The sequence below is a fragment of the Microbacterium sp. NPDC055988 genome (assembly GCF_042269505.1).
Taxonomy (GTDB): domain Bacteria; phylum Actinomycetota; class Actinomycetes; order Actinomycetales; family Microbacteriaceae; genus Microbacterium.
Map to the genome: position 1 here is coordinate 1175600 of NZ_JBHJXY010000001.1, position 54310 is coordinate 1229909.

Consider the following 54310-nt stretch of genomic DNA (forward strand, 5'->3'; position numbering starts at 1 on the left):
GGCTGGAAGAAGCAGAGCACCTTGCCGTCGCGACCCCACGCCGGCATCCCGTAATACGTGCGGGGCACGAGTTCCGGAGCGACCTCGGAGACGAGAGCGTGCAGCTTGTTCGACAGAGCCTGGTCTTCGGGCGTCAGCTTCTCGATCGCCTCCTTGATGTCGGCCTCCCCCGCGGCGCGCAGCTCCTCGGGCGACTTCTTCGCTCGAGAGCGGCGGGTGCGGGCCTCCTTCGCGGCGGCCTGCATGGCCTCGCGTTCCTCGGCGCTGAAGTTCTTCTCTTTCTCGGCCATGATCGGTCCTCTCGAAGTGCTGCCGGTGTGGGATTCACACTACGGAGGTCGATCCTCCGTGTGCTTCTCGATTCGTGATCGATCCCCGAAGCCGCCCCGGCTGCCAGACTGGCGCCATGACGACAGTCTTCACCGGCCGCATCCGTCCGCTCTCGCCGAGCGCAGACGCCGAAGCGGAGGCGATGGCCGTCGACGACGGCACGATCGTGGCCGTCGGGGCGGCGGACGAGCTTCGCCACCGTTTCCCGGACGCGGAGACCATAGCCCTCGACGGATGGGTCATGCCCGGGCTGATCGAGCCGCACGGGCATCCGGGCTTCTCCGCGATCCTGCTGTCCGATCTCGTGGTCGACCTGCGTCCCGTCATGATCCCCGACGCGGAAGGCGTCCTCGGGGCGCTCCGAGCGGCGGTCGAGGATGCCGGTGGCGAAGCGATCTTCGCGAACGGGTGGGATGCGCTGCTGCAGCGCGGACTCCCCGACCCCGACATCCGCTTCCTCGACGAGCTCGCCGGCAGCGTGCCCCTCGTCGTCATCCACAACTCCGGTCACTCGGTGTACTTCAACACTGCGGCCGCGCTCGCCGCGGGCCTCGATCGGGACACCCCCGATCCGGTCGGCGCATCGTTCGGTCGCGACGCCGCGGGGGAGCTCACGGGGGTCGCCCTCGAGGCCGCCGCGGTCGAGCCGGTCGTGGCGCCGATGCTCGCGAAGGCGAAGCAGCATCTCCCCCGGATCCTCCCCGCGCATCTGCACGACCTCGCATCCCGTGGCATCACCACCGTGTCGGACCTGTCGTGGAACCCCGAGCTGAACCCGCTCATCGACGCTCTCCGTGCGCAGGGCGCGATGCCGGTACGGCTGCGGTGGTACGAGATGTCCCGCCCCGGCGGTGTCGCCGCCCCGCGCAGCGATGACGATCCCGTGTTCCGTCAGACAGGCGTGAAGACCTGGTCCGACGGTTCTCCGTGGGTGGGCAACATCGCCACATCCTTCCCCTACCTCGACACGGCGGCGACCCGCTCGCTCGGGCTCGAACCGCATCACATCGGGCGGGCGAACTACACCGCCGAGCAGCTGCGGACGATCGCAGAGCCCTATGCCGCCGCCGGCTGGCAGCTCGCCTGTCATGTGCACGGAGACCTCGCGATCGACGCGACGCTCGACGTGTACGAGCAGCTCGTCGGGCAGCACGAGCTCACCGACCACCGTTTCCGGTTGGAGCACTGCGGGGCCATGACGCCGGCGCAGTTCGAGCGAGCAGCCTCTCTCGGCGTGACCGTCAGTCTCTTCGTCGACCACATCACGTACTGGGGAGAGGTGCTGGTCGACGACCTCTTCGGTCCGGAGCGCGGCGGTGCCTGGGCCGATGCCGGAGCAGCCTTCGCCACCGGTCACCGGGCGACGTTCCACAACGACGGATGGGTCACCCCCAACGAGCCCTTCCGGAACATGGCCGTCGCCGAGACCCGCACCACGCGCAACGGATACCGGATGCCGGGCGGAACCCCGGTCTCGCGCGAGCAGGCCCTTCTCGCGCACACCGTGAACGCGGCGTGGCAACTGTTCAGCGACCATGAGGTCGGCGCCCTCGCCCCCGGACTCCTGGCCGACTTCATCGTCGTCGACCGCGATCCCCTCACGGTCTCGGCCGAAGACCTCGCCGAGACGCAGGTGATGGCGACCTATGTGAGCGGCAGCAGGGTCGCCTGACACACGGTCATCGGCGGTCTGCGCCGCCGGATAGTGTGTGAGCCATGGACCTGCGTGTCGCGGCGTACGCGGTCGTCACCGATGACGACGGGCGGCTGCTTCTTGCGCGCTGGACCGAGGGCCGTCGCGTGGCGTGGACGATGCCCGGCGGGGGACTCGAGCCCGGTGAATCGCCGGAGGATGCGGTGCGCCGCGAGCTCCGTGAGGAGACCGGCTACACCGTGAAGGTGGGCGAGCTCCTCGGCATCCACTCCCGGGTCATCCCCGCGGGACGCCGCGTGCAGAAGGCCGCGGATCCGCTGCACACGCTGCGCATCGTCTATCGGGCAGAGGTCACGGGCGGCAAGCTGCGCTTCGAGACCGGGGGTTCGACCGACATGGCCGAGTGGTTCCCTCTGAAGGCTGTGGCCGAGCTGCAGCGCGTCAAGCTCGTCGACATCGCGATGCGGATGGCCGGCCTTCTCTGAGGTCAGCGCTCCTCGGGAACCGAGATGTCGGAAACCGTCGCTCCGTACGCGGCGATGAGATCGTCCGCGTCCACGAAGAGGCTGTAACCGTGGGCACCCGCGCCCATCGCGATGCGCTGACCGACGATCGACTCGTCGGCGTAGATCGGCCAGTCCGTGGTGCTGCCGATGGGGACGATGGTGCCCCGCTCGTAGCCGGTCGCCTGGAGCGCGAGTTCGGGCTCGGGCAGACGTAGCTTGTTCACACCGACCAGGGCGCGCAGCTTCGGCCATGAGATCGAGCGTCCGCCAGGCACGAGGGCGAACAGGAAGGTGTCGTCCGAGCGCTTCACGACGAGCGTCTTCACGATGCCGGACGGCGGGATGCCGAGCAGCTCGGCTGCTTCGAACAGGCTGCCGGCCGCGGGGCGTTCGCGGATCTCGATGTCGAGCCCGCGAGCAGCGGCCGCGTTTCGCACCCGCGCATGCTGATCGCCTCCGTCACCGGAGGCGACGGAGGCGGGATCAGACGGGGTCACGCGTCGGGCGCGGCGAGCGGGTCGTCCGCGACCCAGAGCTCATCGTCGGCACGCAGCGCCTGCCATGCGGCGTAGAGCACGCCCACGGCAGCAGCAGCACCGAGGATGATCGCGATGACCGAACCGAGGCCGGGGCCGGACTTCTGCTTCTTGCCGAAGTCGCCGCGACGCGCGGGTGCTGCCACGCCGTGACGCTTGGCGTTCGCGACATCCCAGGCGGTGAGCGCCGAACCGACGACTCCGCCCACGATCGGGACGACCTTGTCGTCGACGACGTGCTTGCCGATCTTCACGCCACGGTCGACGACCGGGGCAACACGGCGGTTGTACGTGTCCTGGATGACGGGGACGACCTGCTCGCGATTGATGTTTCCGAGCTGACGTCCGGCCTCGCGGGCGACATCGGCGGCGTGACCGACGAGCACCTGCTGGTTCTCCCAGAGCTGGTTCGCGTCGTTCTGAAGACGACGCAGTTCCTTCTTCCGCTTGCGGCTGAGGCTCACGATGCTCTCCTGTCCATTGGAGTACGGGTTCCCCATCTTGCCACGAGAGGCTGGATACCGGGCGGGAATCGCCCGGCCCTTGCGCCGCTGACGGATCCGCGGTACACCGGGCGAACTCACCGAAAGCTCTGCGAGAATGAGGGCATGGCTCACGCTTCCCACGTCGCAACCCTGCACACCAACCACGGTGACATCGTCATCAACCTCTTCGGCGATCACGCACCGAAGACGGTCAAGAACTTCGTCGGTCTCGCCGACGGCACCCAGGAGTGGACCGATCCCGCCACCGGCAAGCCGGGCGAGGGTCCCCTCTACAAGGACGTCATCTTCCACCGCATCATCCCGAACTTCATGATCCAGGGCGGCGACCCGCTCGGACAGGGCGTCGGCGGCCCCGGCTACAACTTCGACGACGAGATCAACATGGAGCTCGACTTCAACAAGCCGTACATCCTCGCGATGGCGAACGCCGGCCTCCGCCGCAACGCCATCACCGGCAAGCCCGAGGGCACCAACGGCTCGCAGTTCTTCATCACCACCGACCCGACTCCGTGGCTGCAGGGCAAGCACACCATCTTCGGCGAGGTCGCCGATGACGCCTCCCGCGCTGTCGTCGACAAGATCGGTGCGGTTCCGACCGGCGGCGGCGACCGTCCGGTCGAGCCCGTCGTGCTGCAGTCGATCGACATCGTCGCGGCCTGACGACAGCTGCGGCCGATCCGGATGACCACGCCTGAGTTCACGAGCAATCGCGACAACTTCTGCTACCGGCATCCGGATCGGCAGAGCTTCGTGCTCTGCCAGCGGTGCATGCGCACCATCTGCCCCGAGTGCCAGACCCAGGCGCCCGTCGGCGTCATCTGCCCGGAGTGCATGAACGCCGAGCGCAAGAACCGCACTCCCGCGCAGAAGAAGGCCCAGCGTCGGTGGGGCGCTCGCGGTGGCAGCACCATGGCGATCGCCCGCAGCGGCAAGCCGATCGTCACGTACGTGCTGCTCGCCGTCACCTCGTTCATCGGTCTGGTGCAGCTGATCCCCGGGATGAACGGGCCGATCACGCAGGCACTCGCCTTCTATGCGCCCTACCTCTACCCGAACCTCTTCGGTGCGGGCTTCGAACCCTGGCGCCTCCTCTCCGTGCTGTTCGTGCACGGCGGCTTCATCCACCTCGCGCTGAACATGCTCGCGCTGTGGATGCTGGGGCAGAGCCTCGAGCCCATGCTCGGTCGCGCCCGCTTCCTGGCCCTCTATCTGATCAGCGGCCTCGGCGGATCGGTGGCGGTCGCTCTCCTCGCACCCCTGGACCCGACGGTCGGCGCATCCGGTGCGATCTTCGGAATGCTGGCCTCACTGCTGATCATCGGCCGCCACATCGGCGCGAACGTGACCGGGATCCTCGTGATCCTCGGCATCAACTTCGCCTTCGGCTTCTTCGCCGGCGGCATCTCCTGGCAGGCGCATCTGGGTGGAGCCATCGTCGGCGCCCTGGTCGCCCTCATCTACACCAAGACGAGGCGTCGAGACCAGCGCACCTGGCAGATCGTCCTGCTCTCTGCACTCGTCGTCCTGTTGATCGTCATCGTCGCCTTCATCCCGCCGCTGATCCTTTTATCCTGATCCCGAGTTGTTAACAGGGTTGTTAACCCCTGTGAATAACACCGGTGTAATTCTCCCCAGGCTGGGGATAGATCTGTGGATAACTTTCTGCGTGGGACGGCCGCAGGCGGATTCCCTTCGCTCGCAGAGCGAACCCGGGGGGATGCAGGGCCCTTATGGCAGCTGGCAGTGGACCAGTTGCCCAATGCTGCGGATGAGGCCGATACACTGGCCGCGCCATCGTCCGAAGGACTGAACCGTGTGCTTGAGCATGAGGTTCCTAGCAACGCGGTGGGGTTTACGCGGTCGCGTCTCACGCATCTCTGGCGAAAGACCGGGCCGCACTGGAAGGTCAAGTCACCGCCGCGCCGACCCCGCGCAAGACGACGGCGATCGGTCGCAGTAAGGGGGATCGGTCGGTGGTGTGCTGAAGAAGGCGGTGCCGGCGCGTCCAGGAGGCTCTCTCGGTCTTCTCGACATCGCCTCCGAAGAAGCGTGGGAAACGCTCATCGCGAGCGGACTCGGCTACGTGATGGTGGGCGGTGCCCAATCCGGGGTGCTGGAACCTCTCCGCAATCAGAAGGCGACCGCGGCCGACGTTCTCAGCTGCGCACCGTGCCGATCGGCGGAGCCGAGACCGACGCTGACATGCGCTAGGCCGTCGCCTGGCTCGCTGATGGCGCTGCATCCGAGCAGAATCACGAGAACGAGCAGCAGAACGCGACAAGCTCGTTCTACGAGGCTGACGAGATGACCGACAGTCGCCGGGGATCACCGCTCTCGTCCTCGCAATCGTGTGAGCACGCGACTATGCTCTTCAGCTCCGTCGCCCGTCGACGAGCACTGCTGGCTTCTGATGCAGGCTCAGGAGGGACGCCGTGTCAGACGCTCCCTAGTTCCGTTTAGACCGCCCGCGCGCGGCCAGCCCCAGCAGGACCACACCGGTGACGGCCAACGCGATGTTCACGATGAGGTAGGTGGCTCCGTCCATACCACCTGCACGCACGACGGAGTACGACGTTACTGAGCCGATCGCGGCCAGGCCGATCGCGACGAAGCCCCAGCCCCGTATTGTGGATGTTTTCATCGCATCACGGTCCTTTCTGTGCCCCCAGGGTAGCCCCTGCAATTTGCTGGGTGAAACGCAGAAGCTGGTCGTGTAGGTCCTTGTTAGCATCGAGAACTTGATGCCCCGCGTCAGGCACAATCGTGACCTCCACGTTGGCACCGGTGTCGCACAGCTGCGCTGCCATTTCCTCTCCGAGTTCAGCAGGGATGAGGGGATCAGCGGGTCCCTCCCGATGCTCGGCTCCGGGAAACCGCCTGCGACCTTCGGTCGGACGGTGCCGCGGGCGCACAACCTGGCGGAGAAACTCGGCTGGCAGGAATGCGAAAGGCCCCTCGCTGTGCGAGGGGCCTTTCGGGAAGAAGGAGTGGCGTCAGCGCCAGCGCGTGGTCATCAGGAAGCCGATCAGGGCGATGCCGAGGCCGATCGCGAGGTTCCAGTTGTCGAGACCCGGGATCGGGAACTGCATGCCCGAGATGTAGAAGACCAGGATCCACGCGAGACCGAGGAGCATGAAGCCGATCATCACCGGCTTGAACCACACGGCGTTGGGAGCAGCGTCGCCTTCGGCGCGCTCGACGGCGGGTTCTTCAGTCTTACGGTCACGTGCCATGCCGTCATTGTACCCATGAGACCTGTCATCCGACGAGGCGGCGATCGCAGCGGACGAGCGGGGACGAGGGCATCCGTTCAGCGTCCCGGGATATGATCGCGCCATGACTGCATCCGTCGTGCCTGGGGGGCGACGCCCGCGGCGGGAGCGACCACGCTCTCGCGCGACTTTCGCGAGCGTGCTCGGCGAACTGCTCCTGACCGCGGGAGTGCTCGTCCTGCTCTTCGTCGCGTGGCAGATGTGGATCGGCGACATCATCATCAGCGCTCAGAAGAACGACGAGGGTGCGGCGATCTCGCAGGAGCTCGCACAGGGTGAGGCCCCCGAGCTCCCGCCGGTCGTCGAGAGCGACGACGGAACCACCACCTACGTCCCCCCGGTTCCCGCGGCCCCGGCCGACGCCGAGTGGTTCGGACAGATGCACATCCCCCGCTTCGGCTCGGACTACAACTTCGGGATCTACGGGGGAACGAGTCGCGCGCGGACCCTCGACCAGAAGGGGATCGGCGTCTACACCGACTCCAAGATGCCCGGCGAGGTCGGCAACTTCTCGATGGCCGGACACCGCACGACCTGGGGGAAGCCCTTCAACCAGCTCGACAAGCTTCAGCTGAACGATGCGATCGTCGTCGAGACGCCCGACGGCTGGTACACGTACCGCTTCCGCACGCTCGAGTACGTGAAGCCGACGCAGACCGACGTCCTCGCCGACGTGCCGCAGATGCCCGCGCAGCAGACCGGCGAGCAGTACATCACGCTCACCGCCTGCTCTCCGCTCTACTCCCTCGCGGAGCGCATCGTCGCCTACGGGGTGTTCGAGAGCTTCCAGCCCCGCGCCGAGGGACTCCCCACCGCGCTGACCGACCCGCCGCCTCCTCCGGCCGCCCCATCGGTGTGACCATGGACACCCACGAGGGAGAACACTGATGTACGCCGCACTCTGGCGCCTGCTGCCCGGTCCGTGGTGGCTGCGCGTATTCATCCTGATCGTCCTCGTCGCCGCCGTGCTGTGCGGACTGTTCTGGTACGTGTTCCCGTGGCTGAGCCCGATCATCGCCCCCGGCGAGGTCGACGTCGAATGACCCGAGTGCTCGTGGTGGACAACCACGACAGCTTCGTGCACACCCTCGTCGGCTACCTCCACGAGCTCGGCGCCGACACGACGATGGTCGAATCCGACGCGCTCAGCGCCGCCGAGTTCGAGCGGATGCTGCCCGGATACGAGGCGCTGCTGCTCTCCCCCGGCCCCGGGCGCCCTGCCGATGCCGGAATCTCCGTCGAAGCGGTGCGGATCGCTGCTCGACTGCAGACGCCGACGCTTGGGGTATGCCTCGGGCATCAGACCATCGGTGAAGCTCTCGGCACCGCGGTCAGCGAGGCACCCGAGCTGATGCACGGCATGGTCTCCGGGGTCACGCACGACGGATCGGCGCTGTTCGCGGGAATTCCTTCGCCGTTCGACGCCGGCCGGTACCACTCCCTGGTGCTCGCGGCGTCCGACCTCCCACCCGAGATCGTCGTCACGGCCTGGACGGAGAGCGGAACGGTCATGGCGCTCTCGCACCGAGATTTGCCGCTGCACGGTGTGCAGTTCCACCCGGAGAGCGTGCTCACGGAAGGCGGGTACCGGCTTCTGGCGAATTGGTTGCAGCTCTGCGGCGACACCGATGCCGTGGCTCGATCAGAAAGACTGCATCCGCTCACTCGCTGGCGCCGCAGCGCACGAGGCAGCCTGCGAGAGGCTCAGGGCGCTGCGCAGTAGCGGAGTTCGACCGGAGACCCGATCGGCACATCACCCGGCGCGACCGACATCGAGTGCACGGTCGGGGGCTCCGTGGGAGCGCAGTCCGCCTCTTCCACGGGCACCGGCGTCAGACCGAGGTCGGTGAGGTTCGTGGTCGCCGCCTCGACGGTCCAGCCGACGAGGTCGGTCAGCGTGACCTTTCCGCTGGCGACGACGAGGTTGACGACCGTATCGGGAGCCACTTCGGTGTCCGCCGCCTCGCTGGCGGAGATCACGGTTCCCGCGGCGAGACCCTTGTCGTTCTTCTGGATCACCGTCCCGAGTTCGAGGCCGGCGGTCTTCAGCGCCTTGGTGGCATCCTCGAGCGCCATGCCTTCGATCTTCGGCACCACCACGGTCTCCACGCCAGAGGAGACGTGCACGGTGACCGTCGAGCCCTCCTCCACCGAGACTCCTGCCTCGGGGTCGGTGCGGATGACGTTGCCCTCGGTGATCTCCGAACTCGACTCGATCACGATCTTCGCCGTCAGATCGAGCTTGGCGAGGTCGTCCTGCGCGCGCTCGGATGACACGTTCACGAGGTTGGGGATGATGCGCGAAGTGCTCGGCACCTCGGGCGGACGCATGCTGATCGTCACGACCCAGAACAGGACGGAAGCGAGCAGCACCGCGAGCAGAGCGACACCGGCCCAGATCCAGGCGACCGGAGGGCCGGACTGGGTGCGGGTCATGGTGGTGTCGGAGCTGAGCTGGCGCAGCGACCGCGCCGTCTCCTGCGCCTGCCGCGGGCTCGGACCGTACAGTTCGCTCGTCAGCGCACCGAGTTGCTTGCGGGTCGGCGCGCTCCCGGTCACGGCGGCATCCAGTGCGGCGCGGAAGTGCGCGGCATCCGGGTAGCGCTGATACGGGTCCTTCGCGAGAGCCCGCAGGACGATCGGGTCGAGTGCGCCCGGTGCATCCTCGTTCACCTCGGTCGGCGGGATCGGGGTCTCACTGACGTGCTGGTAGGCGACGGCCACCGGCGACTCGCCACGGAACGGCTGGCGGCCGGTGAGCAGTTCGTACAGCACGACGCCGGTCGAGTACAGGTCGGCGCGGGCATCGACGGGTTCACCCTTGGCCTGCTCCGGCGAGAAGTAGGCAGCGGTGCCGATGATCTGCGTGGTCTCCGCCACGGTCGACGAGGAGTCGGAGACGGCTCGGGCGATGCCGAAGTCCATCACCTTGACCTGGCCCTTGTCGGTCACCATGACGTTGCCGGGCTTGATGTCGCGGTGCACGACACCGGCGCGGTGCGAGTAGTCGAGCGCCTCGAGGATGCCGTCGACGTAGCGCACCGCGTCTTCGACCGGCACCGGTCCGTCGGCGATGATCTTCTTCAGCAGCGTGCCCTTGACCAGCTCCATCACGATGTACGGGGGCTCATCGGACGACGGGTCGTTCGATGAGGGGTCACCGGCATCGAAGACGCGGACGATCGACGGATGCGACATGCGGGACGCCGCCTGCGCCTCCAACCGGAAGCGGTTGCGGAAGGCGGTGTCACGAGCCAGCTCGGGGTCGAGGATCTTGATCGCGACCTCACGGCCGAGGGTCAGGTCGTAGCCGCGATAGACCTTGGCCATCCCGCCATGCCCGATGAGCTCGTCGACGCGGTATCGACCCGCGATGACTCGTGGCTCTGTGGACACGTACTACCCCCTGGAAAACGACTGCGGCTGAGCTGGATTAAAGGCTACCCTTCGGTGCCGCCGCCTCCGTCACCCTCGCCGGGGTCGGTGGCGGCGACGATCGGAACCGAGAGCGGCGGCGACGCGGACGAGGTGCGCTGGTCGCCACCCGAGCACATGCCCTGGTAGGTGACGATGAGCTGCTGGCCCGCGGCATCCGCCACCTGCACCTGCGTGTTCCGCTGCGTCGGCTGGAAGTTCGGCCCGCCTGACACGAACGTGCCGTTCTGCAGGGACACGACGTATCCGGAGAGGGTCGTGCCGCTCGGGCACGTGAACCCGGTGCCCCAGGAGATGGTCACCGTGCTGCCGGCGACCGGGTCACCCGTGATGGTCGGGGTGTCGGTCGGGGTCGGCAGGGCTGCGCGCGCGGCGTAGACCGTGAGGGTCATCGGCTGGGTCGTCTCGACGTTGCCGGAGGGGACGACGCGGTACACCTTGCCGACTTCACCGTCGCTCGGAGCCGGGTCTCCCTCGGGGCAGGTGATCTCGCCCGTGAAACCGGCCTCCTTGAGCGTGGATGTGGCAGTGCCGCAGTCCATGCCCGCCAGGCCCAACGCGGTCACGTCGACGCGGACCACCTCGGGCGGCGGTGTCGTCGCCGGCGCCGACGGCGTCTGCGACTGCGACTGCGATGGAGACGCCGAATCCGACGGCTTGGCGTCAGGATCGCCCTGGTTCATCAGCATCGCCCACACGGCTCCGCCGAGCACGATCACCAGCAGTGCGATCAGTGCGATCAGCGGCCAGGTCCACGGGCTCTTCTTCTTCTTCTTCGTCTCCTCCGTCGTCTCCTCGGTGGAGAGCTGAGCGGTGGTGGGAAGGATGCGGGTGGTGCCGTCGTCGCCCGATGCCGTGAGCATGCGGGTCGCGTCGTCGTCTCCGGCGATGCCACCGGTCGCGATCGCGGGAACGGCGATGGCCGCGGAGTTCAGGTCTCCGCGACGCAGGGCCTGTGCTGCACGCGCCACGGTCGCAGACGAGGACGGGCGGTCGCTGGGCTTCTTGGCGATCATCGCCATGACGAGGTTCTGCACCGGGATCGGCACGGTCGGCGGCAGCGGCGGCGGCTGCTCGTTGATCTGCGCCATCGCGATCGCCACCTGCGACTCACCGGTGAACGGACGCTTGCCCGCCAGGCACTCGTACGCGACGATGCCGAGCGAGTAGGTGTCGGTCGCGGGAGAGGCCGGGTGACCCGATGCCTGCTCTGGCGACAGGTACTGCACGGTGCCCATGACCTGTCCGGTCGCCGTCAGCGGCACCTGGTCGGCGATGCGGGCGATGCCGAAGTCGGTGATCTTGACGCGACCGTCGGGCGTGATCAGCAGGTTGCCCGGCTTGATGTCGCGGTGCACGAGACCGGCCGCATGTGCGGCCTGCAGGGCCGATGCCGTCTGGGCCACGATGTCGAGCGTCTTGTCGGCGCTGAGCGCACCGTCGCGCTCGAGCACGGTCGAGAGCGCCTCACCAGGGACGAGCTCCATGACGAGGTAGGCGCTGCCGTTCTCCTCGCCGTAGTCGAACACGCTGGCGATGCCCTCATGGTTCACGAGAGCGGCGTGACGTGCCTCAGCACGGAAACGCTCGAGGAACCCGGGGTCCCCCATGTACTCGTCCTTGAGGATCTTGATCGCGACGGTACGTCCGATGACGTGATCCGTCGCTTCCCACACCTCGCCCATGCCACCGATCGCGATACGCGACTGCAGCTCGTAACGACCACCGAACGACACACCCTGCGTCGGCCTCATCTGCCCAGCACCGCCTCTATGACCTTCTTCGCAATCGGAGCGGCGATGGTGTCGCCGCTGCCTGATTGTCCCTGTCCGCCGCCGTCTTCGACGACGACCGCTACTGCGACCGCGGGGTCGTCCGCCGGCGCGAAGCCGGTGAACCACAACGTGTGCGGTCTGTTTCCGTTCTCTGCGGTGCCCGTCTTACCGGCCACGTCGATCCCGTCTATTCTTGCACCCTGGGCTGCGCCCGTAGCGACGCTGGCCACCATCGACGCGGTCACGTCGTCGGCGACATCGGCTTCCATCGCACGGCCGAACTCGCTGTCCTGGAAGGCCTCGATCACCGACAGATCGTTCCCGATCACGGCATCCACCATCCGGGGGTTCATCACGACGCCGTCGTTCGCGAGACCCGCCGACACCATGGCCATCTGCAGGGGGGTCGCGGTGACCTTGCCCTGACCGAATCCGGTGAGTGCGGTCTGCGCGTCGTCGAGGGCGCGAGGGTAGCTCGACGGGGTCGATTCCAGGGGAGTCTCGAAGGATCGGTTGAAACCGAGCTTGTCGGCCATCTCGCGGATCGTGTCGTCGCCGAGCTCGACGGCGAGCTCGGCCATCGGGATGTTGCAGCTGAGGCGGATGGCCTCGGCGATCGTGACCGTGGCTCCGGGACCGCACTTGCCGCCCCAGGCGTTCGACACGCGATTGGAGGATCCGGGGAGGGTGTAGGATGCCGGGTTCGGCAGGGTGGACTGCGGAGTCCAGTTCCCGCTGGCGTAGGCGGCCGCCGCGACGACCACTTTGAATGTCGAGCCCGGAGGATTGAGGTCGCCGGCGATCGCCCGATTGGACAGCGGCTTTCCGGGGTCTGCGGCGAGCTGATCGTAGGTCGCATTCGCCGCGTCCGCGTCATGCGTCGCCATCTGATTCGTGTCGAAACCGGGGGTGGAGACCATCGCGAGGATGCGTCCGGTCTTCGGTTCCATCGCGACCACGGCGCCCTGGAGTCCGCCGAGTGCCTCGTAGGCGGCGCGCTGAGCCGCCGTGTTCAGCGACAGCTCGACGCTGTAACCGCGCTGCGGCTGGCCCGAGATGATGCGCTCGACCTCGGCGAGCAGTGCGTTCGCGCCGGTACCGGAGAGTTCCGCGTTCATGGCGCGTTCGATGCCGGTTCGCGAGTCGAGGGCGGCGTTGAAGTAACCGGTCACCGGTTCCCACATCGCGGCATCCGTGTAGACACGCTGGAACTGGTACCTGTCGTCGCTGGGCACCGAGTTGGCGATGGTGGCGCCGTCGACGATGATCGCGCCGCGCTGGATCTCATAGCTGTCCAGGCGGGTGCGCTGGTTGTTGCTGTTCTGGGCGAGGGTATCGGCCTCCACGACCTGGATCCAGCTGGTCGCTGCGAACAGCGCGATGAACATGAACAGCATGATGATGCTGAGACGGCGGAGCTCTCGGGTCATCCGATCACGACCCTCGGTTGGCGGCGGACGCCGTCGGAGATGCGCAGCAGCAGCGCCACGATGAGCCAGTTGGCCACGAGCGAGGATCCACCGGCGGCGAGGAACGGCGTGGTCAGGCCCGTCAGCGGGATCAGACGGGTGACGCCGCCGACCATGATGAACACCTGCAGCGCGATGGTGAACGAGAGGCCGGTGGCGAGCAGTCGTCCGAAGTCGTCCTGACCGGCGAGGCCGATGCGCATGCCGCGACTGACGAAGACCATGTACAGGCACAGGATCGCGAACAGCCCGATCAGGCCCAGCTCTTCACCGAGGCTGGTGATGATGTAGTCGCTGTGGGCGAGCGGGGTGACCTCCGGTCGGCCCTGGCCCCAGCCGGTACCGATGAGTCCGCCGCGGGCGAGCCCGAACAGGCCCTGCATCGGCTGATAGCCGGCGCCGTCGGGGTCGACCTGGTTCGGGTCGAACAGGAACAGCCAGTTGATGAAGCGGCCCTGCACGTAGCTGAGGATCTGCGTCGCGAGCGCGACGCCGGCGACCACGAGGGCCAGGCCGATGAGGACCCAGCTGGTCTTTCCCGTCGCCACGTAGAGCATCGCGACGAACATGCCGAAGATCAGGGTTCCGGTGCCGAGGTCGCGCTGGAAGACGATGATCCCGAGCGAGATGAGCCAGACCACGAGCACCGGCCCCAGCTCCCGCATGCGGGGCCAGGTGATGCCGAGGACTCGTTTTCCGACCGAGGTGAGGCTCTCGCGGGTGCGCACGAGGTATCCGGCGAAGAAGATCGCCAGGCAGATCTTGGCGAGCTCGCCCGGCTGGAAGGCGAAGGCGCCGCCCAGCGACACCCAGACGGCCGCGTTCGCGTCGGGGATGCGCAGCCCGGGAACGAACGGCAGCAGCAGGAGCAGGATTCCGGCGAGGCCGAAGATGTAGGTGTACCGGAACAGGATGCGGTAGTTGCGCAGCAGGATCACGACCGCGATGGCGCCCGCGAGAGAGATCGCGGTCCAGGCCAACTGCTTGGTCGAGTACGCGTCCCAGCCGGTGTTCTTGAAGGCGATGTCGATGCGGTAGATCATCGCGATGCCGAGGCCGCTGAGCAGCGTCGCGATCGGGACGACGAACGGATCCGCATCGGCGGCGACGAAACGCAGCACGATGTGCAGGGCGAAGGCGAGCGCCGCGAGGCCTCCACCGATCGCGAGGATCATCGGGTCGATCACGCCGAGCGCACCCAGTTGCACGAGGGTGAGCGCGGCGCCGCTGATCACACACGCGAACAGCAGCAGCCAGAACTCGCGGTTGCGCTGCGTCTGCGGCATCCGGAGACGCTTGAGAGCCTTGATGACGGTGGTGTCGGCCTGCACGTCGGTGCTCATCCCTCACCCCCAGCCGGGGTCGGTGCGGGGGTGGGCAGCGGCGTCGGCAGCGGGGTCTGCTCGATCACGTTCGCGTCGGCGCCCGCCCGCAGGCGATCGACGATCGCCATCGCGTCGGACAGTGAGCGCGCGTTGATCGTGCGCTCGACGGACGCCCGCTGATACTCCGGGAGGTTCGCGAGGAGGATGTCGGTGTCCTCGATCGGGGTCGACAGCGTGATCGGGCCGATGTTCTGCTGCACGCCCTGGAAGATCACGACGCTGTCGTCGTCGGCGCCGATGAAGTAGCGCGTCTGGGTCCAGCTGTAGGCGGCGAAGGCGGCGACCACGAGCATCGCGACGACGAGGAGCGCGGCGGCGATCCAGCCCACGCGGCGGCGCTTCGCGCGACGGCGATCCTCTTCGATGAGCTCTTCGAGGTACTCCGGGGCCGGCTCGAAGTGGCTGGGCTCGTTCGCGGCCTGCCGCACCGGGTGCAGCCAGTTCCCGCGAGGCGGGCGCACCGGCGGCACGTAGACGCCGTCGGGGTTCGACGCCGAGCCCACGATCGTCGGGGTGCCGGAGTGGATCGGATGCTGTCCGCCGACGTCGACGAGCACGATCGTGACGTTGTCTGGGGCGCCGCCGTCGAGAGCCTGCTTGAGGAGGTAGTCCGCCGTGCGACCGGGGGCGACACCGAGCTGCATCGCCTTGAGGATGCGAGTCTCGTCGACCACTCCGGACAGGCCGTCCGAGCAGAGCAGCCAGCGGTCGCCGGGCTGCGTGTGCATGACGAACATGTCGAGCTCGGGGTCGGCGTCCATGTCGCTGAGGACGCGCATCAGGACGGATCGGCGCGGGTGGTAGCGCGCCTCCTCCGGGGTGATGCGACCGGAGTCGACCAGGCGCTGCACGAAGGTGTGGTCGGCGGTGATCTGAGTCAGTGCGTCGTCGCGGTACAGGTAGATGCGCGAGTCGCCGATGTGGCCGATGACCGCGTACTCGTCGACCATGATGATCGCGCTGACCGTCGTGCCGAGGCCGGCGAGTTCGGGACGCTCCTTGGCGGCGCGGATGAGGTCGCCCGCGGCGGTCGTCGCGGCGGCCTGCAGCGAGGCCTGCGCGTCTTCGACCGAGGAGTAGCCCTGGTCGAGGGGCTGCAGCCGCTGGATCGCGATGCTCGAGGCGACGTCTCCACCGGCGTGGCCGCCCATGCCGTCGGCGACGGCGAACAGGTTCGCTCCGGAATACCCGGAGTCCTGGTTGTTGGAGCGGATCTTCCCGGTGTGGGAGATCGCGACGCTCGAGCCTTCGAAGACCATGCCGGGGTCAGGCTCGCAGCTCGAAGGTCGTGGCGCCCACCTTGATGGGGGTTCCGAGCGAGAGGGTGACCGGTGAGCCCGAGACCCGCTGGCCCGCGACGAAGGTGCCGTTGGTGGAGTCGAGGTCCTGGATCGCCCAGCTGTCTCCGCGCAGCATCAGACGGGCGTGGTGGCTGGACGTGTAGTCGTCACGGATCACGAGCGCCGATTCGCTGGAGCGGCCGATCGTGAGCGAGTCGGCGCTGAGCGGCAGCTCGAGGCCGGCCTTCGGGCCGGAGGTGATGACCAGGCGCTTGGCCGTGGCGACGGTGGCCGGTCCGGTCGAGGGGCGTGCGGATGCCGGCTTCGCCGCGGGGGCCGCTGCCGGTGCTGCTGCGGGAGCGGATGCGCCGGCGGTCGCCTCGGCGGGAAGCTTGCGCACGCGGACGCCGAAGAGATCGGCGCGGAGCGAGTACACGACGCCGAACACGAAGAACCACATCAGGACGAGGAACCCGATGCGGAGCAGGAGGAGGATCAGTTCACTCAACCGAGGGCTCCGAACGCTCGGGTGGCGTCGTCGCTGCGCGGGGCAGGACGCGACGGGCTGGCCACGGGGACGATCCGGAACACCAGGTCGGTGCGGCCGATGGTGATGGTGGTGTCGGTGGGGAGGGCGGCTTCGCGGAGCTTCTGGCCGTTCACCTTGGTGCCGTTCGTGGAGCCGAGGTCGCGCATCATGGCGCGCTCGCCGTCCCACAGGATCTCGGCGTGCTTGCGGCTGGATCCGGCGTCGGCGATCGTGATGTCGGCATCCGTCCCCCGGCCGATGACCGTGCGGGCGCGGTTGATCGCGTGGCGACGGCCGTCGACGTCGACCACGGCCTGCCAGCTCACGCGGCCCTCGACCGTGCCGGAGTTCACGCGCACGGTTCCCGTGGCGACCTTCTCATCCGCTTCGAGGTTGATCGACAGCGCGCCGGAGAAGCTGTATCCCTGAGCCTTGGCGTGCTTGGTCAGCAGCGCGAGCAGCTCGTCGGTGAGGGCGCCGCCGAGTCCGCGCATCCGCTCCGCGTCGTCCGGGCTGAGACGCACGACGAAGCTGTTCGGCGCGATGATGCGATCGCGGCTCACGACCGCCGCCTTCGTGTCGGCCTCGCGGCGGAGCGCCGAAGCGATCTCCACCGGCTGAATGCCGCTGCGGAAGGTCTTCGCGAACGCGCTGTTAACTGCGCGCTCGAGACCCTTCTCAAAGCTGTCAAGTAGTCCCACTGGGCTCCTCTGGCATGCCGACCGGTAGACACATCGTAGCCAGGTGACCTGGGGGAACGCCGCCGATCGGGGTCTGAGGTGTGCATCAGGGGGTGAAATCGCGTGATATCTTTGGGAAGTTGAGTTCTTCGGAACGAGACACTCGCGCGAGTGGCGGAATGGTAGACGCGCTGGCTTCAGGTGCCAGTGTCCGTAAGGACGTGGGGGTTCAAGTCCCCCCTCGCGCACAGCGAATGACACAAGGCCGGGCCCAGAGGGTTCGGCCTTTGTCGTCCGAAGAAGGCCCGGTTCCATCCAGGAAGCCGGGCCACCTCCGTCTCCGAGCGCCGCTCAGGCCCCCGGAAGGTACCGGCTCAGGTGCTCGAACGGCGGCTGGGACGACAGGTGCGACACGGCCGCGGATCCCACCGCGCAGGCGGCGGCCAGCGCATCGGCGGGTGCATGGCCGGCGCGCAGCGCGAGTACGAGCGCCGCGCAGAAGGCGTCACCGGCTCCGACGGTGTTGACGGCCTCGGCGGGGACGCCGTCGGTCCGGGCGATCTCCTCACCGCGGCGGTACAACGCAGCGCCGGCCGCGCCGTAGGTGACCGCGACCAGTTCCGCCTTGGCCAGCTCGGGCATGAGCTCCCGCTCGGTCTCGTTCACGATGAACAGGTCGACCCGGCGCAGCAGGGCCTCGGGCAACGGCTGGGCCGGGGCGGCGTTGAGCGCGATGAAGCCCTCCGCCGTGGCGACGACATCCTCGACCACCGCGAGCGAGATCTCCAGCTGCATGAGCACGGCTTCGTCTGCGCCGAAGGTCACGCCGTTCAGCGAGACGTGATCGTTGGCACCGGGGCAGACCGCGATCTGGTTCTCGGCATCCGCGTCGACGACGATGAGCGCGGTTCCGGTGGCGTCATCCACGGTGCGCAGGTCGGTGATGTCGACGCCGGCCCGCGTCATCTCCTCGCGGGTCCAGGATCCGTCGGCGTCATCGCCGACAGCGCCGACCATCCGGACTCGCCCGCCCAGCTTCGCCGCGGCGACCGCCTGGTTCGCGCCCTTCCCGCCCAGATCCCGGGAGAGACGCCCGCCGGCCACCGTCTCGCCGGCCGTGGGGAGACGGTCGACGAACGCAGTCACATCGACGTTCGCGCTGCCGACGACGACGACGGACGGAAGAGCAGGAGAGGTCATAGCAGCAGCTTTCGGTTCGAGCGGAGGCATCGGAACGCGGACATCGCGGCCGACTTGACGTTCATGTGAGAAAGTGTAAACGTTTACGCACGCACATCTGCAAAGGAGCACCATGACTATTCCCGTCCTTCTCGACTGCGATCCCGGCCACGACGACGTCTTCGCCATCTGGCTCGCGGCCGGAAACGACGCCATCGACCTCCGCGGTGTGACGACGGTAGGCGGCAACGGCTACCTCGAGCACACCACCCGGAACGCGCGGATCGCACTCACCGTCGCCGGCGTGACGGACGTGCCGGTCGCCGCCGGAGCCGACAAGCCTCTCGTGCGAGAGCTGACCCCGGGCGCGTGGATCCACGGCGAGAATGCGCTGGGTGGACCGGTCCTCCCCGAGCCGACCGTGCCCCTCGACCCGCGCCATGCCGTGCAGTTCCTCGCCGACACCCTCGCCGCCGCGCCGGAGCCGATCACCGTGATCCCCACCGGCCCGCTCACCAACATCGCGCTGCTCCTGCAGCAGCACCCGGAGGTCGTCCCCCAGATCAAGGAGATCATCTGGATGGGCGGCTCCACCGGACGGGGCAACGTCGGCGCGTACCCGGAATTCAACGCCTGGGCCGACCCCGAGGCGGCAGCCGTGGTCTTCGCCTCCGGCGTTCCGCTCACCATGGTCGGGCTCAACATCTCCCACCAGGCGCTGATCACCGAAGACGTGATCCAGCGCATCGGTGCGGTCGGCAACGAGACCTCGGCGTTCGGCGTCGAGCTGCTGCGCTACTTCTGCGGCACGTACGAGAAGGCCGAGGGGATGCCGGAAGGCCCGCTGCACGATCCCATCACCGTCGCCATCGCGATCGATCGGGCCGTCGCCACGATCCAGCGCTGCCACGTCGACATCGAGACGACCGGGGAGTTCACGGCCGGCGCGACCTGCGTCGACCTGCACGACATGCTGGGCAAGGAGCCGAACACCGACGTCGCGATCACGCTCGACGTGCCGAAGTTCTGGGATCTGGTGACGGATGCCGTCGGCGCGCTGGCCTGACGCTCAGCGAGGCGAGGCGGGAGTCGTCGATTCGGCGACCCGCAGACTCGGCGCGAGCCGACGGAGGACGAACGCGGCGTCGGGGTCTTCCATCCGCCGCACGAGTGCCTCCGTCGCCTCGCGCGCGAGCTCGTCGAACGGCTGGACCACCGTCGTCAGCCGTGGCTCGCAGACGTCTGCGAGCATCGTGCCGTCGAACCCGGTGACCTGCACGTCGGCGGGCACGCTCCTGCCCGCACGCTTCAATGCGGCGATCGTGCCGGCCGCGACGAGGTCGTCGCCCGCGATGATCGCGTCGGGAAGCGGGCCCCGTGCCAGCAGCGCTTCCGCGGCGCTCTCGCCGAACGACAGCAGGTACTCGCCGAAGATGTTCTGCTCCTCGGGCAGGCCGCGGGTGCGCACCGTCTCCTCGAAGGCGGCTCGTCGCTCTCGACCCACCGAGGTGACGTCGTTGCCCGAGACGAGCACGACCCGCCGCGCGCCGCGGGACGTGACGTGCTCCACGGCGAGGTCGATGCCGGCATCGTTGTCGACCCCGACGAAGTCGGCCGGAAGATCGAGCACTCGCCGGTCGAGCTGCACGAGCGGGACCCTCCGCGCGGTGTCGGCGACCGCCTCGAACGAGAGCTCGGCATCGGCGGGCACGACGAAGATGCCTTCGACGCGCCGCTCGACCAGCATGCGCAGACGGTCGCGCTCGCGGTCGACATCGCCGTGCGAGTCCGCGATGACGAGGTCGAGACCGCGGCGCTGCAGGTGGTCCTCGAGGCGGTGTATGAGCTCACCGTAGAAGGGATTGCTGATGACGGGGACGACAACGCCGATGGTGGCGCCGGTGCCGGCGCGCAGCCCACGACCGATCAGGTTGACCCGGTAGCCCAGCTGCTCGGCCACCTGTGCGACATGCTCGGCCGTGCGTCCGGACACGCGGTCCTTGCCGTTGAGGGCCCGCGAGACCGTCGCGATGGAGACACCGGCGGCGGCGGCGACCTCGTGCAGCGTGACGGACGCCTTCTTCATCACGACCTCGATCTCCCCCGGCGCCGCTGTGGCACCACGACTCAAAGATAGAGCGTGCGTAAAGGATTACGCACGCGAACAGCCAACGATTCGACACGAAGAAGTGAGTAATGACCAATCACACAGAAGCGGTTCGCACCCGGACCAGCGTGGTGTCGCTGATGATCGCGCTCCTCGCCGCCTGCCTCGCCTTCCAGCTGAACGCCAGCATGCTGAGCCCCGCGCTGGTGACGATGGAGCGCGAACTCGATGCGACGGCATCCGAGATCGCGGCGACGCAGACGGTGTTCTTCACCGCCGCCGCCCTCTTCACCCTGTTCCTTCCCCGACTCGGTGACCTGATCGGTCGCCGTCGCGTCCTCGTCGGCATGCTCGTGGTCATGGCGGTGGGCTGCGTCGTCGCGGCGCTGGCCACGAACGTCCCGATGCTGTTCATCGGCCGCCTGATCCAGGGCGTCTCGGGACCCGTCGTCCCGCTCTGCCTGATCATGCTGCGTGCGGCCGTCAAGGATCCGAAGGTCTACGGCACCCTGCTCGGTGTCGTCACGGCGGTCAACGGGGGCATCGCCGGCGGCGACGCGCTGCTCGGCGGCTATCTGGCGACGAACCACGGCTTCGCCTCGATCTTCTGGACCATGGCCGGTGTGGCCGTCGCCGCGGCTCTCGTCGTGCGTTTCCTCGCCCCCGAGACGATGGCCGAGGACCGTCCGCGGATGGACTGGTGGGGATCGCTGCTGCTGGTCGTCTCGGTCGGTTCGATGCTCGTCGCGCTGAACGAGCTCGGGAAGCTCGCCGATGCGGACCTGATTCTCGTGATCGTCCTCGCCGTGGTCGCCGTCGTGTCGTTCTTCTCCTTCTGGAAGCTCGAGGGCAGGCTCGATCATCCGCTCGTCTCGATCCCCCAGCTGAAGCAGCGCGCCACCTGGGCGTTGAGCGCCACGTCGCTCCTCACTCTCTCCGGGATCTTCGCGATCATGAACGGCGTCGTGCCGGCCCTCGCGCAGGACTCCTCGATGAACCTCGGGATGAGTGCCGAGGAGGTGTCGCTGTGGATCCTCATGCCGTACGCCCTCGCCGGCCTGTTGATGGGGCCGCTCAGCGGGAGGCTCGCTGCCACGGTCGGATACCGGACGATGCTGCGTATCGGCCTCGGGGGCACGATCGTGGTGCTCGGGCTCATGGTCGCCAACGTCGAGACCGCCTCGCGTCTCGTCCTGCTGCTGCTCTCCGTCGCCGTCGGCATCACTTACGCCGGAATCGGCAACATCATGCTCAACGGCCTGGGCGTCGTGCTCTCGCCGAAGGAGCGCCCCGGGTCGCTTCCCGGGTTGAACACCGGTGCCATCAACCTCGGCGCGGGACTGAGCTTCGTCGTCATCTACGCCGCACAGACCTCGTTCGCCTCGGACTCGGCGGGAGCGGGTGCCGGATACGTCGCCGCATTGGTCACCGGTGCCGTCGTACTCGTCGGAGCGCTGGTCTTCTCGATGTTCATCCCGAAGCCGGTGCACGCCGAGCTTGGCACTTGAGGCACAGAAAGTAGTGTGGAGGCAGACAGCCCGATCACCCCCACTCCGCGGTCGAGGCGCGATGCACGTCTGACCGAGGTGCGCTAACCGGGGGGTTTCATGACCGACGGCAGGACGACCGACCACAGCACGCCGGACGCCGCGATCGACATGGCCACGGTCGCCGTCGCCACGGCGACCGCATCGTTCGCGATGCGCGTCGTGGAGGGATCATCTCTCGTGCTGAGCAGGGTCAGGATCCCACCCGGCGGCACGACCGGCGAGCATCGTCACGACTGCCCGATGCTCGTGATCGTCGAGTCCGGTTCCCTCACCCACCATGCCGCCCTGCACCCGGCCGGCACGCGGTTCTACCGCGCAGGAGAGGCGTTCCTCGAGGGCGCCGACCATCTCCACGAGGGCGTGAACGATGGTGCGGAAGCCGTGGTCCTGTGGATGGTCGCCCTCGGGCCGGCATCCTGACTCCGGCGGTGACGTGACACCGCTAACGCCGCCACCGCCTGTGCGACGACTCAGGCGACGCTGACGTATCCGCTCGAGGAGTCGTCTTCGACGAGGAGGTACGTGATCACGCCGTCGGCTGACGGTCGTCCTCGCCGCCACACCCGCTCGTGTCCGCCGGTCGAGTACCCGAGAGCGATCCACTCGGGAGCGTCGGGGTCACGCCGACCGACCACGAACGAGACGCTGCCGAGGCCCGTCGAGCACAGCTGCCCCACGAAGCGGCCTTCATCCAGGGCGGTCGGGGGCGTGCGGCACAGGTCGGCGGGGCGGATGCGCATGGTCACGTCGGCCGGCGCCGTCCGCGCCCTCATGCGGAACCTCCGGCACGAGCGCCGAGGTCGGCGAGGTCGCGGAGCCCGTGCGCGTCGAGGTAGGCGCGGATCGTGTCGTGGACGAGGCGGATCTGCGCCTCGTTGCCCATGGCTGCCTGCATGGTGCCCATCGTGGGTGCCGGCTTGCCGTTCACGCGGTCGAGCGCCTCCCAGACGATGTCCTCGCGCGAGCCGCGGCCCATCGAGTGCGGCATCGAGCTGAACACCGGATTCGGCTTCCAGCCGGTTCGGGTCTCTTCCATCAGCGGTTCCTCTCATCTCGCACCGGGGCAGGCGGATGCACGTGCATGTGCTCTGCGCGGCGGGCGCGCCGAACACCGCCGTGGGGCGATGAGCCCCTGATGAACGGCGCGATGTCTGCCGGCCGGGAGCCTCCTGTTCGAGTGCCATCGGCGATGGCGGGGAGGTTCGGATCCGGCCGTCCGGTTCCCTCCGACCGTACCACGTTATTTTGAGTCATTCAAAATAACGTGAGCTGTCGAACGTGCTCGCGGTACGCGAACCGACGTCAGGAGAGGTCGGCTGCGGTCTGAACCGCGACCGCCGGACGCCGGGGGACCCAGCAGGAGACCGCCGCACGATACGCGCGGAACTCCGCGCCGAACCGCTCCTCGAGGTCGGCCTCCTCGAGCGGCCGAACCAGCGTGTTCCACACCAGGGAACCGGCGAGGGCATAGAGCACCACGAGCCACGAGCCCGCGATCAGGCCGATCGCCACACCCTGTCCGATCCCGCCGACCGCCATCGGGTTCCGGACGAACCGGTACGGCCCGGAGATCACGAGCCGGCGCGGCATCTCCGACGGCAGCGGAGTCCCTGCACCGCGCACGGACATCGCCGCCGACGACCAGAGCGACAGCGCGAGCGCCGCGGCGAACAGGACCACCCCTCCGATGCGCAAGGCCGCCGGGAAGTCCAGGTGCAGACCCCAGCGCCATTCCAGCGCCAGGATGATGCCGGGGAGCGCGACGAGGAAGATCCCCGAGAAGACGAGGGTCTGCACCGCGGCTCTCACCATGAGCGCTCCGGTCGTGGTCGGCGCCGCGGATCGGAAGCGGAACGGGCCGATCAACAGCCATTCCGAGGGCAGGCGACCCACGAGGACGACGATCGCGGCAGCCGTGGAGCCGGCTGCTGCCGCCACCATCAGCAACGCGCCCCACCCAGCGCTCGCCGTCACGGTGGCGTACAGGACCATGCCGGCGGCGACGAGCACCGTCCAGGGTGCGGCGATCCATGCGGCGAACCGGAGCCCGCAGGCGACGAGGGCCGAGGCGATCACGAAGAGCGGGATGTCCAGCGCAGCGAGGAGCCGGGCGTCGAGCGTGCCCAGCGTCGCGGTTCGCACCCAGGGGAGCGTGAACACCCCGATCCACCAGCCCGCGCCCGCCAGGGCTTGGGCGGCGAAGTACACGCGTCCCCACGTCGCGGCAGCCGTCGCGGCCGAGTTCGCCGCTCGCCGGATCGCCTCCATGCGGCCAGTCTAGGTCGGCCGCCCGCTCCATCGAGCAGGCGGCCGGAGCCTCAGCTGAACAGGACGATGACGTAGACGGCGAACGTCACGAGGTGGGCGGCGCCGTGCATCGCGGTCACCCGCTTCGCCGCGAACGTCGTGACCGAGAGCAACAGTGTGACGCCGAGCATGAGCAGGTTCGCGGGCGATTCGGCGAGGACCACCGTCTGGCCCGTGAGCATCCCGATGATGAGCACCGCGGGGATGGTGAGGCCCACTGTCGACACCAGTGCTCCGTGGCACAGGTTGTTGACGCGCTGGGCTTCGCCGCCGAGCGCCGCGCGCACCGCGGTGATCGACTCGGGCAGGAACACGATGCCCGCGATGAGCACCCCCGCGAGGGCGACGGGAGCGCCGAGTCGGCCGAGCCCGTCGTCGAGCAGCGCCGCCATGTCGTGCGACAGGAGCACGATCGGGATGACGGTGACGACCAGCAGTGCGAGGCGGACGAGGATCTCCGTGCGGTGCTCCCTGAGTACCTGCCGGATCCCGCCCGTCTCCTCCGCCTTCTCCTGGCGGTCGACGCGCTGATGCAGCCGCGGGTCGACCTCGGTGAAGTCGCTCGCCTGCGCGCCCATCTGGCGGTAGAGGAAGAACGCGTACAGCGCGAGGGTCAGCACCACGATGGGGATCTCCTGCGCGGTCGTGTACGACCCGTCCGTGCCGATCAGGGCCGGGAGCCCGAACGCCAGGGCGACCAGCACCACCAGCATCGACAGGTAGGCCGAGGTGCCGGTGCGGTTGTGGGCCATGCCGCGGTGGCGGAGCCCCCCGACGAGCAGTGCCAGGCCGATGACGAGGTTCATGATGATCATCGCGACGGCCATCACCGAGTCTCGGGCGATGGTGGCATGCTCACCTGGTCCGAGCATGACGGCGGAGATGAGGATGACCTCGATCAGCACGATCGAGAGGGTCAGGACGAGGGATCCGTAGGGGTCGCCGAGTCGATGGGCGAGCGCCTCGGCCTGCTTCACGACGCCGAACGCGCAGACGAGGATCACGGCGATGATCGCGAGGAGAGCGATCACGAGGACGGGCCCCGGCACCGGTGCGACCAGGACCGGGTGGAGGATCAGGATCGCGACGAAAGCGCCCCATCCGAGAGCGACACGGACGATGTCCGTCGGTCCGATCAGCTGCTTCCATTCCGTGCGTGACATCGCCGGACTCCTTCGAGGTGGGGCCGTCCCCGACTGATGACCACGAGCGGGTCGTCCCGGTCGCAGCGTTGTGTCAACGCACTTTCTGACTCCGCAAGCTTAGCAAAAATTTCCCGATCAGGGGGAAATTTGACTTCCTCCGGCCCGTGGCTATGGTCGGAGGTTACGCCAGCCACCGAAGGGGAAGCGAGTAACCATGTCCGGAAAGTCCATCCAGGGTCGCGACAGCAAGAAGGCGCCGCAGCTCACGCTCAAGGAGAAGCGTGCGGCGAAGCGGGAGAAGAGCGCACCCGACGAGTTCCTGAAGCCCCGCAAGGGCGCGAAGGGCTGACGGGAATCCGGCCGGCGGCGCATCGTCCCGGATGAGGGTGATGCGCCGCCGGCGTCCGGTCTTCAGCGGAACACGCGGGTGATGCCGCTTTCGAGCTGCGTGAGCTGGATGAAGAGCACGAACCGAAACAGTGGCTTCATCAGTGCTCGGACGATGCGACGGCCGCCGCGGCGCGGAGGGGTCAGCCATGTCAGAGTGACGCGGAGCTGCATTCCGCCGGCGGCATGTTCAAGCGCGAACGCCACCGACCGCGGGTTGGAGCGTGCTGCATCGGGGTATGTGAAGAGCCACTGGATGCTCGTCAGCTCCTCGCGCTGGGCGAGGTGCACGCGCTGGCGCCGAAAGTCATCCTCGACACGCATCGGCTTGCCGTCGGGCATGGTCGTCGCGGTCTCGGCCTCCCACGGCCCACTCGTCTCGTGGTCCGCATCGACCGCGGCGATGCCCTGGTCCCACTCCGGGATGCGCGCGGGAGCGGACAACAGCGCCCACACGTCTTCCATCGGCGCGGGCACGAAGATCGAGCGGGAGCCGGAGATGTTCTGGTCGGCCGATAGGGACGGCGTGGCGAGGCGTAGCCGCTGCACCTCGTCCAGCCGGGTTCGCAGGGTCTCGGGATCCGCATCGAGCCGCCTCAGGATCTGATCGATGAGTCCGCTCGGCTCGTCGACCAGAGCGCGGACTACGGCCGTCGAGTCGCCGCGGCGCTCCCCGCTCGAGGCGTCTTTCAGCACGGCGATCGCGCGATCCGTCCATTCATATCCGCTGGTCTCGTGGAAGACGATGCGCCCCGCGCTGTCCTGGGCGGCGGCGATGCCCACGAGTCCGAGCTGAGTCGCGTGCTGCGCCGCGACAGCCGCGCGCGCCGCCTCCAAGCTGACGCCCATTCCGCGGAGAGTCTGACCGCCGGTGTCGGGATCGAGGGTCAGCGCGAGGAGGAGGTGGTCGATGTCCGCGTCACGGACGCCGAACCGGGACGCCTCCTCCATGGCTGCCAGCGAGAGGGTGTGCATCGTGGCGGCGGCCTGCGTGAACCGGCTCACGAGTTCCTCCGGGGGACGGTGATCGTGGGGTCGATCCGCTTCGAGTGCTTTTTGTGCACGGCCTGTCTGGTGACCCCCAGGGCATCGGCGACCGCCTGCCAACTCATGCCAGCGCGCAAGGCGGCCTCGACCTGGCGCAGTTCGAGCGTGTCGGCGAGGGTGCGCAGAGATGCGACGGCCCGCAGCCCCGCTCGGGGGTCTGTCGTATCCGCGGCGATCTGTGCGACGTCGAGGGATTCCATGCCGTCAACCTACGTTGCTTACCGGCCCCGTGTCAACCTGGGTTGCTCACGCTCGAACCCGGGTACCCCGCTCTGGGCGAGGTGTCAACGGTCCTGCGGCGCTTCGGCATCCGAACCAGCCTTGTCTCTCCGACGAAAGGACGTAGCATGTCGATTTCAAAGACTCACGCGAGTGCGCGGAGAAGCGCGCGATGAGCGGCATCGAGGACCAGGGCGAGCGCCCGGAGAACGTCCGATCCGCGGCCGACGCCGATGCGGATGCGCGGATCGCCGAGCATCTCGCCGAGCGCACGGGTGAAGGCACCGATACCGCGGAGCAGGTTCCGGCCGGCGGAGCCGGTGCCGACTCCGGCGCCGCCGGGACCGTGGGAGTGGAGCCCGGATCGAGTGCGTCCATCCCGGACGAATCCACTCACAACGACGAACCGGGCATCGGCACCCGCCGCGCCGACGTCGACGCGGCGAACCGCGACGACGGGGACCCGGGCAGTCGCGCCTGAGCCCCCTTCGTCATCACACGGTCGACGGATGCAGGACGACCTTGATGCAGCCGTCCTCCTTCTGCTGGAACGTGCGGTAGAGGTCGGGCGCGTCGTCGAGGGGCGCGTGATGGGTGGTCAGGTCCATGACGCCGAGCGGATCGGCGGCGTCCTCCACCAGCGGCAGCAGGTCGTCGACCCAGTTCTTCACATTGCACTGCCCCATCCGCAGGGTGATCTGCTTGTCGAAGAGGGTCTTCATCGGCATGATGTCGGCATCCCCCGCATACACACCGCTGAGCGACACCGTTCCGCCGCGGCGCACGACATCGATCGAGGCATAGACGGCGGCGAGGCGGTCGACACCGGCCTTGTCGAGAACCTGGCGCGCGGCGGGATCGGGCAGGAGCCCGACCGCCTTCTGCATGAACTCGACCCCGGAATTGCCGTGCGCCTCGAGTCCGACGGCATCCACCACCGAGTCGGCACCGCGCCCCTCGGTCAGATCCCGCAGCTCTTCGACGACGGAGTCGGTCAGGTCGAACGTCTCGATGCCGTGACGCTCCGCCATGGCCCGCCGCTCCGGAACGGGATCGACCGCGAGCACCCGGTATCCGCGATGCCGTCCGACGCGCGACACGAACTGTCCGACCGGTCCGAGACCCATCACGGCGAGCGTTCCGCCCTCCGGCACCTGGGCGTACTCGACGCCTTGCCAGGCCGTGGGAAGGATGTCGCTGAGGAACAGGTAGCGCTCGTCCGGAAGGTCGGGCCCGACCGGGATGTGGTTGTAGTCGGCGAGCGGCACCCGCAGATACTCGGCCTGCCCGCCAGGAACCTGCCCATAGAGCTTGGTGTAGCCGAACAGCGCCGCGCCGCTGCCGTACTCCCGCACCTGCGTGGTCTCGCACTGCGACTGCAGTCCGCGGCGGCAGAGGAAGCACTCGCCGCAGGCGATGTTGAAGGGGATCACCACGCGGTCGCCGACCGAGAGGGTCGTGACGCCAGCGCCGACCTCGACGACGACGCCCATCGGCTCGTGCCCGAGGATGTCGCCGCGGTCGAGGAACGGACCGAGCAGCTCGTACAGGTGCAGGTCCGATCCGCAGATCGCCGAGGACGTGACACGGATGATGGCGTCCGTGGGTTCTTGGATGACCGGATCGGCGACCTCCTCGACCGTCACGCTCCGCTTGCCCTGCCAGGTGAGTGCCTTCATGATCGTCCTCCGCGTCGTCGGTTGCTGTCGTCCTGTCCAGGGTCGCCGTCGCCGGACGACCCGCCCACCCAGTTGACAGGCGCGCGCGATCGTGCGGCGTCGCCGATCAGTGGAACGGGCAGCCCCGGCCGGAGTCCGACGCCGCGCGAACCCTGCCGCCGGATGCCGGCTTGGTCGGCAGACGCCGGCGGTTCACATCCAGACCGCTGTCGAGGATCTGCAGTCGCGGATCGCTCAGCACCGCGATCGCGGCGGCGAGCCCGGCGATCACCAGCTTCTCTCCGGGACAGCGGTGGCCGGTCGTGACTTCGGCGCCGCCCTGCGGGATGAAAGTCGGCAGCTCCTCGTAGTCGTCGACGTCGGTGAAGCGCTCCGGGGCGAAGCGATGCGGGTGCGCCCAGGAATGCTCATCCGTGTCAGTGCCCAGGATGTCCAGCACGACGCGTCCGCCGGCCGGGACCTTCACGTCGCCGATCTCGATGTCCACGAGCGCCCGACCGGGCAGCATCGGCACGAACAGTGCGGTCCGGCGAACCTCCTGCGCGAACACCGTCGCCAGGGGGCCACCGACCAGGTTCCCTCGTTCGACGGCTTCGGCGGCGATGCGTGCCCGCCACTCGGGGCGCTCCTGCAGCTCCTTCGCGGCGAACGCCACGAATCGAGCCGCCGCGATCATCGGACGGATGCTGTTCTGCAGCTCGACCCCCGCGACCCTCGCGGGCAGAAGCGCACCGTCTGGTGTGCGGTGCGAAGCCCACAGCGCGAGCGCGGTGCCCTCGGCGGCGTGGAGCGAACCCGCTCGCACGGCCTCGATGAGTCGGCGGGAGTGCCGGTCGGACCACAGTCGGTTGACGGCGGCGGCGACGAACTCGGGCGAGTAGGGGACGCCGAAGCCGTCGACGATCTGCGCGAGCCGTGCCGCCCACCGCGTCTTGGCGGCCGGCGTTCCGGGAAGGCCCGCCCAGCCCATGATGGCGCGACCGAGTGCACCGACCGCTGCGTCGTACGCGCTGCGGGCGCCGCCGTCGAGCCAAGCCTCGCGCTCCGATTCCCACTCCCGCTCCAGCCACGGAGTGAGGCGCTCGACCTGCGCGTCTTCGTAGGCGACCTCCACGAACGTCGCCTTGCGGTGTCGGTGCTCGGCGCCGTCGAGGCTGTGCACCGAGCCGTGCCCGAACAGCGTCTCCTGCACGATCGACGGCATGGCGCCGTGGCGGGCGATGCGGGTCTCGTCGTAGAACAGCTCCACGCCTTCGACTCCGCGCACGAGGACGGCTTCGTCGCCGAGCAGGCGCATCGGCGCGGAACGGGCGCCGGGTCGCGCGCGACGCCAGATGCGCTCGCCGAAGTCGTAGCCGCGGGTGAGGAGCGAGAGGGAGTCGTCGCGAAGGACCGAGGTCGAGGGGTTCGACGTGGGTGTGGCTGATCTGTGGCGCATGGGTCGACCATGACAGGCGGTACCCGGGCATTCCAGGGGGCTGTCGACCGCGACCGAGTGTGCTAGCGCCCGCGCCGCGCCGGTTGTCAAGCACCTCGCCCCGCGACATCCTCCGGCACAGGATGGTGCACGAATGGAGGCATGATGGCGACGAACACCCGCGACATGGCGTGCACACCGGAGGATGTGTTCCGAGTGCTCGCGAACGGCTGGCTCTATCCGGGATGGGTGGTGGGCGCCTCCCGGATGCGGGACGTCGACGAAACCTGGCCCGATCCCGGTGCCCGCCTGTATCACTCCTTCGGCGTCTGGCCCGCCCTCCTGGACGACACGACCTGGGTCGAGGAATGGAACCCGCCGCACCGGGCCGTCCTGCGCGCTCGCGGTTGGCCGGTCGGCGAGGCGCGGGTCACGATCCGGGCGCGCACCACCCCCTCGGGCTGTCAGGTGCGCATCGACGAGGAGCCGGTGAAGGGGCCCGCCACCTTCGTCCCTGCTCTGATCACGACCCCGATGCTGCGGTGGCGCAACGCCGAGACGTTGCACCGGTTGGCGTACCTCGCCGAGGCCGGGGCCGGTTGAGTCGGGGGGAGTGACGCTCGGGGCTCACTCCCCCGAGTTCTTCTTGAACTGACGCTCCCAGTCGCGCAGTTCGGAGCGTCCGATCAGCGAGTCGAGCGACACCTGGAACAGCAGCCCCTTGCGGGCGTTGACCTGTTTGATGTTGTCGACGATCTGGGTGGTCACGGCCGCCAGTGCCTCTCGGACCTCGGCGATCCGTTCTCCCGGCGCATCCCACAGGTCGGGCCGGGTGAGCAGATCGAGCAGATAGTCGCGCTCGAGGGCGGCGACCAGGCGGGCGAGCTTGTCCGAGTACTCCGCCTCGGCCAGCGCGACCTGGTCGGTCTCCGCCTTGGCGTCGAGTCGCACGAAGAGCTGCTCCACGTGGGAGGCGAGCGCATCGATGCCCGCGGCCGTCTCCGCCGCCACCGGGTTGTTCGGCAGGTTCGCGTAGTCGACCCGCAGTTCGCGCAGCCGGTCCACCCGGAGCCGGATTCCGGGAGGGACGGGATCCGCCACGGCCTTCGGCGTGCGACGGCGACGGGCGAGCAGTCCGATCGCCGTGCCACCGGCCGCCAGCAGGACCACTCCGCCGATCACGACGGGCAGCAGCCAGTCGGTCCCTCCCCCGGCTTCCCCACCCGGAGATGACGGAGCCTCTTCGACGATCTGCTGCACGGTCTCGACGAGCGCGGTCTGGGTGTCGCCGCCGGCCGCTGCCTCGTTCTCGTTGGCGATCCGCAGCACGTCGTTGCCGTCGATCACGGTCGAGCCCGCCTGCACGTCGTCGCCCACGGCGAGGACGACGGTGGTCTGCGGTACCCGCTCGCTGAGCCGATCGAGCAGTTCCAAAGGGTAGACGGTGCCCAGGTCGGCATCCTCCGGGAGCACTACGACGGCAATCGTCCGGTCACCCGGCACGGCGGCCAGCAGAGCATCGGTCATCGCCGACTGTCCCTGCACGCCGGGTGCGACGTAGACATCACCGGATTGCAGCGCGGCGATCGCGTCGGTGACGCCGCTCGGGTCGGATGCCGTGGAACTGATCATTCCCACCTCAGAAGTTGTTGATCACGGAGGCGAAGACGAGGTCGATGCGCTCTGCGTCCGAGGCGTCGAACATCTGGCCTCCGGTGGCATCGGCGATCCGCTGCAGCACCGAGGTGTCGGCGGCCGAGCTGTAGGCGATCGGGAAGATGCGCACCGGGGCGTCCGTGCCGCCCTCCTTCGTGCTCTTGCCGATCTTGGCGATCAGCGAGTCGAGCGATGTCGTGGAGTCGGTGTCCTCACCGTCCGAGAGCACCACGATCGCGTTGATCCGTCCCGGCTCGGCTCGCTCGCTCATGGCCTCGTACGCGGTGAGCACGGCGTCGTACAGCGGCGTGCCGTTGCGCTCGGCGTAGCGGAGGTCGTCGAGGGAGGAGTCGAGCTTCTCGCCGTCGGCGCCCAGCGGGGTCACACCGCGGAGCACCTGGATGTGCTCGCCCTCGTCGGAGGAGACGCCGGTGGTGAAGGCCCAGACGCCGACCTCGTCGGTGGAGCGGAAGTGGTCGAGCGTCGTCTGGGCGCCCTGGATCGCCCCGTCGAGCCGGGAGCGGCCGTCGCCGATCGGCTCATCCATCGAGCCGGAGATGTCGATGAGCTCGAGCACCGATGAAGGCTTGCGCACCTGCGTCCACTGGTCGATCGCGGTGGAGATCACGTCGACCTCGGGCTTCGGCAGCGTGACGGTGGGCTGTGCGGGATCGACACCGAAGTTCGCCGTGAACAGGTCGCCCAGCGGGACGGATTCGTCGAGCGGACGGAAGCCGTACTCGGGAAGGATCTTCTGCGCGGCCTCGGTCTGGAGGAAGGCGGCGAAGGCCTCACCTGCTGTGCGCTGCTCGGGCGTCACCCAGTCGGCGCCGAGCACGGTGACGGGGTTGTCCGACCACATCGAGCCGCCCGCGGGGTACACCGCGACCAGCTTGGTCTTCGGCGGGACCAGGGTCTCTCCCGGCTGCACGGTGTGCGAGTCGGGGTTGCCCTTGTTGTAGTTGAGTAGCGAGGTCTCCTCGAGCGCGACTGCCGAGACGTAGGCCGAGCCGTTGGCGCCGTTCTGCGTCTCGTCGTACAGGGTCGACAGCACGTTGCCGGTGGTGTCGCCGTAGTGGATCACGCACTCCTCGAACACGCGGGAGAAGTCGGCCGCGGCATCTACATCCGCCGATGTCAGCCCCTCCGCCTTGCCCGATGCCTCGTACGACTGCATCAGGATGGTCGACAAGCCCGTGGTCGAGGTGTTCGGGTTCGTCTTCGAGATCTTGAAGGCGCCCCAGATGTCCTTGCCCACGCTCCCCCAGCCGTCGGGGTCCTGGCACAGGCCCTCCAGGTCGGTGATGCTGATCGGCTTGTCCGGCCAGCCGAGAGCCTTGGCCATCGGCTCCGGCATGCCGAACACGACGGGTGTGCGAGTGAAGGATGCGGGCGTGCCGACGAGGTTCTGCGAGGCGGCAGCCGCGACCCGGTCGGTCCAGACCGTGGAGGCGGGCGACCACAGGGTCGGCCACAGTGCGCGGTCGTCGCTCGGCCAGTCCTCACCGGATGTCAGGTAGCGGGCGGCGTTGCCGGACGAGACGTTGGTGGGCCGCACGGTGGCGCAGGTGTCGAGCTTCTCGTGCTCCGGGGATTCTTTGAACGCGGTCGACAGCTCGTCGAGCATGTTGACCTTCTCCGACGAGGTCGCCACGGTGATGTGCGTGCAGCCGTCGTCGGGAAAGCCCTGGCTGCCGTCGGGGGTGGGCTCTTCTCCCCCGCCGGTGCAGGCTGCCAGCACCAGTGCGACGATCGCCGCCGTCGACAGGGCGGCAGGTGTTCGCCGGATGGTGGTCCTTCGTGCGGTGCGAGGCGCGCTCATGCGCCAAGGGTACCGATGTATCGGGCTCCCGATCACGCGGTTCCGGCGCGCATGAACTCCTCGGCCGCCTGCACCTGTTCCGCGCTCGGGCGGATGCCGGTGTAGAGCACGAACTGCTCGAGCGCCTGCAGGGTCGCGACCTCGGCGCCGGTGATCACGATCTTGTCGGCGTCGCGGCCCGCGGCGATCAGGGGTGTCTCGGCCGGCAGTGCGACGACGTCGAAGACGACGGATGCCGCGGCGATCGCCGCCTCTGAGAATGACAGCGACTGCTCCTCCGGGCCGCCCGCCATCCCGATCGGGGTGACGTTGACGAGGATGTCCGCCGTCGAATCCGACGCGTCCGCGCTCCAGTGGAACCCGTACAGGTCGGCTAATGCGCGCCCGTTCGATTCGTTCCGGGCGACGATCATGACATCGGCGAAGCCGGCGTCGCGGAAGGCGGCCGCGGTCGCCTTGGCCATGCCGCCGGAGCCGCGCAGCAGAACGGAGGCTTCGGGGTCGAGCTCGTTGCGTGCGATCAGCTGCGCGATCGCGGAGTAGTCGGTGTTGTACGCCGTGAGCACGCCCGCGTCGTTCACGATCGTGTTGACCGAATCGATCGCGCTCGCAGACGGGTCCATCCGGTCGACCAGCGCGATCACGTCCTCCTTGTACGGCATGGAGATCGCGCAGCCGCGGATGCCGAGTCCGCGCACGCCGGCGATGGCCTGGGCGAGGTCGGTCGGGGCGAAGGCCTTGTAGATCCAGTTGAGCCCGAGCGCCTCGTAGAGGTGGTTGTGGAATCGCGTCCCGTTGTTGCTCGGCCGCGCCGACAGCGAGATGCAGAGCGTCATGTCCTTGTTGAGCAGCGTCACCGCATCAGGCTACCTTCGCATCGTTTCCCTTGCGGCGGATCGGCGTCCGCGCCTCGTCCGGACTCGCCCGGGCGAGGCCCGTGACGGGACCGTGCGTCCTCCCCTAGGGTGAAGGTGCGTGCACACGGGGATCGATCGTCTTCGTCTCTCCCCAGGAGACGAACCGCCCACCCCAGGGGCAAGACGATCCGTGCACGCGATTGGGCCCCCTCGAGTAGCTCAGTCCCCAATGGGCTGCTCGAGGGGGCCGCTATCGCGTCCCGCGCCCCGATTTTCGGATTTGTCCCCCAAAAGGGGGACAAGCACTCCGAAAAGGAGCTAGGCTGTTTCTGACGCACCCTCCGGTCGTCTTCGGCCCTCATCGCTCCCCCCGCGGTGAGGGCCACACCATTTTCTCGGCGCCTTCCGCTCGTGTGCCGCTGAATCCCACCGGATGACGGCCGTGTGCCGCTCGTGCAACATTTGGATTACCTTCTTGCAGCGGCTATTCCGCTCGGGGGCTCCTCCACTAGCGTTAGCGATGTCGGGGCATCCCTGCGTCGGCTTCTTCATCAGCAGAACAGGCAGTACATGAGCACCCAGGGCACGGTCAAGTGGTTCAACTCGGAGAAGGGCTTCGGCTTCATCTCCCCCGACGAAGGAGGCGCTGACGTCTTCGCGCACTACTCCGCCATCCAGTCATCCGGCTACCGGTCTCTCGAAGAGAACCAGCGAGTCGAGTTCGATGTGGCACAGGGCCCCAAGGGCCTGCAGGCAGAGAACATCCGCCCCGTCTGAGACGGGCGGGAACACGAACTCCCCGACCGGAGCGCCATGACGGCGTCATCCGGCGGGGAGTTCTGTGCTTCCGGCGGGTCCGCTCCGGCGCGGAGGCATGGAGAGCGTCAGGTGCTCGCGGGTGCGGTGGCCGGTGTCAGCCGATGAGGAGAGCGCGCAGCTCGGCCACGGTCGTGACGCGGAACTCCGCCTCGTCGCCCTCGTGCGAGTCGCTGAAGCCCCACTCGACGAAGATCACGGGGACGCCGTTGGCCTTTCCGCCTTCGACATCGTGATGACGGTCGCCGACGAGCACCGGCCGTGACGTGTCGGCGCCGAGCTCGCGGAGCCGGCGCAGCGCTTCGGCCACGATGTCGGTCTTCGAAGCGAGCGTCGCCTCATCGGGTGTCGCACCGACGGTCGTCAGGAACGACGGGCGGAGGCCGAAATGGTCGACGAGGGCGTCGACCTGGATCTCCGGCTTCGAGCTGGCCGTCGCCTGCGGGATGCCCGCCGCCGCCAGCTCGTGGATGAGGTTCGTGACGCCGGGGTACGTGGCCACGTCGGTGGTGTAACCGTCGGCTTTGCCCAGCGTGCGGTAGAACGTGACCGCCTCGCGGGACTCGTCGGGGGTCATGCCCGCCTGGTCCTGGAACGACTGGAACATGGGTGGCCCGATCCAGTGGACGAGCTCTTCGCGCGTCGGTGCCGGCCGGCCGAAGTGGGTGAGGGCGACGTTCAGCCGTCGGAGGATGCCGACGGAGGCGTCGATGATCGTGCCGTCGACGTCCCACAGCACGCAGGAATAGGGGGAGTGGGGCATGCTTCCAGCCTATGGGCCCGGCGGCGACGGTCATTCTTCCTGCACAGCTGTGCCCCGAAAAAGCTTGCTCACACCTTATGTGAGAGCGCAATGTCCTCATATAAGGTCGTGACAAGAGCGGAGTCACAGGTGAGAATGGGGGCATGTACGTGTCGGTGGAAGTCATCACGATGCTGGCGACAGCAGCGGCGACTCTGGTCGCGATCGTCAGCGGATTCGGCTGGATGATCACTCGGATGGACGCGCGCTTCGCGGCGCAAGATGTGAAGCTCGAGGTGCGCTTCGATCGCATCGACCGCCGCTTCGAACGGGTGGATGAACGGTTCGAGCGGATCGATGAACGGTTCGAGCGGATCGATGAACGGTTCGACCGAGTCGATCAGCGGCTCCGCCTCGTCGAGCTCGAGATCACCGAGGTGAAGATCGCGGTCGCGCGACTCGAGGGACCGACTCCCCGCCTGATGGCGGCTCGCTGAACGGCGCGGGGAGGAGGCCGAGGATCAGAACAGGCGGGGGATGCCCGACTCGATGCCCTTCATGTCGTCGTAGTCGAGCACCAGGCAGCGGATGCCGCGGTCCTCGGCGAGCACTCGGGCCTGCGGCTTGATCTCCTGTGCGGCGAACACACCCTGCACGGGGGAGAGGTGTGGGTCGCGGCCGAGAAGCTCGAGGTACCGGGTCAGCTGCTCGACGCCGTCGATGTCGCCGCGGCGCTTGATCTCCACCGCGATCGCGGCGCCGTCGGCATCCCGCACGAGCAGATCGACCGGGCCGATCGCCGTCGGGTATTCGCGGCGCACGAGCGTGGCGCCCTCCGAGATGCGCTCGACCTGCTCGGCGAGCAGTCGCTGGAGGTCGGCCTCGACGCCGTCCTTCTGCAGCCCGGGATCGATGCCCAACTCATGGGAGGTGTCGTGGAGGATCTCGTAGATCTGCACCCGCAGCGCATCGCCAGTCTTCTTGTGGGTGACGCGCCAGACCTCGACGACGCCGGCGCTCGCCTCCTCCTCGCCAGGGTCCTCGCTCGACAGCGAGCAGGGCGGGCTCATCCAGTTCAGCGGCTTGTAGCTGCCGCCGTCGGAGTGCACGAGCAGACTCCCGTCTCCCTTGTGCACGAGCAGACGCGTGGCGAGCGGGAGATGGGCATTGAGCCGGCCGGTGTAGTCCACCGAGCAGCGGGCGATGACGAGACGCACCCGTCGAGCCTACTTCGTCGCTTGGTGCACTTCGTCGCACCCGGCGGTTCCCGGTGGTCACCGATCGAGGAAGGAGCCGAGTGCCTCGAAGAGCCCGAGCTCGGTGGCCGCGGAGCGGGCGATGAGGAACCCGATGATGCCGATGATCCAGGCGGTGCTCTCCGCGCCGGTGCGCTCCATCCAGGCGGCGAAGCGCTCGAGCGGACGCTGCACGAGAGGAGCGGCCACGATGCGGAGGAGGAGCAGCACGATCGCAGGAAGGATCATCAGCGCGCAGTATCCCGCCAGCGACAGCACCCGCACAGGAGTGTCGACCGCGGCATCCGCGAGCATCGTCATCGCGACGATGTACGGCAGCATCGTGGCGACCTCCACGAGCCCGGCGGCGATAGCGACGGCCATCACTGCCGTACCCCGGGTGCGTGGATCGAGCAGGCGCTCACGCCATCGCGTGATGCGCCCGGGGCGGGGAGCTGCAGCCGCTCCGGTCCGGTCCGCAGCGGCAGGGGGCGGGGGCGTCGCCATCGTCGCCGGAGCAGGGGTGTCACGCACGGGCATCCCCGTCCACGGCGAGACCTGCGGCGCGGGCGCGACGGAGGCGGTCTCCGGCGAGGCGGCGGCCTCTGTCGGCTGCTTCTCGCCCGTCGGCATCACGAAAGCGGTGATGAGGAGAGCGGCTCCGACGAGGAGGCGGACGACCAGTCCGGCTGGAGACGCCAGGAAGTCCGCGGCCACGTCGACGAGGTTCACCAGTCCCCACAGGAAGAGAAGACCGACGACGAGGTAGAACGCCGCGATCGTCGCGAGGTAGAGGAGGATGCGTCCGGCGCGCACGCGCCCGGGGTGGAGGAGGAGGAAGACCGGGATGAGCAGTGTGCCGACGCTGAGACCGTCGATCAGCGCCAGCAGTGCGAGGGAAAGGGGGAGCGGGAGCCCGCCGAAGAGTTCCATGCCCCCACTGTCGCTCGGGGGGGCACGGCCGCGGATCGGGCGAAAGTAGCGTTCGCCGAGGGCTGCTCATCCCTTCGACGGATGCGACCGCGCCCGCCCCGTGGTTGCATGAGGTCATGCACGAGCAGGTCGACGGCGGACCCGGAGCCTGGTATTCCCGGCATCGCTGGTGGGCGGACCCGGTCGCGATGGCACTGCTGGCCGTCGTGATGGCGGCGCTGGGATTCCGCGGCGTGTGGGGGTCGTTCTCCCTCCTGTCGGGGCCGGTGTCGCCGTGGTGGGCGCTCGCCTTCGCGCTTCCGGCCTGTGCGCTCGCGCTCGCCAAGCGACGCCTGCCGATGACCGTTCTCGGCCTCGTGACGCTCCTCTTCGTCGCCGACCTCCTCACGGTCGGCGGCATCGGGACGGTCGTCGTGCTGCTCGACGTGCTGTGGACGGCAGTCTTCCTCTCCGGCCCGCGTCGTCGTCGCGTGCTGCTGGTGCTCCTCAGCGCATCGACGGTCATCCTCTTCGTCGTCGCCTGGCTCTTCACCGACATGCCCTTCGCGGTCGCCTTCCTCGTCGGGGTGCAATTCGGCGCGATCTTCGGCACGGACTACTGGTGGGCGGTCGCTGTCTCGCAGGCGCAGGAACTCGCCGAACTGCACCGGCAGCGAGCGGATGACGCGGCGGCCGTCGCCGAGCGGGATCGCGCGGAGGCCGTGCAGCGCGAGCGCGAGGCGATGGCGCGCGAGTTGCATGATGTGGTGGCCGGTCACGTGATGGCGATGGCGATCCGAGCGGAAGCTGCCCTCTCCACGACGCCAGACCAGACGAAGGACAGGGAAGCACTGCAGGCCGTGCGCGATGCGGGCCTGGACGCCCACGGCGCCCTGCGTTCGATGATCTCGGTGCTCCGTCGCGGCGACGGCGCCCTCGTCCCCGCACCGCGCTGGGCCGATCTCGACGGCATCGTGCGCGATGCCGAGCGTGCGGGGCTCGTCGTCCGCTTCGATGCCCCGGACGTGCCCGAGCTCGGAGCCGCTGCAGAGCAGGCCGTGGTCCGCATCGTGCGGGAAGCCCTGACCAACTGCATCCGGCACGCGGGCGGGTCCGTGGTCGACGTCGAGATCGCGGAGCGGAGCGCGGAGGTGCAGGTGCGCGTACGATCCCGCGGCGGTGCCGCCAGCACGGCGGCCGCACACGTCGGCGAAGGGTGGGGCCTGCAGATGCTGCGGGAGCGGGTGGGAGCGCTCGGCGGATTCTTCGCTGCCGGTCCTGTCGCGGACGGATGGTCGGTCGAGGGTCGACTTCCGCTCGAGGTGCGGGTGTGAGCGCGCCGACCGTGCTGCTCGCCGACGACCACGGCGCCATCCGGGCGGGGCTCCGCATCATGCTCGAGGCGCACGGGATCACGGTGGTCGGCGAGGCGGCAGACGGCGACATCGCCGTGCGCAATGCGGCCGCGCTGCGACCCGACGTGGTCCTCATGGATCTGCGGATGCCCGGCCGGGACGGCGTGTCCGCCACACGGGAGATCGTGGAACGCGGGCTCGGAGACGTGCTCGTGCTGACCAGCTTCGACGAGGATGAGCTCGTCCTCGGGGCGATACGTGCGGGTGCGGTCGGCTTCCTCCTCAAGACGGTCGATGCCCCCGCGCTCGTTCAGGCGGTGCGATCCGTCGCCGCGGGGGAGGGCGCGCTGGACCCGCGGGTGACCCGTCGCGCGCTCGCCGCCGTGGCCCAGGGGCCGCGCCACCTCCGCCGGCATCGCGTGCGACGGAGCGCGCCGACCTGACCGGTCGCGAACGGGAGATCCTCGACGGCATCCTGCAGGGCTGGTCGAATGCGCAGCTCGCGGCACGGCTGCGCATCTCGGTGCCCACGGTCAAGACGCACGTATCGAACGTGCTCACCAAGCTCGGCGCGCGCAGCAGGTCGCACGCGGCCGCGATCGTGCGGGGCCGCGAGGACTGAGCGCGCTCAGCCCTGCTCGGCGCTCGCCGCGGGGATCTTCTCGTCTTCCCGCAGCGGGCGGGCGGCCCCCGAGAACAGCCCGGAGAGCACGACCAGACCGACCAGGATGAACAGCGTGTTCAGCAGGCCGATGTGCTCGCTGATGACGCCGAGCACGGGCGGGCCGCCGAGGAACGAGATGTAGCCGATCGTGGCTGCCGCGCTCACGCGAGCCGCCGCCTTGGCGGGGTCGTCTGCCGCGGCGGACATGCCGAGGGGGAACCCGAGCGAGGCGCCGACGCCCCACAGCGCCGCTCCCACCAGCACGAGCGGGAAGGTGGGCGCGAGGATGAAGAGCAGGATGCCCGACGCCGCGGCGACGGCGAGGATGCGCAGCACCGCGACGCGTCCGAATCGGTCGACGAGGGGCCCGCCGAACAGCCGCACGGTCGTCATCCCGATCGAGAACACGGCGAGCGACACGGCTCCTGTGCCCTCCGCGAAGCCATGACCCTGCTCGGTGCCGAGCGCGATCCAGTCGTTCGCGCCGCCCTCGGCGAAGGACATCCCGAGCATCACCGTGCCCAACAGGTAGGTGCGGGGTTCGCGCCAGGCCTCGAGCGCGGTGTGCATCCGCTCGCGGAACGGAGGCTTGACGTGGTCCTCCGGGTCGAGGGCGGCCTCGCGCACCGGCACCTGGAAGAAGCAGACCACGGCGATCACGGCGATCAGCACGCCCATGGAGACCGCATGCGTCGCGACGTCGACCGCGAGGTGGGCGGCGAGGGCGCCGATCCCCGCACCGATGACGGTTCCGAAGCTGAAGAAGGCGTGGAAGACGGGGAGGATCGTGCGGCCCATCTGCTGCTCGATCGCGGTGGCCTCGACGTTCATCATCACGTCGACGCAGCCGTTGCCGAATCCGAAGAGCGCCATGCCGATGAGGACGACGGTCACTGAGCCGAACACGGTCGCGCCGAGGCCGACCAGCGCGATGCCGACCGCGAACATGAGCATCGCCGCCAGCATGCCGCGGCGGGCGCCGGTGCGTGCCATCACCGCCGGGCTCGTCGAGATGCCGATGATCGAGGCGACACCCATGCCGAGCAGCAGCATCCCGACCTGCGCGTTGTCGAGCTCGAGCGCCAGTTTGATCCCGGGAACCCGGGACGCCCAGGTCGCGATCGAGAGGCCGCTCGCCAGGAAGATGGCGAAGATCGCGGCGCGCCATCGGACGAACTGCGAACGGGTCAGGGCTGCTTCCATGCCGGACAGCTTATCGAATCGATTCGACCCCGGGGAGCGGAAGCGAGCTATCCTCGAAGCATGAGCAGTCAGGAGACGCCGCGTCGGCCCACGATCGCCGACGTCGCACGCGAGGCGGGTGTGGCGACGTCCACCGCCTCGGTCGTCTTCAGCGGAAAGGCGAAAGTGGCCCCCGCGACCCGCGAGCGCGTGCTCGCCGCGGCCGCCGACCTCGGCTACGCCGGACCGGACCCCCGCGCCGCGTCGCTGCGACGCGGACGCAGCGGCATCGTCGCCGTCGTGTTGGAAGGGCACCTGCGCGCGGCCTTCCTCGACCCCGTGACGACGGCCATGATGGACGGCCTCACCGACGGCCTCGCCGAACTCAGTGCCGGCATCCTGCTGATGCGCGACGAACCGGGGGAGGGCTCGGCGATCGCCGACGCCCCCGTCGACGCCGTCGTGCTGATCGGCTGTTCCGGACGCACCCGGGCATCTCTCGAAGTGGTCGTCGGCCGCGGACTCCCGGTCGTCGTGATCGAGGGCGACGCCGGCGAGGCGATCCCCCGCATCACGCTCGACAACGCGGCGGCCTCGGCCGACATCGCGAAGCACGTGCGCGGCCTCGGCCACCGCGACATCGCGCTGGTCACCTTGCCACTCGACAGCGACCGGGAACGTGCGGCGGTCACCCCGGAGCGCCTCGCGAACGCGACCGTCGACGTCACGGTCCACCGGCTGGCCGGCACCCGGGAGGTGTTCCCCGACGCCCCCGCGATCTCGGCATCCGGGAGCCTCATCGACGAAGGAGTGCTGGTCGGACGCATGCTGCTCGCCGACCCTGACACCCGGCCGACGGCGGTGCTCGCGCAGAGCGACCTGCTGGCCGTCGGCGTCATCCGTGCGGCCGAGGAGCTGGGACTCCGCGTCCCGGAAGACCTCTCGGTCGCGGGTTTCGACGGCATCGCACTGGACGGTCTCGGCGACCTCACCCTCACGACGAGTGTGCAGCCGGCTGTCGAGAAGGGACGCGCGGCGGGAGAACAGGTCGCCCGCATGCTCCGCGGGGACCCGGGGATCACACAGCATCTCACCTGCCGGTTCCGCGCCGGCAGCACGACCGGCCCTGCGCCGCGCTGAGCGGCGTCCTCCGACGCGTCGGCAGCCGCGGTCAGTTGCGCTGCGGTCCGAGCGGTAGCACCGTATCGCCCAGATCGAGGATGCGGTAGCGGCCGCAGTCGATCACCTCGTCGGGGATGCCCGGTACGGGCAGGTTCCACGGGACGGTCTGAGCATCCTCCACGAGGAAAGTCACCTCGCCGACGTCGAAATCGTGACGGTTCGCCAGCCAGGCGTAGCCGCGCAGCTCATGATCGACCTGCACGAGCTGGGCGGGGTCGTCGAGGTGCAGCTTCGGCAGGCGGACGGTCCAGAACTGGCCGGCTCCGGTGCGCCCGGAGGCGTTCACCCAGTCGGTGACGCAGGTGAGGTCGGGGTCGCCGCCCTCGGCGGCCGCAGCGAGTCGGGGGATGCTCAGGATGCCGCCGATCGCGAGCAGCACCGCGACGACGGTGGCGAGCACCGATCGGACGCGGAGCGGCACCCGCACCACCCGCGGCACCGCGACGAGAGCGAGGACGGGAGCGAACACGAGCGGCTGCAGGTAGCGGGCCGCGTGCGTGCCGAGTGCGATCGCGCCGATCACCACGAGCACCGGCATGAGCCAGGCGAGCGCGGCGACCAACCGTGAACCCTCGTCCGAGGCGCGTGCCGTGCGGACCACTGCGAGCACGAGAAGGGCGAGCACGATCAGGCAGCCGAGCACCCCCGGTGGGGTCGACAGGCGGGCGGAGACGAGCTCGGAGTAGTAGCCGAGCGACTCGGCCCACCGCTCGGGCTGCGCGTAGCCGGCGCCGGTGTTCGCGATCCATGCCTGAAGTGGAATACGTCCGACGAAGCCGAGCGCTGTGCCGGTCAGGAGCACAGCGAGCAGCAGTGTCAACCGGAACCGTCGCTGTGATCGGATGGCCAGGAGGGCGAGCAGCACCGTGATCGGCACCGTCGCCCAGGCCGCGAAGAGCGGATTCGACAGTGTCGAGACCGCCGCGGTCACGCCGAGAGCCGCAGAGAGACCGACGCTCATCGACTCGCGATCGAGCATTCGACGCACCAGCCCGACGGAGAGCACGACGGCGACCACCGACGCCGAATAGTAGGTGGTCGTGAGCTGCAGGGAGGCGAGCTCGAGAGCATCGCGGGACGCCGAGAGCTCGGTCACGGCGATGACGCAGAACGCGGCGAGTCCGACGAGGGCCCATGCCACAGGTGCGCGGCCCTCTGTGCGTCGACCAGCCACGAGCCGAAGGGCACCGTACAGGGCGATCACGTTGATCACGGCGTTCACCGCGAGCAGCGCGTTCACGTCCAGCGGGAAGATCGCGTCGAGCGCGGCGAACACCGTGGATTCGGGGAGGAAGAGCACGCTCGACATCGCCCAGTCCATCGGTTCGCCGGAGAGCACGGAGCGCGCGAACATGCCCACGATCAGGGAATCCCCGTCGCGGAACAGCAGCTCCGACCGTGCCGATGATGCGACCTGTGCGGCGGCGATCAGTGCGAGCCCCAGGGCGCCGGACCACCCGGCCAGCTCCCGCACCCACACCCGCCGCATGCGACCACTCTCGCACGATCGTGCAACCGCGCGCCGAGCGGACTCTTCGCCCGGGTAAACTGACAGAGACACCCCCCGCCTGGCCGCAAGGCCGACGACCCCCGAGGGAGCCGCGTATATGCTGATGCTCCTCGCCGTGTTCCTGCTCGGGTCGCTGTTGATGCCCGTTCTGGTGCGCTGGCTCGGAGCTCAGGCCTTCGCCATCGCCGCCCTCGTCCCGGCTGCAGCGTTCGTGCATGCGCTGGTCATGACGCCGCAGGTGCTCGACGGTCCGGTCCCGTTCGAGTCGGTCGAGTGGATCCCGCAGCTCGGGCTGAACCTCTCCATGAACATGGACGTGCTCGGGTGGGTGCTCACGCTGATCGTCACGGGTGTCGGCGCCCTCGTGCTCCTCTACTGCCGGTGGTACTTCTACGAGGACTCGGCCGGCGTGGGCCAGTTCGCCGGGGTGCTGCTCGGCTTCGCGGGGGCGATGTACGGCCTCGTGCTCACCGACGACCTCGTCATGCTGGTCATGTTCTGGGAGGTGACGAGCATCCTCTCGTACCTCCTCATCGGTCACTACCGCCGCCGTGCGGCCAGCCGCCGTGCGGCACTGCAGGCCCTGCTCGTGACCACGCTCGGTGGACTCGTGATGTTCGTCGGTGTCGTGATCCTCGTGGTCGACACCGGAACGTCCAGCATCCGGGAGATCCTCGAGATCGCACCGACCGGTCCTGCGGTGGATGCCGCGATCGTCATGCTCCTGATCGGCGCGATCAGCAAGTCGGCCCTGTTCCCCTTCCACTTCTGGCTTCCCGGCGCGATGGCGGCGCCCACTCCGGTGAGCGCGTATCTGCACGCCGCGGCGATGGTGAAGGCCGGCATCTATCTGATCGCGCGATTCGCTCCGATCTTCGCCTTCAGCGCTCCCTGGCGCCCGATCGTGATCAGTCTCGGCATCCTGACGATGCTGATCGGCGGCATCCAGGCGCTGCGCGAGACCGACCTCAAGCGCATCCTCGCGTTCGGCACGGTCAGCCAGCTCGGCTTCTTCGCGATCGTCGTCGGCTACGGCACGCAGGCTGCGGCGCTGGCCGGACTCGCGCTCGTGATCGGGCACGCCCTGTTCAAGTCGGCGCTGTTCCTGATCGTCGGCGTCATCGACCGCCAGCTGTCGACGCGTGACATCACCGAACTCTCCGGTGTCGGGCGGCAGGCGCCGGTCATGGCGACGGCGGCATTCATCTCGGTGGCGTCGATGGCCGGTATCGCTCCGACCATCGGCTTCGTCGCCAAGGAGTCCACCCTCACGGCTCTGCTCGACGACGCCCAGGGGGGTTCCCCGTGGGGTCTGGTGGCCCTGATCGGCGTAGCGCTCGGTTCTATGCTCACCGCGGCATATGGGGCGCGCTTCCTCTGGGGAGCCTTCTGGAAGAAGCGCGACGACCAGGGCCGGCTGCCCGACACCGCCTGGCCGGATCCGCCGGTCGGATTCCTGTCCGCGCCGATCATCCTCGCCGGCGTCACTCTCGCTGCGGGCATCGGCGCTCCCGCACTCGACACGGCTCTGCAGGGATACGCCCTCACCGCGACCCCCGGGCTCGACCACGCGGGCGAAGCCGTCGAGGGACCGGGGCATCTCGCGCTGTGGCACGGCCTCGAGCCGGCCCTGGGCATCTCGATCCTGTCGATCCTGCTCGGCATCGGGCTGTTCCTGCTCACCCGCAGAACGGGCTGGGATCGCCGACCTCGCGTCCTGCCCTTCACAGCCGCCGACGCCTACTACCTGGTGATGCGCGGCATCGACCGTCTCTCCGTCCTCAGCACGACACTCACGCAGCGGGGCTCGCTCCCGGTATACGTCGGCACCATCTTCGTGGTCTTCGTCGCTGCCGAGGTCACGGCGCTCATCGCCAGCGACATCGACCGGTACAACCTGTCCGCCTGGCACACGCCGGCACAGATCGTGGTCGCCCCGATCATGGCGATCGCCGGGGTGTTCGCGGTGCGGGCCCAGAAGCGCTACACGGGCGTCGTGCTCGTCTCGGTCACGGGGCTCGGGATGGTCGTCTTGTTCGCGACGAGCGGCGCACCCGACCTGGCGCTCACGCAGATCCTCGTCGAGACGGTCACGATGGTCACGTTCGCGCTGGTGCTCCGCCGCCTGCCCGCGCGGATGGGCGAGCACAACGCCTCGGTGGGGCGGGTCCCCCGGGCGCTCCTCGCGATCGGCGTCGGCGTGACCATGGCCTTCGTCGCGGTGGTCGCCACGCAGTCCCGCATCGCCGATCCGATCTCGGAGGTCTTCCCGCAGATCGCATACGAGATCGGTCACGGCAAGAACGTCGTGAACGTGGCCCTCGTCGACCTGCGCGGCTGGGACACGATGGGCGAGCTGTCGGTGCTCGTGCTCGCCGCGACCGGCGTGGCCTCGCTGGTGTTCGTCACGCACCGGGCCGACCTGCTCGCCGCCACCAAGAACCTGCCGAAGGCGACGCGCAAGGCCGCACGCAGCAGGCCGCTCGTCGAGACGACCGAGGGCATCCGGTTCCAGAACTCCGAGAACGAGAGCAGCCCGCGGGCGTGGCTCGTCGGCGGCCAGAAGATGAAGCCCGAGAACAGGTCGATCCTGCTCGAGGTCATCGTCCGCATCCTCTTCCACACGATCATCGTGGTGTCGATCTTCCTGCTGTTCTCGGGACACAACCTCCCGGGCGGCGGCTTCGCGGGCGGACTCGTCGCGGGCATGGCCCTGGTCATGCGCTACATCGCCGGAGGTCGCTGGGAGCTCGGCGCCGCCGCCCCGACGGATGCCGGCCGACTTCTCGGCACCGGCCTCATCCTCGCCGTCGGCACGGTCGTGGTCCCGCTCTTCTTCGGACTCGCGCCGCTGACCAGCACGTTCTGGGAGTGGGAGATCCCCGGCATCGGGCACATGGAGTTCGTCACCTCGACCATCTTCGACGTGGGCGTGTACCTCGTCGTGATCGGGCTCGTCCTCGACGTGCTGCGCAGTCTCGGGGCCGAAGTCGACCGGCAGGCGGCGCTCCGTTCGACGCCCGGCCCCGAAGGCTTCCTCTCGCGCGGAAGGGAGAGCAGCTGATGGATGTCTCGCTCACCCTCATCGTCATCATGGCCATCCTCTTCGCGTGCGGCGTGTACGCGATGCTGGAACGCAGTCTCACCCGCGTGCTGATCGGATTCCTGCTGCTCGGCAACGCCACGAACCTGCTGCTGCTGATCGTGATGGGCGTTCCGGGCAATGCGCCGTTCTTCGGCACCGAGGGCGAGATGAGCGACCCGCTCCCGCAGGCGCTCACCCTGACCGCCATCGTGATCACGTTCGCGGTCTCGGCCTTCCTCCTCGCCCTGATCTACCGCTCCTGGCAGCTCGGCCAGGCCGACACGGTCGAGGACGACGAGGCCGACATCGCGCTCCGCGAGCGCACCGACGCCGACGAAGACCTCATGGACGACGAGTCCGAGACCGACGAGGACGAGGCGACCACCGACTTCGTCGGTGTGCAGACCGCACCGATCACGGTGCTGCACATGCGCGACCACCCCGCCATCCACGACGATGCGCCGTTCGATGCGCCCACCGGCTGGGGAGACGAACACTCTTCGGGCCCCGCCGAGAGTGATTCGAGCACCCCCGACGAACCCCACGACCACGACGAGAACGAGGAGGGCCGCCCATGACCTCTCTCGTTCCGCTCCTCGTGGCTCTGCCGCTCCTCGGAGCCGCCATCACGCTCGTGTTCGGCCGGAACGCGCGCCTCCAGGTCGTCGTCACGGTGGCGACTCTCGCCGCCGTCTCGGTGATCGCCGCCGTCCTCCTGGTGGTCGTCGACTCCGGAGACCCGCTCGCGGTCTCGGTCGGCGGGTGGCCGGTGCCGTTCGGCATCGTGCTCTACGTCGACCGGCTCGCGGCGCTCCTGGTGCTCGTCTCGAGCATCGTGCTGCTCGCCGTGCTCCTCTTCTCGATCGGCCAGGGAGCCGCGGACGGAACCGACGAGACCCCGATCTCGATCTTCAACCCCTCGTACCTGATCCTCGCGGCCGGCATCTTCAACGCGTTCATCGCGGGCGACCTGTTCAACCTCTACGTCGGCTTCGAGATCCTGCTCGTCGCCTCGTATGTGCTCATCACCCTCGGCAGCACCGAGTCGCGCATCCGCACCGGCGCCGTCTACATCGTGGTCTCGCTGGTGTCGTCGATCCTGTTCCTGGCCTCGATCGCGATGATCTACGGCGCACTCGGCACGGTCAACATGGCCCAGATCGCCGAGCGCATGTCGGAGCTGCCGCAGGAGACGCAGCTCGTGCTGCATCTGATGCTCGTGGTGGCGTTCGGCATCAAGGCGGCCATCTTCCCGGTGTCGTTCTGGCTGCCCGACTCGTATCCGACCGCCCCCGCGCCGGTCACCGCGGTGTTCGCGGGCCTGCTGACCAAGGTCGGTGTCTACGCGCTGATCCGCACCGAGACGCAGCTCTTCGCCTCGAACAGCATCGACACCCTGCTGCTGATCATCGCGCTCGCGACCATGATCGTCGGTGTGCTGGGCGCGGTCGCGCAGGCCGAGCTCAAACGAATCCTGTCGTTCACGCTCGTCAGCCATGTCGGGTACATGATCTTCGGCCTCGCGATAGCGACCCCGGCCGCGATCGGCGCGACCGTGTACTACATCGTCCACCACATCGTCGTGCAGACGACCTTGTTCCTCGCGGTGGGGCTCGTGGAACGACGAGCCGGCAGCACTTCGATCCTGCGGGTCAAGGGACTGCTCAAGGTCGCACCGGTGATCGCCGTGCTCTACTTCGTGCCCGCGATCAACCTGGGTGGGCTCCCGCCCTTCTCCGGATTCATCGGCAAGTTCGCGCTGTTCGAAGCGGCAGCATCCGTCGGCACCCCGATCATGATCGTGCTGATCTTCGGCGGCATCGTCACCTCGCTGCTGACGCTGTACGCCCTCATGCGCGCCTGGAACCTCGCCTTCTGGCGCGAGGAGGAGGACTCCAGCGAGACCGAGGGGCGCATCTCGTACCTCGGCAACGCGCCGGCCGCCGACGAGCAGCAGGAGCGTCGTCGTATCCCGAAGATCATGACGGTCGCGACGGCGGGCATGGTCGCGGTCACCGTCTCGCTCACGATCTTCGCCGGGCCTCTGTACGCGCTCTGCGACCGCATCGGCGCCGCACTGCTGCAGCCGGTCAGCCTCGTGCAGCTGCAAGAGGAGGTGGGCGGATGAGACGACAGACCAAACGCCACCTCTGGCGCGACATCCGGGTGCAGCTGCCCTTCCTGGCCTGGCTCGTCGTGCTGTGGATGCTGCTGTGGGCGCAGTTCACCGTGCTGTCGTTCCTCACCGGACTCGTCGTCGCGATCTTCGTGACCCGCGTCTTCCGGCTGCCGACCGTCGAGCTCTCCGGCCGGATCAACATCGGCTACGCCGCGCTGTTCGTCGTGCAATTCCTGTTCGCGGTGCTCAGCGGAGCCATATCGGTGACCGTGCAGGTGTTCGACTTCCGACGCCAGCCGGGAACGGCGATCATCGCGGTGCCGCTGCGCTACGCGGACGACCTGGTCATGACGCACGTCGCCGTGGTCTCGTCGCTCATCCCCGGCTCGCTGGTGGTCGAGACCGATCGCGACAGACGCATCCTGTACCTGCACGTGATCGGGGTCAGGAACCTCGACGACGTCGAGAAGCAGCGCGCCGGAGTTCTGCGTTGGGAGCGACGGGTCGTGCGGGCTCTCGGCGACCCCGCGCAGTACCGTGCGCTCAAGGCCGACCAGCGCGCCGGCCTGACCGGATCGACGGGAGGCGCCCGATGAACATCCTGCTGCTGCTGATCATGGTGGTCTTCGGCATCGCCGCCATCCTCACCCTGATCCGCATCGTCCGTGGGCCGTCGATCCTCGACCGCGCCGTCGCCTCCGACGTGCTCCTCACCGAGGTCATGTGCGTGCTCGGGGCGGAGATGGCCATCAATGGGCATACCCGGAACATTCCCGTGCTCCTCATCATCGCCGCGATCGGGGTGTTCGGTTCGATATCCGTCGCCCGGTTCGTCGCGAGAAGGGACAACACGACCTCATGAACATCCTCGGTTTCATGATCCCCGATCCGGTCATCGACGTGGCCGTGCTGGTGCTCATCCTGCTCGGCGCGCTGCTGTGCCTGTCGGCCGCGGTCGGGCTGCTGCACTTCCGCGACGTGCCGTCCCGTCTGCACGCGGCGACCAAGCCGCAGGTGCTCGGCCTGCTGCTGATCTGCATCGCGATCGCCCTGTCGCAGCGGTCGATCGGCGGCATCCTGCTGGGGTTCGTGCTCGTCGCCCCCGTCGTGCTGATGCAGTTCGCTACCGCCCCGCTGTCGGCGCACATGGTCGGGCGGCAGGCTTACCGCAACGGCACCATCGAACAGCGCGGTCTCGTCGTGGATGAGCTCGCCGAATCGAAGCAGACTCCTCCCGCCGCCGGCTGAGCTACCCGCCGAGTTTGCATCAGGACCCGCGCGGGATCAGGCAATCGCGCGGGATCAGGCAGTTCGGCGCAGAAACAGCCTGAATCGGAGCGGTTGCCTGTTCTCGCGTGAACACCTGCCGCGACAAGCCCGCGCGAGCACGGACCGAGCGTCAGAGCCGGGCGGCGAATTCGTGGATCAGGCGGGCCGCGGGCTCGGAGTCGCTGATGAGCGTGCCGTGGCCGTGGTCGGGGATGACCTCGAGCTTGGCCCCGGGGATCGCGTCGAGGATCTCCTGGCACCAGCTCATCGGGGCGAGCGGGTCGTCCTCACCGCGCAGTACCAGCACCGGGCACTCGATGCGGACGAAGGCGTCCTCGGGCTCGTGCACGACGGTGGCGCGGATCTTGCGGATCAGGTGCGGGCCCCCACGGAGGTACTCCCGCGCGCCGCGCCAGATCACCAGCGGCCGCTCGCCGACCAGGTCGGTCAAGAGGTAGCGGGCCTGAGACGCGATGTTGCGCGCCGCCTTGTTCACGGTGGGTCCTGCCAGCACGACCCCTTCCACCAGCGAGGGATGCCGAGCTGCGAGTTCCGCCGCGATCTGGCTGCCCATCGAATGGCCGATCACGACCACCGGGCCCGAGTCCACGTGTTTCAGGTATGCCGCGACGAGGTCGGCGTGGCGTTCCATGGTGAACGTGCGCTCCGGCTCGGGTGCCTCGCCGAAACCGGGAAGGTCCAACGCGATCACCCGGCCGTCGAGCCGCTGCACGACGTCGAGGTAGACGCTCCGCCCCATGCCGATGCCGTGCAGGAGGAGGTAGGTGTGCGGGCCTTCGCCGAACGTCTCGGCGATCAGTGTGGCGCCGGAGTGCTCGAACTCGAGGAGCGTGACGGTGGTGCCCTTCGGGGCGAGGTAGCTGGATGGCACCCACCCACGGTATCGGAGCAACCTGCGCCGCCCTTTCAGGACGGCGCAGCGCACGGGTCAGCCGGCCGGCGACAGGATCAGCGTGTCCACCGTCGAGCCGTCCACCGCCTTCGCGGAATATGCCCACGGCTTCTGAACCCCGACCGCCCAGTCGGCGGTCTGGTCGGTGTAGTGCTCGTGGAAGGCATGACCCGATGCGCCGGTGAGGTGGTTCCACGTGGAGGCGTCGAAGTCGGACAGATCGATCACCATCCGCATCGATGGCACCGTCGTGGTGGCGTACGAGACGCCGAGCTCCCACCCGGTCGCGTTCACCACCGATGCTCCGCCGCCCACCGGGTACGGTCCGCGGTTGAAGAGAGCCTCGATGGGGGCGATCCCCGAGGTGCCGAGCGTGTCGCTGGTGAGGGTGATCGCGTGCAGGTCGCCCCAGCTCCACCGCGCGGGGACGTCGCCCTGCAGGGACACGAGTTCGTCGTAGGCCTCTTCGGCGGACAAGGCCAGCATGGCGTCCATGCCGTCGACGTCGATCTTCGGGTTGCTCCAGAGTGGATCGGACGGGTCGTCGAGCATGTCGGCGACGACGGTGAACAGGCGCGCCTGCCCGTCGATGGGCAGGGGCTGCTCGCGCTCGCCGAAGATGTTCTGCACCAGGTTCGACCAGACCACGTTCGCGTAGGCGGCCGCGGGCGAGGAGGCCGTGTTCTGGGCGTCCCAGGGGAGGAGGAGGTCCACGGCCTCCCGCACGTCCGCGCGGCTGACGTCCACGTCGGCCATGGCGGTCGCCAGCTTCGTGCCGATCCACATCTCGTCGTCCATCTGGATGTCGCGCATGTCCTGTGCCGTCAGCGGAGCGGCAGCCGCGCGTCGTTCGATCAGGTGGGCGATGCGCGCGGCGCGGTAGCCGTAGTCCCAGTCGCGGGAGAGGAAGTAGGCGTAGTCGTCGGTCACGATCGCGTTGTTCGCGGTGACGATGTACCCCGAGCTCGGGTTGTACGAGACGGGCAGTTCTTCGAACGGGATGTAGCCCGTCCAGTCGTAGCTGCTGTCCCATCCCGGCTGCGGCATCCATCCGTCGCCGGCACCGCGGATCGGGAGGCGCCCGGGTGTCTGGTATCCGATGTTCCCCTCGGTGTCGGCGTAGATGAGGTTCTGCGCCGGAACGTCGAAGAGGGAGGCGGCGTAGCGGAAGTCGTCGAAGTCCTGGGCGGTGGAGAGGGCGAAGATCGCGGTCGCGGTCGTGCCGGGGTCGAGCGCGGTCCAGCGCAGGCTGACGGCGTACTCGGCGTCATCCCCCGCGGGCGGAGTGGCGGGCGCCTCGGTTCCTTCCGCGAGCGCCGACTCTGGGTCGTCGGCGATCGCGGTGAAGTCGTCGGTGAGCCCCGAGATGATCGGTCCGTGCACGGTCGACCGGATTGTCAGCTCGATGTCGTCGCCGCCTGCGACCTTGATCGTCTCGGTGCTCTGATCGAGCGGGACCAGTGCCCCGTCGCGCCAGTACTCGTCGCCGACCACCCGCTCGACGTAGAGGTCTGTGACGTCGGTCGTGAGGTTCGTGAACCCCCACGCGACGTGCTGGTTGTGGCCGATCACGATGCCGGGGAGACCGGAGAAGGAGAATCCGCCGACATCGAACGGGCAGGCATCGTCGACCGTCGAGCACTTCAGCTGCACCTGGTACCAGACCGACGGCAGTGAGGCGCCGAGGTGCGGGTCGTTCGCGAGCAGCGGCATGCCCGTCTCGGTGAGGTCGCCGGAGACGACCCAGGAGTTCGACCCGATCCCCTCGCCGACGTCCCCGACCAGTTCGCTCGCGGCTTCGATGACGCTCGAAGTCTCCTTCCACTCGATCGTGGTGGTCGCCTGCTGGATCTCGTCGTCCGATTCGGTCGGGGTGTACGCGGCCGGTTCGGCGCCGGTGTCGAGTGCGGGTACCGTCGAGATCTTCGGGACGATCACCGGATTCTCGTCGAACGGGTACTCGGGGTAGAGCTTCGCGAGCATCTCCCCGGTGTCGACCACCTCGCCCGCGTCGTCCGCACCGGCGTCCAGCTCGGCGGCCAGGAGGGAGCGTTCGGTCTCATCCTCGATGTTGCCGCGCAGATCCCAGGCCATGGCCTTGAGCCAGGCGACCGAATCGGCAGGCTCCCACTGCTCGGGCGTGTAGTCCGGGTTCTGGATGCCGAGAACGGCATATTCGAGCGAGAGCTCCGCGCCGGATCGTGTGGCGAGGTACGCGTTGACCCCGTCGGCGTAGGCCTCGTAGTAGCCGCGAGTGGTGTCGTCCATCGCCTCGACCTCAGCTTCGGCGACGGCGCGCCAGCCGAGTGTGCGCAGGAACGCATCGGTCGCCGCCTGGGAGTCCCCGAACATCTCGGCGACGCGCCCCGCGGTGACGTGCCGGCGGAAGTCCATCTCGAAGAACCGGTCTTGGGCGTGTACGAAGCCCTCCGCATAGAACAGGTCGTCGGTTGAGTCCGCGGTGATCGTCGGGATGCCGCGGTCGTCGCGCTGCACCGTGACCTCGGCTTTCAGACCGTCGAGCTCGATGGCACCCGAGGTCTGCGGGAACGACCGCTGGATCGTCCAGGTCACGAAGAACGCGGCCGCGACGGCGA

Annotated in this window: 55 protein-coding genes, 1 tRNA gene and 1 pseudogene (2 of these 57 cut by a window edge); 25 read left to right on the forward strand and 32 right to left on the reverse strand. The window is 68.6% G+C overall.

Going from position 1 to position 54310, the window contains the following annotated elements; all coding sequences use genetic code 11:
- Positions 1-290, reverse strand: partial view of a hypothetical protein gene (locus ACFC14_RS05815; RefSeq protein ID WP_376101754.1) — the 5' portion only. 157 nt of this gene lie to the left of the window's left edge; the window shows 290 of its 447 coding nt (coding positions 1-290); its start codon is at positions 288-290; its stop codon lies off the left edge, out of view.
- Positions 291-406: 116 nt separating this feature from the next.
- On the opposite strand from ACFC14_RS05815, the gene ACFC14_RS05820 reads away from it, so the two are divergent.
- Both ACFC14_RS05820 and ACFC14_RS05825 read left to right on the forward strand, forming a co-directional pair.
- On the forward strand, positions 407-2002 hold the full coding sequence (locus ACFC14_RS05820; RefSeq protein ID WP_376101756.1) for an amidohydrolase: 1596 nt from the start codon (positions 407-409) through the stop codon (positions 2000-2002).
- A 44-nt stretch (positions 2003-2046) separates the two neighbouring features.
- Positions 2047-2469, forward strand: coding sequence for an NUDIX hydrolase (locus tag ACFC14_RS05825; RefSeq protein WP_136042575.1), 423 nt, complete (start codon positions 2047-2049; stop codon positions 2467-2469).
- A 2-nt stretch (positions 2470-2471) separates the two neighbouring features.
- Here the strand turns inward: ACFC14_RS05825 and ACFC14_RS05830 are convergent, their stop codons facing one another.
- Entirely contained in the window at positions 2472-2927 is a 456-nt protein-coding gene (locus ACFC14_RS05830) for an aminoacyl-tRNA deacylase (RefSeq protein ID WP_376101758.1), read from the reverse strand.
- 56 nt (positions 2928-2983) lie between these two features.
- Positions 2984-3490 carry a DNA helicase gene (locus ACFC14_RS05835; RefSeq protein ID WP_136042576.1) on the reverse strand — a complete coding sequence of 169 codons (507 nt, stop codon included), beginning with the start codon at positions 3488-3490 and terminating at the stop codon, positions 2984-2986.
- Positions 3491-3634: 144 nt separating this feature from the next.
- Here ACFC14_RS05835 and ACFC14_RS05840 point away from each other — a divergent pair, with 144 nt between their 5' ends.
- Both ACFC14_RS05840 and ACFC14_RS05845 read left to right on the forward strand, forming a co-directional pair.
- A complete protein-coding gene (locus tag ACFC14_RS05840) occupies positions 3635-4192 on the forward strand; it encodes a peptidylprolyl isomerase (protein WP_376101760.1) in 558 nt (185 codons plus the stop codon).
- Positions 4193-4213: 21 nt separating this feature from the next.
- Positions 4214-5107: a rhomboid family intramembrane serine protease gene (locus tag ACFC14_RS05845; RefSeq protein ID WP_376101762.1), complete on the forward strand. Its 894-nt coding sequence runs from the start codon at positions 4214-4216 to the stop codon at positions 5105-5107.
- A gap of 871 nt (positions 5108-5978) precedes the next feature.
- Here the strand turns inward: ACFC14_RS05845 and ACFC14_RS05850 are convergent.
- Both ACFC14_RS05850 and ACFC14_RS05855 read right to left on the reverse strand, forming a co-directional pair.
- Positions 5979-6173 carry a hypothetical protein gene (locus ACFC14_RS05850; protein WP_376101764.1) on the reverse strand — a complete coding sequence of 65 codons (195 nt, stop codon included), beginning with the start codon at positions 6171-6173 and terminating at the stop codon, positions 5979-5981.
- Positions 6174-6525: 352 nt separating this feature from the next.
- The gene (locus ACFC14_RS05855) at positions 6526-6765 is read right to left on the reverse strand and encodes a cell division protein CrgA (protein ID WP_025102888.1); all 240 of its coding nucleotides are present in this window, start codon (positions 6763-6765) and stop codon (positions 6526-6528) included.
- Between the two features lie 103 nt (positions 6766-6868).
- Between ACFC14_RS05855 and ACFC14_RS05860 the strand changes: the two genes are divergently transcribed.
- From ACFC14_RS05860 to ACFC14_RS05870, 3 genes are read left to right on the forward strand one after another with little or no spacing between them, the layout of a single operon-like run.
- On the forward strand, positions 6869-7663 hold the full coding sequence (locus ACFC14_RS05860; RefSeq protein WP_376101766.1) for a class E sortase: 795 nt from the start codon (positions 6869-6871) through the stop codon (positions 7661-7663).
- Positions 7664-7691: 28 nt separating this feature from the next.
- Positions 7692-7847, forward strand: a complete 156-nt coding sequence (locus ACFC14_RS05865; RefSeq protein WP_376101768.1) for a hypothetical protein — start codon at positions 7692-7694, stop codon at positions 7845-7847.
- Positions 7844-8527 (forward strand): anthranilate synthase component II, encoded by a 684-nt coding sequence (locus ACFC14_RS05870; protein ID WP_376101770.1) that lies wholly within the window; start codon positions 7844-7846, stop codon positions 8525-8527. Before ACFC14_RS05865 ends, ACFC14_RS05870 begins: the two co-directional genes overlap by 4 nt.
- Here the strand turns inward: ACFC14_RS05870 and pknB are convergent.
- Genes pknB through ACFC14_RS05905 form a run of 7 tightly spaced genes read right to left on the reverse strand, consistent with a single transcriptional unit; the run spans position 8509 to position 17378 of the window.
- Positions 8509-10200 (reverse strand): Stk1 family PASTA domain-containing Ser/Thr kinase, encoded by a 1692-nt coding sequence (pknB, locus tag ACFC14_RS05875; RefSeq protein WP_376101772.1) that lies wholly within the window; start codon positions 10198-10200, stop codon positions 8509-8511. The two genes, ACFC14_RS05870 and pknB, sit on opposite strands and share 19 nt — an antisense overlap.
- 44 nt (positions 10201-10244) lie before the next feature.
- A complete protein-coding gene (locus ACFC14_RS05880; RefSeq protein ID WP_376101774.1) occupies positions 10245-11993 on the reverse strand; it encodes a serine/threonine-protein kinase in 1749 nt (582 codons plus the stop codon).
- Positions 11990-13444, reverse strand: coding sequence for a penicillin-binding transpeptidase domain-containing protein (locus tag ACFC14_RS05885; protein WP_376101776.1), 1455 nt, complete (start codon positions 13442-13444; stop codon positions 11990-11992). Before ACFC14_RS05885 ends, ACFC14_RS05880 begins: the two co-directional genes overlap by 4 nt.
- On the reverse strand, positions 13441-14826 hold the full coding sequence (locus tag ACFC14_RS05890; protein ID WP_136042585.1) for an FtsW/RodA/SpoVE family cell cycle protein: 1386 nt from the start codon (positions 14824-14826) through the stop codon (positions 13441-13443). The genes ACFC14_RS05885 and ACFC14_RS05890 overlap by 4 nt, the downstream gene beginning before the upstream one ends.
- On the reverse strand, positions 14823-16127 hold the full coding sequence (locus ACFC14_RS05895) for a PP2C family protein-serine/threonine phosphatase (RefSeq protein WP_376101778.1): 1305 nt from the start codon (positions 16125-16127) through the stop codon (positions 14823-14825). The genes ACFC14_RS05890 and ACFC14_RS05895 overlap by 4 nt, the downstream gene beginning before the upstream one ends.
- A gap of 7 nt (positions 16128-16134) precedes the next feature.
- A complete protein-coding gene (locus tag ACFC14_RS05900) occupies positions 16135-16656 on the reverse strand; it encodes an FHA domain-containing protein (protein WP_376101780.1) in 522 nt (173 codons plus the stop codon).
- Positions 16653-17378, reverse strand: coding sequence for an FhaA domain-containing protein (locus ACFC14_RS05905; RefSeq protein WP_376101782.1), 726 nt, complete (start codon positions 17376-17378; stop codon positions 16653-16655). Before ACFC14_RS05905 ends, ACFC14_RS05900 begins: the two co-directional genes overlap by 4 nt.
- Positions 17379-17522: 144 nt before the next feature.
- Between ACFC14_RS05905 and ACFC14_RS05910 the strand changes: the two genes are divergently transcribed.
- Positions 17523-17605: transfer RNA gene (locus ACFC14_RS05910), tRNA-Leu, on the forward strand.
- A gap of 103 nt (positions 17606-17708) precedes the next feature.
- On the opposite strand, the gene ACFC14_RS05915 is transcribed toward ACFC14_RS05910, so the two are convergent.
- Positions 17709-18557, reverse strand: coding sequence for a ribokinase (locus ACFC14_RS05915; RefSeq protein WP_376101784.1), 849 nt, complete (start codon positions 18555-18557; stop codon positions 17709-17711).
- Positions 18558-18669: 112 nt separating this feature from the next.
- Between ACFC14_RS05915 and ACFC14_RS05920 the strand changes: the two genes are divergently transcribed.
- Positions 18670-19602 (forward strand): nucleoside hydrolase, encoded by a 933-nt coding sequence (locus tag ACFC14_RS05920; protein WP_376101786.1) that lies wholly within the window; start codon positions 18670-18672, stop codon positions 19600-19602.
- Between the two features lie 3 nt (positions 19603-19605).
- Here the strand turns inward: ACFC14_RS05920 and ACFC14_RS05925 are convergent, their stop codons facing one another.
- Positions 19606-20667: a LacI family DNA-binding transcriptional regulator gene (locus ACFC14_RS05925; protein ID WP_376101788.1), complete on the reverse strand. Its 1062-nt coding sequence runs from the start codon at positions 20665-20667 to the stop codon at positions 19606-19608.
- Between the two features lie 65 nt (positions 20668-20732).
- Between ACFC14_RS05925 and ACFC14_RS05930 the strand changes: the two genes are divergently transcribed.
- Together ACFC14_RS05930 and ACFC14_RS05935 are read left to right on the forward strand one after the other, a co-directional pair.
- Positions 20733-22151, forward strand: coding sequence for an MFS transporter (locus ACFC14_RS05930; protein ID WP_376101790.1), 1419 nt, complete (start codon positions 20733-20735; stop codon positions 22149-22151).
- Positions 22152-22250: 99 nt separating this feature from the next.
- Positions 22251-22613 carry a hypothetical protein gene (locus ACFC14_RS05935; protein ID WP_376101792.1) on the forward strand — a complete coding sequence of 121 codons (363 nt, stop codon included), beginning with the start codon at positions 22251-22253 and terminating at the stop codon, positions 22611-22613.
- Positions 22614-22663: 50 nt separating this feature from the next.
- Here ACFC14_RS05935 and ACFC14_RS05940 read toward each other — a convergent pair whose 3' ends face one another.
- The 4 genes from ACFC14_RS05940 to ACFC14_RS05955 form a co-directional block, all read right to left on the reverse strand.
- Positions 22664-22966 (reverse strand): hypothetical protein, encoded by a 303-nt coding sequence (locus tag ACFC14_RS05940; protein WP_376101794.1) that lies wholly within the window; start codon positions 22964-22966, stop codon positions 22664-22666.
- On the reverse strand, positions 22963-23229 hold the full coding sequence (locus ACFC14_RS05945) for a hypothetical protein (RefSeq protein ID WP_376101796.1): 267 nt from the start codon (positions 23227-23229) through the stop codon (positions 22963-22965). The genes ACFC14_RS05940 and ACFC14_RS05945 overlap by 4 nt, the downstream gene beginning before the upstream one ends.
- Before the next feature lie 266 nt (positions 23230-23495).
- Entirely contained in the window at positions 23496-24461 is a 966-nt protein-coding gene (locus ACFC14_RS05950; RefSeq protein ID WP_376101798.1) for a methyltransferase family protein, read from the reverse strand.
- 50 nt (positions 24462-24511) lie between these two features.
- Positions 24512-25663 (reverse strand): calcium:proton antiporter, encoded by a 1152-nt coding sequence (locus tag ACFC14_RS05955; RefSeq protein WP_376101799.1) that lies wholly within the window; start codon positions 25661-25663, stop codon positions 24512-24514.
- A 196-nt stretch (positions 25664-25859) separates the two neighbouring features.
- Between ACFC14_RS05955 and ACFC14_RS05960 the strand changes: the two genes are divergently transcribed.
- Positions 25860-25994 (forward strand): hypothetical protein, encoded by a 135-nt coding sequence (locus ACFC14_RS05960; RefSeq protein WP_376101801.1) that lies wholly within the window; start codon positions 25860-25862, stop codon positions 25992-25994.
- A 62-nt stretch (positions 25995-26056) separates the two neighbouring features.
- Here ACFC14_RS05960 and ACFC14_RS05965 read toward each other — a convergent pair whose 3' ends face one another.
- Positions 26057-27037 carry a Clp protease N-terminal domain-containing protein gene (locus ACFC14_RS05965; protein WP_376101803.1) on the reverse strand — a complete coding sequence of 327 codons (981 nt, stop codon included), beginning with the start codon at positions 27035-27037 and terminating at the stop codon, positions 26057-26059.
- Positions 27034-27279 (reverse strand): hypothetical protein, encoded by a 246-nt coding sequence (locus ACFC14_RS05970; protein ID WP_376101805.1) that lies wholly within the window; start codon positions 27277-27279, stop codon positions 27034-27036. Before ACFC14_RS05970 ends, ACFC14_RS05965 begins: the two co-directional genes overlap by 4 nt.
- Before the next feature lie 191 nt (positions 27280-27470).
- On the opposite strand from ACFC14_RS05970, the gene ACFC14_RS05975 reads away from it, so the two are divergent.
- Positions 27471-27779, forward strand: a complete 309-nt coding sequence (locus tag ACFC14_RS05975; protein WP_376101807.1) for a hypothetical protein — start codon at positions 27471-27473, stop codon at positions 27777-27779.
- Positions 27780-27792: 13 nt separating this feature from the next.
- On the opposite strand, the gene ACFC14_RS05980 is transcribed toward ACFC14_RS05975, so the two are convergent.
- Both ACFC14_RS05980 and ACFC14_RS05985 read right to left on the reverse strand, forming a co-directional pair.
- Positions 27793-28977, reverse strand: a complete 1185-nt coding sequence (locus ACFC14_RS05980) for an alcohol dehydrogenase catalytic domain-containing protein (protein ID WP_376101809.1) — start codon at positions 28975-28977, stop codon at positions 27793-27795.
- Between the two features lie 106 nt (positions 28978-29083).
- Positions 29084-30415 carry a cytochrome P450 gene (locus ACFC14_RS05985; RefSeq protein ID WP_376101811.1) on the reverse strand — a complete coding sequence of 444 codons (1332 nt, stop codon included), beginning with the start codon at positions 30413-30415 and terminating at the stop codon, positions 29084-29086.
- Positions 30416-30559: 144 nt separating this feature from the next.
- Between ACFC14_RS05985 and ACFC14_RS05990 the strand changes: the two genes are divergently transcribed.
- Positions 30560-30997, forward strand: a complete 438-nt coding sequence (locus ACFC14_RS05990; RefSeq protein WP_376101813.1) for an SRPBCC family protein — start codon at positions 30560-30562, stop codon at positions 30995-30997.
- Between the two features lie 24 nt (positions 30998-31021).
- On the opposite strand, the gene ACFC14_RS05995 is transcribed toward ACFC14_RS05990, so the two are convergent.
- The 3 genes from ACFC14_RS05995 to ACFC14_RS06005 are packed head-to-tail and all read right to left on the reverse strand — an operon-like array spanning position 31022 to position 34729.
- Entirely contained in the window at positions 31022-32026 is a 1005-nt protein-coding gene (locus ACFC14_RS05995) for a hypothetical protein (RefSeq protein ID WP_376101815.1), read from the reverse strand.
- A 7-nt stretch (positions 32027-32033) separates the two neighbouring features.
- Positions 32034-33872 (reverse strand): substrate-binding domain-containing protein, encoded by a 1839-nt coding sequence (locus ACFC14_RS06000; RefSeq protein WP_376101817.1) that lies wholly within the window; start codon positions 33870-33872, stop codon positions 32034-32036.
- Between the two features lie 32 nt (positions 33873-33904).
- The gene (locus ACFC14_RS06005) at positions 33905-34729 is read right to left on the reverse strand and encodes a shikimate 5-dehydrogenase (protein WP_376101819.1); all 825 of its coding nucleotides are present in this window, start codon (positions 34727-34729) and stop codon (positions 33905-33907) included.
- Positions 34730-35299: 570 nt separating this feature from the next.
- On the opposite strand from ACFC14_RS06005, the gene ACFC14_RS06010 reads away from it, so the two are divergent.
- A complete protein-coding gene (locus ACFC14_RS06010; RefSeq protein WP_376101821.1) occupies positions 35300-35506 on the forward strand; it encodes a cold-shock protein in 207 nt (68 codons plus the stop codon).
- Between the two features lie 136 nt (positions 35507-35642).
- Here the strand turns inward: ACFC14_RS06010 and ACFC14_RS06015 are convergent, their stop codons facing one another.
- Positions 35643-36308, reverse strand: coding sequence for an HAD hydrolase-like protein (locus tag ACFC14_RS06015; RefSeq protein WP_376101823.1), 666 nt, complete (start codon positions 36306-36308; stop codon positions 35643-35645).
- 143 nt (positions 36309-36451) lie between these two features.
- Here ACFC14_RS06015 and ACFC14_RS06020 point away from each other — a divergent pair, with 143 nt between their 5' ends.
- Complete coding sequence (locus ACFC14_RS06020; protein ID WP_376101825.1) at positions 36452-36784, forward strand: response regulator; 333 nt, start codon at positions 36452-36454, stop codon at positions 36782-36784.
- A gap of 24 nt (positions 36785-36808) precedes the next feature.
- Here the strand turns inward: ACFC14_RS06020 and nucS are convergent, their stop codons facing one another.
- On the reverse strand, positions 36809-37504 hold the full coding sequence (gene nucS / locus ACFC14_RS06025; RefSeq protein ID WP_376101827.1) for an endonuclease NucS: 696 nt from the start codon (positions 37502-37504) through the stop codon (positions 36809-36811).
- A gap of 57 nt (positions 37505-37561) precedes the next feature.
- Positions 37562-38455, reverse strand: coding sequence for a GAP family protein (locus ACFC14_RS06030; protein WP_376101829.1), 894 nt, complete (start codon positions 38453-38455; stop codon positions 37562-37564).
- Positions 38456-38571: 116 nt separating this feature from the next.
- Here ACFC14_RS06030 and ACFC14_RS06035 point away from each other — a divergent pair, with 116 nt between their 5' ends.
- Entirely contained in the window at positions 38572-39768 is a 1197-nt protein-coding gene (locus ACFC14_RS06035; RefSeq protein ID WP_376101831.1) for a sensor histidine kinase, read from the forward strand.
- Positions 39726-40411, forward strand: a pseudogene (locus ACFC14_RS06040) (response regulator). Before ACFC14_RS06035 ends, ACFC14_RS06040 begins: the two are co-directional and overlap by 43 nt.
- Before the next feature lie 6 nt (positions 40412-40417).
- Here the strand turns inward: ACFC14_RS06040 and ACFC14_RS06045 are convergent.
- Positions 40418-41656: an MFS transporter gene (locus tag ACFC14_RS06045; RefSeq protein WP_376101832.1), complete on the reverse strand. Its 1239-nt coding sequence runs from the start codon at positions 41654-41656 to the stop codon at positions 40418-40420.
- Positions 41657-41716: 60 nt separating this feature from the next.
- On the opposite strand from ACFC14_RS06045, the gene ACFC14_RS06050 reads away from it, so the two are divergent.
- Positions 41717-42775 (forward strand): LacI family DNA-binding transcriptional regulator, encoded by a 1059-nt coding sequence (locus tag ACFC14_RS06050; protein WP_376101834.1) that lies wholly within the window; start codon positions 41717-41719, stop codon positions 42773-42775.
- 31 nt (positions 42776-42806) lie between these two features.
- Here the strand turns inward: ACFC14_RS06050 and ACFC14_RS06055 are convergent, their stop codons facing one another.
- Positions 42807-44306, reverse strand: coding sequence for a hypothetical protein (locus tag ACFC14_RS06055; protein ID WP_376101836.1), 1500 nt, complete (start codon positions 44304-44306; stop codon positions 42807-42809).
- Between the two features lie 118 nt (positions 44307-44424).
- Here ACFC14_RS06055 and ACFC14_RS06060 point away from each other — a divergent pair, with 118 nt between their 5' ends.
- From ACFC14_RS06060 to mnhG, 6 genes are read left to right on the forward strand one after another with little or no spacing between them, the layout of a single operon-like run.
- A complete protein-coding gene (locus tag ACFC14_RS06060) occupies positions 44425-47391 on the forward strand; it encodes a Na+/H+ antiporter subunit A (protein WP_376101838.1) in 2967 nt (988 codons plus the stop codon).
- Entirely contained in the window at positions 47391-47990 is a 600-nt protein-coding gene (locus ACFC14_RS06065) for a Na(+)/H(+) antiporter subunit C (protein WP_136042614.1), read from the forward strand. The genes ACFC14_RS06060 and ACFC14_RS06065 overlap by 1 nt, the downstream gene beginning before the upstream one ends.
- The gene (locus tag ACFC14_RS06070; protein ID WP_376101840.1) at positions 47987-49540 is read left to right on the forward strand and encodes a Na+/H+ antiporter subunit D; all 1554 of its coding nucleotides are present in this window, start codon (positions 47987-47989) and stop codon (positions 49538-49540) included. Before ACFC14_RS06065 ends, ACFC14_RS06070 begins: the two co-directional genes overlap by 4 nt.
- On the forward strand, positions 49537-50127 hold the full coding sequence (locus ACFC14_RS06075; protein ID WP_136042616.1) for a Na+/H+ antiporter subunit E: 591 nt from the start codon (positions 49537-49539) through the stop codon (positions 50125-50127). Before ACFC14_RS06070 ends, ACFC14_RS06075 begins: the two co-directional genes overlap by 4 nt.
- Entirely contained in the window at positions 50124-50393 is a 270-nt protein-coding gene (locus tag ACFC14_RS06080; RefSeq protein ID WP_136042617.1) for a monovalent cation/H+ antiporter complex subunit F, read from the forward strand. The genes ACFC14_RS06075 and ACFC14_RS06080 overlap by 4 nt, the downstream gene beginning before the upstream one ends.
- On the forward strand, positions 50390-50779 hold the full coding sequence (gene mnhG, locus ACFC14_RS06085) for a monovalent cation/H(+) antiporter subunit G (RefSeq protein ID WP_136042618.1): 390 nt from the start codon (positions 50390-50392) through the stop codon (positions 50777-50779). The genes ACFC14_RS06080 and mnhG overlap by 4 nt, the downstream gene beginning before the upstream one ends.
- 151 nt (positions 50780-50930) lie before the next feature.
- On the opposite strand, the gene ACFC14_RS06090 is transcribed toward mnhG, so the two are convergent.
- Together ACFC14_RS06090 and ACFC14_RS06095 are read right to left on the reverse strand one after the other, a co-directional pair.
- On the reverse strand, positions 50931-51692 hold the full coding sequence (locus ACFC14_RS06090; protein ID WP_376101843.1) for an alpha/beta fold hydrolase: 762 nt from the start codon (positions 51690-51692) through the stop codon (positions 50931-50933).
- A gap of 57 nt (positions 51693-51749) precedes the next feature.
- On the reverse strand, positions 51750-54310 hold the 3' portion of the coding sequence (locus ACFC14_RS06095) for a penicillin acylase family protein (protein ID WP_376107116.1). The gene runs 97 nt beyond the window's last position; only the last 2561 of its 2658 coding nucleotides appear in the window; its start codon lies off the right edge, out of view; it ends in the stop codon at positions 51750-51752.

Bases quoted from the DNA above. Each gene is read 5' to 3' on its own strand.
- ACFC14_RS05825 (WP_136042575.1), top strand. From the start codon at position 2,047: ATGGACCTGCGTGTCGCGGCGTACGCGGTCGTCACCGATGACGACGGG.
- ACFC14_RS05930 (WP_376101790.1), top strand. From the start codon at position 20,733: ATGACCAATCACACAGAAGCGGTTCGCACCCGGACCAGCGTGGTGTCG.
- ACFC14_RS06015 (WP_376101823.1), bottom strand. From the start codon at position 36,308: ATGCCCCACTCCCCCTATTCCTGCGTGCTGTGGGACGTCGACGGCACG.
- ACFC14_RS05995 (WP_376101815.1), bottom strand. From the start codon at position 32,026: ATGATCAGTTCCACGGCATCCGACCCGAGCGGCGTCACCGACGCGATC.
- ACFC14_RS06030 (WP_376101829.1), bottom strand. From the start codon at position 38,455: ATGGAACTCTTCGGCGGGCTCCCGCTCCCCCTTTCCCTCGCACTGCTG.
- ACFC14_RS05890 (WP_136042585.1), bottom strand. From the start codon at position 14,826: ATGAGCACCGACGTGCAGGCCGACACCACCGTCATCAAGGCTCTCAAG.
- ACFC14_RS06000 (WP_376101817.1), bottom strand. From the start codon at position 33,872: ATGAGCGCGCCTCGCACCGCACGAAGGACCACCATCCGGCGAACACCT.
- ACFC14_RS05950 (WP_376101798.1), bottom strand. From the start codon at position 24,461: ATGGAGGCGATCCGGCGAGCGGCGAACTCGGCCGCGACGGCTGCCGCG.
- ACFC14_RS06070 (WP_376101840.1), top strand. From the start codon at position 47,987: ATGACCTCTCTCGTTCCGCTCCTCGTGGCTCTGCCGCTCCTCGGAGCC.
- ACFC14_RS05915 (WP_376101784.1), bottom strand. From the start codon at position 18,557: ATGACCTCTCCTGCTCTTCCGTCCGTCGTCGTCGTCGGCAGCGCGAAC.
- ACFC14_RS05870 (WP_376101770.1), top strand. From the start codon at position 7,844: ATGACCCGAGTGCTCGTGGTGGACAACCACGACAGCTTCGTGCACACC.
- ACFC14_RS06075 (WP_136042616.1), top strand. From the start codon at position 49,537: ATGAGACGACAGACCAAACGCCACCTCTGGCGCGACATCCGGGTGCAG.
- ACFC14_RS05955 (WP_376101799.1), bottom strand. From the start codon at position 25,663: ATGTCACGCACGGAATGGAAGCAGCTGATCGGACCGACGGACATCGTC.
- ACFC14_RS06020 (WP_376101825.1), top strand. From the start codon at position 36,452: ATGTACGTGTCGGTGGAAGTCATCACGATGCTGGCGACAGCAGCGGCG.
- ACFC14_RS05860 (WP_376101766.1), top strand. From the start codon at position 6,869: ATGACTGCATCCGTCGTGCCTGGGGGGCGACGCCCGCGGCGGGAGCGA.
- ACFC14_RS05880 (WP_376101774.1), bottom strand. From the start codon at position 11,993: ATGAGGCCGACGCAGGGTGTGTCGTTCGGTGGTCGTTACGAGCTGCAG.
- ACFC14_RS05985 (WP_376101811.1), bottom strand. From the start codon at position 30,415: ATGCGCCACAGATCAGCCACACCCACGTCGAACCCCTCGACCTCGGTC.
- ACFC14_RS05865 (WP_376101768.1), top strand. From the start codon at position 7,692: ATGTACGCCGCACTCTGGCGCCTGCTGCCCGGTCCGTGGTGGCTGCGC.
- ACFC14_RS05920 (WP_376101786.1), top strand. From the start codon at position 18,670: ATGACTATTCCCGTCCTTCTCGACTGCGATCCCGGCCACGACGACGTC.
- ACFC14_RS05850 (WP_376101764.1), bottom strand. From the start codon at position 6,173: ATGAAAACATCCACAATACGGGGCTGGGGCTTCGTCGCGATCGGCCTG.
- ACFC14_RS05940 (WP_376101794.1), bottom strand. From the start codon at position 22,966: ATGAGGGCGCGGACGGCGCCGGCCGACGTGACCATGCGCATCCGCCCC.
- ACFC14_RS05895 (WP_376101778.1), bottom strand. From the start codon at position 16,127: ATGGTCTTCGAAGGCTCGAGCGTCGCGATCTCCCACACCGGGAAGATC.
- ACFC14_RS06055 (WP_376101836.1), bottom strand. From the start codon at position 44,306: ATGCGGCGGGTGTGGGTGCGGGAGCTGGCCGGGTGGTCCGGCGCCCTG.
- ACFC14_RS05960 (WP_376101801.1), top strand. From the start codon at position 25,860: ATGTCCGGAAAGTCCATCCAGGGTCGCGACAGCAAGAAGGCGCCGCAG.
- ACFC14_RS05970 (WP_376101805.1), bottom strand. From the start codon at position 27,279: ATGGAATCCCTCGACGTCGCACAGATCGCCGCGGATACGACAGACCCC.
- ACFC14_RS05840 (WP_376101760.1), top strand. From the start codon at position 3,635: ATGGCTCACGCTTCCCACGTCGCAACCCTGCACACCAACCACGGTGAC.
- ACFC14_RS05845 (WP_376101762.1), top strand. From the start codon at position 4,214: ATGACCACGCCTGAGTTCACGAGCAATCGCGACAACTTCTGCTACCGG.
- ACFC14_RS06035 (WP_376101831.1), top strand. From the start codon at position 38,572: ATGCACGAGCAGGTCGACGGCGGACCCGGAGCCTGGTATTCCCGGCAT.
- ACFC14_RS05945 (WP_376101796.1), bottom strand. From the start codon at position 23,229: ATGGAAGAGACCCGAACCGGCTGGAAGCCGAATCCGGTGTTCAGCTCG.
- ACFC14_RS05980 (WP_376101809.1), bottom strand. From the start codon at position 28,977: ATGAAGGCACTCACCTGGCAGGGCAAGCGGAGCGTGACGGTCGAGGAG.
- ACFC14_RS05885 (WP_376101776.1), bottom strand. From the start codon at position 13,444: ATGACCCGAGAGCTCCGCCGTCTCAGCATCATCATGCTGTTCATGTTC.
- mnhG (WP_136042618.1), top strand. From the start codon at position 50,390: ATGAACATCCTCGGTTTCATGATCCCCGATCCGGTCATCGACGTGGCC.
- ACFC14_RS06060 (WP_376101838.1), top strand. From the start codon at position 44,425: ATGCTGATGCTCCTCGCCGTGTTCCTGCTCGGGTCGCTGTTGATGCCC.
- ACFC14_RS06010 (WP_376101821.1), top strand. From the start codon at position 35,300: ATGAGCACCCAGGGCACGGTCAAGTGGTTCAACTCGGAGAAGGGCTTC.
- ACFC14_RS06080 (WP_136042617.1), top strand. From the start codon at position 50,124: ATGAACATCCTGCTGCTGCTGATCATGGTGGTCTTCGGCATCGCCGCC.
- ACFC14_RS06045 (WP_376101832.1), bottom strand. From the start codon at position 41,656: ATGGAAGCAGCCCTGACCCGTTCGCAGTTCGTCCGATGGCGCGCCGCG.
- ACFC14_RS05820 (WP_376101756.1), top strand. From the start codon at position 407: ATGACGACAGTCTTCACCGGCCGCATCCGTCCGCTCTCGCCGAGCGCA.
- ACFC14_RS06065 (WP_136042614.1), top strand. From the start codon at position 47,391: ATGGATGTCTCGCTCACCCTCATCGTCATCATGGCCATCCTCTTCGCG.
- ACFC14_RS05990 (WP_376101813.1), top strand. From the start codon at position 30,560: ATGGCGACGAACACCCGCGACATGGCGTGCACACCGGAGGATGTGTTC.
- ACFC14_RS05855 (WP_025102888.1), bottom strand. From the start codon at position 6,765: ATGGCACGTGACCGTAAGACTGAAGAACCCGCCGTCGAGCGCGCCGAA.
- ACFC14_RS06050 (WP_376101834.1), top strand. From the start codon at position 41,717: ATGAGCAGTCAGGAGACGCCGCGTCGGCCCACGATCGCCGACGTCGCA.
- ACFC14_RS05975 (WP_376101807.1), top strand. From the start codon at position 27,471: ATGAGCGGCATCGAGGACCAGGGCGAGCGCCCGGAGAACGTCCGATCC.
- ACFC14_RS05935 (WP_376101792.1), top strand. From the start codon at position 22,251: ATGACCGACGGCAGGACGACCGACCACAGCACGCCGGACGCCGCGATC.